The 49,051-nt window shown below is 60.8% G+C and carries 42 protein-coding genes and 3 pseudogenes; 36 read left to right on the top strand and 9 right to left on the bottom strand.

All coding sequences use genetic code 11. The features are described from left to right. The first annotated feature begins 256 nt into the window (after positions 1–256). From AC5ZGW_RS34830 to AC5ZGW_RS34765, 14 genes are all read left to right on the top strand, one after another. A complete protein-coding gene (locus AC5ZGW_RS34830; protein WP_130226393.1) occupies positions 257–2,020 on the top strand; it encodes a relaxase/mobilization nuclease domain-containing protein in 1,764 nt (587 codons plus the stop codon). 36 nt (positions 2,021–2,056) lie between these two features. Beyond that, positions 2,057–4,045: a conjugal transfer protein TraG gene (locus AC5ZGW_RS34825; RefSeq protein ID WP_130226394.1), complete on the top strand. Its 1,989-nt coding sequence runs from the start codon at positions 2,057–2,059 to the stop codon at positions 4,043–4,045. A gap of 6 nt (positions 4,046–4,051) precedes the next feature. Beyond that, a complete protein-coding gene (locus tag AC5ZGW_RS34820; RefSeq protein WP_130226395.1) occupies positions 4,052–4,477 on the top strand; it encodes a ribbon-helix-helix domain-containing protein in 426 nt (141 codons plus the stop codon). A 203-nt stretch (positions 4,478–4,680) separates the two neighbouring features. Then, positions 4,681–5,595, top strand: a complete 915-nt coding sequence (trbB, locus tag AC5ZGW_RS34815) for a P-type conjugative transfer ATPase TrbB (protein WP_207231037.1) — start codon at positions 4,681–4,683, stop codon at positions 5,593–5,595. Between the two features lies 1 nt (position 5,596). Further along, entirely contained in the window at positions 5,597–5,920 is a 324-nt protein-coding gene (locus tag AC5ZGW_RS34810) for a TrbC/VirB2 family type IV secretion system protein (RefSeq protein ID WP_130226397.1), read from the top strand. Further along, the gene (locus AC5ZGW_RS34805) at positions 5,920–6,183 is read left to right on the top strand and encodes a VirB3 family type IV secretion system protein (protein ID WP_130226398.1); all 264 of its coding nucleotides are present in this window, start codon (positions 5,920–5,922) and stop codon (positions 6,181–6,183) included. Before AC5ZGW_RS34810 ends, AC5ZGW_RS34805 begins: the two co-directional genes overlap by 1 nt. 10 nt (positions 6,184–6,193) lie before the next feature. After that, complete coding sequence (gene trbE / locus AC5ZGW_RS34800) at positions 6,194–8,635, top strand: conjugal transfer protein TrbE (protein WP_130226431.1); 2,442 nt, start codon at positions 6,194–6,196, stop codon at positions 8,633–8,635. Then, the gene (gene trbJ, locus AC5ZGW_RS34795) at positions 8,632–9,360 is read left to right on the top strand and encodes a P-type conjugative transfer protein TrbJ (RefSeq protein WP_130226399.1); all 729 of its coding nucleotides are present in this window, start codon (positions 8,632–8,634) and stop codon (positions 9,358–9,360) included. The genes trbE and trbJ overlap by 4 nt, the downstream gene beginning before the upstream one ends. Then, positions 9,360–9,731 (top strand): putative entry exclusion protein TrbK-alt, encoded by a 372-nt coding sequence (gene trbK-alt / locus AC5ZGW_RS34790; RefSeq protein WP_130226400.1) that lies wholly within the window; start codon positions 9,360–9,362, stop codon positions 9,729–9,731. Before trbJ ends, trbK-alt begins: the two co-directional genes overlap by 1 nt. Next, positions 9,728–10,957, top strand: a complete 1,230-nt coding sequence (gene trbL, locus AC5ZGW_RS34785; RefSeq protein WP_130226401.1) for a P-type conjugative transfer protein TrbL — start codon at positions 9,728–9,730, stop codon at positions 10,955–10,957. The genes trbK-alt and trbL overlap by 4 nt, the downstream gene beginning before the upstream one ends. 98 nt (positions 10,958–11,055) lie before the next feature. Beyond that, positions 11,056–11,739 (top strand): conjugal transfer protein TrbF, encoded by a 684-nt coding sequence (gene trbF, locus AC5ZGW_RS34780; protein WP_130226402.1) that lies wholly within the window; start codon positions 11,056–11,058, stop codon positions 11,737–11,739. After that, positions 11,736–12,770: a P-type conjugative transfer protein TrbG gene (gene trbG / locus AC5ZGW_RS34775; protein WP_165435255.1), complete on the top strand. Its 1,035-nt coding sequence runs from the start codon at positions 11,736–11,738 to the stop codon at positions 12,768–12,770. Before trbF ends, trbG begins: the two co-directional genes overlap by 4 nt. Continuing rightward, complete coding sequence (locus AC5ZGW_RS34770; RefSeq protein ID WP_130226403.1) at positions 12,767–13,978, top strand: TraB/TrbI/VirB10 family type IV secretion system protein; 1,212 nt, start codon at positions 12,767–12,769, stop codon at positions 13,976–13,978. The genes trbG and AC5ZGW_RS34770 overlap by 4 nt, the downstream gene beginning before the upstream one ends. A 3-nt stretch (positions 13,979–13,981) precedes the next feature. Then, the gene (locus AC5ZGW_RS34765) at positions 13,982–14,227 is read left to right on the top strand and encodes a DUF2274 domain-containing protein (protein WP_130226404.1); all 246 of its coding nucleotides are present in this window, start codon (positions 13,982–13,984) and stop codon (positions 14,225–14,227) included. Here the strand turns inward: AC5ZGW_RS34765 and AC5ZGW_RS34760 are convergent. The 6 genes from AC5ZGW_RS34760 to AC5ZGW_RS34735 all read right to left on the bottom strand — a co-directional run bounded on the left by AC5ZGW_RS34760 (position 14,194) and on the right by AC5ZGW_RS34735 (position 20,503). Next, complete coding sequence (locus tag AC5ZGW_RS34760) at positions 14,194–15,159, bottom strand: LysR family transcriptional regulator (protein ID WP_496114030.1); 966 nt, start codon at positions 15,157–15,159, stop codon at positions 14,194–14,196. The two genes, AC5ZGW_RS34765 and AC5ZGW_RS34760, sit on opposite strands and share 34 nt — an antisense overlap. 78 nt (positions 15,160–15,237) lie before the next feature. After that, positions 15,238–15,870: an acyl-homoserine-lactone synthase gene (locus AC5ZGW_RS34755; RefSeq protein WP_130226406.1), complete on the bottom strand. Its 633-nt coding sequence runs from the start codon at positions 15,868–15,870 to the stop codon at positions 15,238–15,240. An 85-nt stretch (positions 15,871–15,955) separates the two neighbouring features. After that, the gene (locus tag AC5ZGW_RS34750) at positions 15,956–16,684 is read right to left on the bottom strand and encodes a LuxR family transcriptional regulator (protein ID WP_130226407.1); all 729 of its coding nucleotides are present in this window, start codon (positions 16,682–16,684) and stop codon (positions 15,956–15,958) included. A gap of 427 nt (positions 16,685–17,111) precedes the next feature. Beyond that, positions 17,112–18,098: a hypothetical protein gene (locus AC5ZGW_RS34745; RefSeq protein WP_130226408.1), complete on the bottom strand. Its 987-nt coding sequence runs from the start codon at positions 18,096–18,098 to the stop codon at positions 17,112–17,114. A gap of 127 nt (positions 18,099–18,225) precedes the next feature. After that, positions 18,226–19,140: a beta-keto acid cleavage family enzyme gene (locus tag AC5ZGW_RS34740; protein ID WP_130226409.1), complete on the bottom strand. Its 915-nt coding sequence runs from the start codon at positions 19,138–19,140 to the stop codon at positions 18,226–18,228. A 601-nt stretch (positions 19,141–19,741) separates the two neighbouring features. Then, positions 19,742–20,503: a GntR family transcriptional regulator gene (locus tag AC5ZGW_RS34735; RefSeq protein WP_130226410.1), complete on the bottom strand. Its 762-nt coding sequence runs from the start codon at positions 20,501–20,503 to the stop codon at positions 19,742–19,744. A gap of 147 nt (positions 20,504–20,650) precedes the next feature. Here AC5ZGW_RS34735 and AC5ZGW_RS34730 point away from each other — a divergent pair, with 147 nt between their 5' ends. The 8 genes and pseudogenes from AC5ZGW_RS34730 to tnpC form a co-directional block, all read left to right on the top strand. After that, positions 20,651–22,333 carry an FAD-dependent oxidoreductase gene (locus AC5ZGW_RS34730; protein ID WP_130226411.1) on the top strand — a complete coding sequence of 561 codons (1,683 nt, stop codon included), beginning with the start codon at positions 20,651–20,653 and terminating at the stop codon, positions 22,331–22,333. Then, entirely contained in the window at positions 22,320–23,228 is a 909-nt protein-coding gene (locus AC5ZGW_RS34725) for an NAD(P)-dependent oxidoreductase (RefSeq protein WP_165435256.1), read from the top strand. Before AC5ZGW_RS34730 ends, AC5ZGW_RS34725 begins: the two co-directional genes overlap by 14 nt. 43 nt (positions 23,229–23,271) lie before the next feature. Then, positions 23,272–24,117 carry a fumarylacetoacetate hydrolase family protein gene (locus AC5ZGW_RS34720; RefSeq protein WP_130226413.1) on the top strand — a complete coding sequence of 282 codons (846 nt, stop codon included), beginning with the start codon at positions 23,272–23,274 and terminating at the stop codon, positions 24,115–24,117. 7 nt (positions 24,118–24,124) lie between these two features. Beyond that, positions 24,125–25,072 carry an amidohydrolase family protein gene (locus tag AC5ZGW_RS34715; RefSeq protein ID WP_130226414.1) on the top strand — a complete coding sequence of 316 codons (948 nt, stop codon included), beginning with the start codon at positions 24,125–24,127 and terminating at the stop codon, positions 25,070–25,072. 88 nt (positions 25,073–25,160) lie between these two features. Further along, complete coding sequence (locus AC5ZGW_RS34710; protein WP_496114029.1) at positions 25,161–26,501, top strand: MFS transporter; 1,341 nt, start codon at positions 25,161–25,163, stop codon at positions 26,499–26,501. A gap of 122 nt (positions 26,502–26,623) precedes the next feature. Further along, on the top strand, positions 26,624–27,607 hold the full coding sequence (locus AC5ZGW_RS34705; RefSeq protein ID WP_165435257.1) for a VOC family protein: 984 nt from the start codon (positions 26,624–26,626) through the stop codon (positions 27,605–27,607). Between the two features lie 106 nt (positions 27,608–27,713). Then, complete coding sequence (locus AC5ZGW_RS34700) at positions 27,714–28,589, top strand: HpcH/HpaI aldolase/citrate lyase family protein (protein WP_496114031.1); 876 nt, start codon at positions 27,714–27,716, stop codon at positions 28,587–28,589. Between the two features lie 199 nt (positions 28,590–28,788). Then, positions 28,789–29,618: pseudogene (gene tnpC, locus AC5ZGW_RS34695) on the top strand (IS66 family transposase); the annotation flags it as partial. Between the two features lie 482 nt (positions 29,619–30,100). Here tnpC and AC5ZGW_RS34690 read toward each other — a convergent pair. Then, positions 30,101–31,024, bottom strand: coding sequence for a LysR family transcriptional regulator (locus AC5ZGW_RS34690; RefSeq protein ID WP_130226417.1), 924 nt, complete (start codon positions 31,022–31,024; stop codon positions 30,101–30,103). A gap of 123 nt (positions 31,025–31,147) precedes the next feature. Between AC5ZGW_RS34690 and AC5ZGW_RS34685 the strand changes: the two genes are divergently transcribed. From AC5ZGW_RS34685 to AC5ZGW_RS34655, 7 genes are read left to right on the top strand one after another with little or no spacing between them, the layout of a single operon-like run. Further along, on the top strand, positions 31,148–32,320 hold the full coding sequence (locus tag AC5ZGW_RS34685) for an FAD-dependent monooxygenase (protein WP_130226418.1): 1,173 nt from the start codon (positions 31,148–31,150) through the stop codon (positions 32,318–32,320). Positions 32,321–32,341: 21 nt separating this feature from the next. Beyond that, on the top strand, positions 32,342–33,511 hold the full coding sequence (locus AC5ZGW_RS34680) for an alpha/beta hydrolase family protein (RefSeq protein WP_130226419.1): 1,170 nt from the start codon (positions 32,342–32,344) through the stop codon (positions 33,509–33,511). Next, positions 33,508–34,362, top strand: a complete 855-nt coding sequence (locus AC5ZGW_RS34675; protein WP_130226420.1) for a fumarylacetoacetate hydrolase family protein — start codon at positions 33,508–33,510, stop codon at positions 34,360–34,362. Before AC5ZGW_RS34680 ends, AC5ZGW_RS34675 begins: the two co-directional genes overlap by 4 nt. 11 nt (positions 34,363–34,373) lie before the next feature. After that, positions 34,374–35,387: a VOC family protein gene (locus AC5ZGW_RS34670; RefSeq protein WP_130226421.1), complete on the top strand. Its 1,014-nt coding sequence runs from the start codon at positions 34,374–34,376 to the stop codon at positions 35,385–35,387. Then, positions 35,387–36,160, top strand: a complete 774-nt coding sequence (locus tag AC5ZGW_RS34665) for a cyclase family protein (protein WP_130226422.1) — start codon at positions 35,387–35,389, stop codon at positions 36,158–36,160. The genes AC5ZGW_RS34670 and AC5ZGW_RS34665 overlap by 1 nt, the downstream gene beginning before the upstream one ends. Positions 36,161–36,164: 4 nt before the next feature. Further along, entirely contained in the window at positions 36,165–37,094 is a 930-nt protein-coding gene (gene kce, locus AC5ZGW_RS34660; protein WP_130226423.1) for a 3,5-dioxohexanoate:acetyl-CoA acetone transferase, read from the top strand. A 57-nt stretch (positions 37,095–37,151) separates the two neighbouring features. Beyond that, positions 37,152–37,412 (top strand): hypothetical protein, encoded by a 261-nt coding sequence (locus AC5ZGW_RS34655; RefSeq protein ID WP_130226424.1) that lies wholly within the window; start codon positions 37,152–37,154, stop codon positions 37,410–37,412. A gap of 436 nt (positions 37,413–37,848) precedes the next feature. Here AC5ZGW_RS34655 and AC5ZGW_RS34650 read toward each other — a convergent pair. Further along, positions 37,849–38,124: pseudogene (locus AC5ZGW_RS34650) on the bottom strand (SDR family NAD(P)-dependent oxidoreductase); the annotation flags it as partial. A gap of 265 nt (positions 38,125–38,389) precedes the next feature. Beyond that, complete coding sequence (locus tag AC5ZGW_RS34645) at positions 38,390–39,277, bottom strand: LysR family transcriptional regulator (RefSeq protein WP_245474751.1); 888 nt, start codon at positions 39,275–39,277, stop codon at positions 38,390–38,392. Between the two features lie 307 nt (positions 39,278–39,584). Here AC5ZGW_RS34645 and AC5ZGW_RS34640 point away from each other — a divergent pair, with 307 nt between their 5' ends. The 7 genes and pseudogenes from AC5ZGW_RS34640 to AC5ZGW_RS34610 all read left to right on the top strand — a co-directional run bounded on the left by AC5ZGW_RS34640 (position 39,585) and on the right by AC5ZGW_RS34610 (position 48,209). Then, positions 39,585–40,892: an MFS transporter gene (locus tag AC5ZGW_RS34640; protein WP_130226426.1), complete on the top strand. Its 1,308-nt coding sequence runs from the start codon at positions 39,585–39,587 to the stop codon at positions 40,890–40,892. After that, positions 40,889–41,830 (top strand): amidohydrolase family protein, encoded by a 942-nt coding sequence (locus tag AC5ZGW_RS34635; protein ID WP_130226427.1) that lies wholly within the window; start codon positions 40,889–40,891, stop codon positions 41,828–41,830. The genes AC5ZGW_RS34640 and AC5ZGW_RS34635 overlap by 4 nt, the downstream gene beginning before the upstream one ends. A gap of 60 nt (positions 41,831–41,890) precedes the next feature. After that, positions 41,891–42,943 (top strand): 4-hydroxythreonine-4-phosphate dehydrogenase PdxA, encoded by a 1,053-nt coding sequence (locus AC5ZGW_RS34630; RefSeq protein WP_130226428.1) that lies wholly within the window; start codon positions 41,891–41,893, stop codon positions 42,941–42,943. Between the two features lie 200 nt (positions 42,944–43,143). Continuing rightward, positions 43,144–44,028, top strand: coding sequence for an NAD(P)-dependent oxidoreductase (locus AC5ZGW_RS34625; RefSeq protein WP_130226429.1), 885 nt, complete (start codon positions 43,144–43,146; stop codon positions 44,026–44,028). 19 nt (positions 44,029–44,047) lie between these two features. Beyond that, positions 44,048–45,778 (top strand): IlvD/Edd family dehydratase, encoded by a 1,731-nt coding sequence (locus AC5ZGW_RS34620; RefSeq protein WP_130226435.1) that lies wholly within the window; start codon positions 44,048–44,050, stop codon positions 45,776–45,778. Between the two features lie 44 nt (positions 45,779–45,822). Next, positions 45,823–46,749: a dihydrodipicolinate synthase family protein gene (locus AC5ZGW_RS34615; protein ID WP_130226430.1), complete on the top strand. Its 927-nt coding sequence runs from the start codon at positions 45,823–45,825 to the stop codon at positions 46,747–46,749. A 19-nt stretch (positions 46,750–46,768) separates the two neighbouring features. Further along, positions 46,769–48,209, top strand: a pseudogene (locus AC5ZGW_RS34610) (aldehyde dehydrogenase family protein). Positions 48,210–49,051 lie beyond the last annotated feature (842 nt).

The raw sequence follows: 49,051 nt of genomic DNA, 5'->3' as shown, positions 1-49,051 counted from the left end.
ATCCTCCCTTGCAGCAAGGAACCCGATATGGAACGCCAACGCACTCTCGGGAAGTCGTGCAAGATTCCGACGCTTACACCACGACGGTAGGACGGCGAGATAAAAGGGGCTCGCCGGTCGAACCGCAAGCCATTGGCATGGCTTGGGTTCTGGCGTGCCGGTCGGTCGGGGCGCGTGCCGCGCCATGCATTTTTAAGAATGCAATCAAAGGCGTTTTCGGCACTGTAGGCGCTTTTGATCGTTGGGAGGCCCTTCCGTGAGCGTGCGCGACAGCGACCTGCGCATTCGGCCTGGGCGCATCCGCAGTACCCGTGCGCCAAAGCAAAAGAGCTTCATCAACCAGGTGCTACGTGCCGCGAAGAAAGCCGGTCACACCTCGGGGCAGGCTGCGGCTGGCAGGCGTTCGGCGGCTTTTGGGCGCTCGACGTTTGGCCGCGGGCGCATCGCCTTCAGCCGCGCCAGATTGTTCAGCCCAACGCGGCGCGTCGTGGTGAAGGCGCGCGTGGTTCGTCATAAGGGGCGAGCCTTCCGTTCCGCACCACTGACCGCCCACCTCTCATATCTGAAGCGTGACGGCGTGACCCGGAGTGGTGAACGGGCCGAGATGTTCGATGCTGGCAGCGACCGCGCCGATGGCGCGGCTTTCGCAGAACGGTGCAGGGACGATCGGCATCATTTCAGGTTCATCGTCTCGCCTGAGGATGCCGGCGACATGACCAACCTGAAGGCCTTTACCCGCGATCTCGCCAGGCAGATGGAGACCGATCTCGGCACGCGGCTCGATTGGGTGGCCGTCGATCATTGGAATACCGACAATCCCCACGTCCACCTTCTCGTTAGGGGCGAAGATGAGGAAGGTGCAGATCTCGTGATCTCGCGCGACTACATCAGCCAAGGCCTGCGCTCACGCGCTGAGGAACTTGTCGCCATCGAACTGGGTCCAAAGCCGGAGCACGAGATCCGCAATTCACTGGAGAGGGAAGTCACGGCGGACCGATGGACTCGGCTCGATCGGGAGATCCGGCTCGCAGCAGATGAGACCGGCTATATAAATCTTCGCCCAGAGAATCCCAGCAAGTCCGATCCCGATATCCGGCGCCTGATGGTCGGTCGCCTTCAACACCTCGAGAAGATGGGCCTCGCCGCATCCGAGCTACCTGGGGAATGGAGGGTCGGGCTCGAGGCAGAGCGTAGCTTGCGCGACCTCGGCATGCGCGGCGACATCATCAAGACCATGCACCGCGCCTTTACCGAGCGCGGGGAAGCGCGCGGCGTTGCAGACTTCGTCATCGAAGGTGGACAGCCGACGTCCGAGATCATCGGCCGGCTGGTCGGCCGTGGATTGCATGACGAACTGACGGGCGAGGCCTACGCCCTGATCGACGGAACAGACGGACGTGCGCACCATGTGCGCTTCCGAGGCGTCGAGGCTTTCGAGCACGCACCGCCGATCGGCGGCATCGTGGAAGTCCGACGCTTCGGTCAAACCGGCGATCCGGCCCCCACACTGATGATGGCGACTCGTTCCGATCTCGATCTTGGTGGGCAGGTCACTGCAAAAGGTGCCACTTGGCTAGACCACAGGCTGGTTGAACGCGTTCCCATGCCGCTCGCCATGGGCGGGTTCGGTCGCGAAACCCGCGACGCCATGGAAGCCCGTACCGAGCATCTGATCCAGGAAGGGCTGGCACGGCGGCAGAGCCAGCGCATCATCCTTCAGCGCGACCTCCTGAACACCTTGCGCCGACGTGAACTGAACGAGGTGGCAGCAAAGGTCTCGGCCGACACTGGCCTGCCTCACGTGAACGCCGCCTCCAGGGAGCACGTGGCGGGCACGTATCGCCAGCGGCTGACGCTCAGTTCGGGGCGCTTCGCCATGATCGACAACGGTCTCGGCTTCCAGCTCGTGCCTTGGTCGCGCGAACTCGAAAAGAAGTTGGGCCAACACGTCACCGGCGTCGTGAAGGACGGCGGTGGCATCGAATGGGGCTTTGGTCGGAAGCGCGACCTCGGCATCTAGTTATCTCACCAATTCAGTTGCGGAAGGGCGTTCGGGATGTCCGGAACCAAAATCCTCTGGGGGCAAGTGATCGTCGTCGGCCTGATCGTCTTGCTGGCCATCTGGGGAGCAACCGAGTGGACAGCCTGGCGGCTCGCCTGGCAGCCGGAGCTTGGGCGGCCGTGGTTCGAACTGTTGGGCTTCAAGGTCTACTACCCACCGATCTTCTTTTGGTGGTGGTTCGTCTACGATGCCTACGCGCCACAGGTCTTTGTCGAGGGGGCCTTGATCGCTACGTCGGGGACGTTCGTTTCGATCGCGGTGGCGATCGGCATGTCGGTGTGGCGCGCGCGCGAGGCCAAGAAAGCGGAGACCTATGGCTCGGCGCGCTGGGCTGAGGCGGCGGAGGTTCGAGCGGCCGGACTTCTCGGTCCGGATGGTGTGGTGCTCGGTAGCTTCGGACGGCACTATCTCCACCATGATGGACCGGAGCACGTCTTGTGTTTTGCACCCACACGATCCGGCAAAGGCGTCGGTCTTGTCGTTCCCTCCTTGCTGGCGTGGCCCGGCTCGGCCATCGTTCACGACATCAAGGGCGAAAACTGGCAACTGACAGCTGGCTTCCGCGCGCGGCATGGCCGCGTCCTGTTATTCGACCCGACCAACCCGAAGTCCTCAGCCTACAACCCGCTGCTCGAGGTCCGGCGCGGAGAATGGGAGGTTCGCGACGTCCAGAATGTCGCCGACGTGCTGGTTGACCCCGAAGGTTCCCTCGACAAGCGGAACCATTGGGAGAAGACCAGTCATTCGCTCTTGGTCGGAGCCATCCTTCACGTCCTCTATGCTGAGGCGGATAAGACCCTGGCCGGTGTCGTCGCCTTCCTGTCCGACCCGAAGCGGCCGATCGAGGCGACCCTGAAAGCCATGATGACGACCGCGCATCTTGGCGAGCAGGGTGCTCATCCCGTGGTCGCCTCGACCGCGCGCGAACTCCTCAACAAGTCAGAGAATGAACGCTCCGGCGTCCTGTCCACGGCGATGTCGTTCCTGGGACTCTATCGCGATCCTGTGGTGGCGCAGGTAACCCGCCGTTGCGACTGGCGGATCGCCGATCTAATCGCGGATAACCAGGCTGCGACGCTTTATCTCGTGGTGCCGCCCTCCGATATCTCGCGGACCAAACCGTTGATCCGTCTGGTGCTGAACCAGATCGGCCGACGGCTGACCGAGGACCTACACGCCCGCGACCGCCGACATCGCGTCCTGATGATGCTGGATGAGTTCCCGGCGCTTGGCCGGCTTGATTTCTTCGAGTCTGCGCTCGCCTTCATGGCGGGGTACGGCATCAAGAGTTTCTTGATCGCGCAGTCGCTCAATCAGATCGAGAAGGCCTACGGACCTAACAACGCGATCCTCGACAACTGTCACGTCCGCGTCAGTTTTGCAACCAACGACGAGCGGACCGCCAAGCGCGTATCCGACGCTTTGGGTACGGCGACGGAGATGAAGGCAATGAAGAACTATGCCGGCCACAGGTTGAACCCCTGGTTGGGGCACCTGATGGTTTCGCGCCAGGAGACGGCAAGGCCGCTGCTGACTCCCGGTGAAGTCATGCAACTTCCGCCGTTGGACGAGATCGTCATGGTGGCGGGCACGCCGCCCATCCGGGCGAAGAAGGTCCGCTACTACGAGGATCGACGATTCACCGAGCGGGTTCTGCCGCCGCCCGATCCGGCGAGTGCCAGCCGATCACAACGAACGGACGGATGGTCAGCGCTTGGACCGTTGAATCCGCCGGCAGATCCAACTGACAAAGCTGCGGAGGCTGAGGAGGACACGGCGAACAGCGGGCTCCGTCGTGAGCCCGAACTCCCCGATCACGTCGCGATCGCCAAGGAGACGACCGAACCGACGCCGGCGGAGGAATTTGCCGCCGTGCTTGACGACGACGAAGATGCGGTCCGCCAGTCGCGGCTCATACGTCAACAGATGCGCGGCGTCGCCCGTCAAGTCGCCATGGACCCGAACGACGGCATGGAGCTCTGAGGCAATATGCGTGACCGGATGAACGTGTATTTTCCGCCAGAGCTTCTGAAGCAGATCTCGGAGCTCGCCGATCGCAAGAAGCTTTCCCGGTCTGCGATCGTGGAAGCGGCCGTCGCTTCATTTTTGTCACCCGACGGAGCGGACAGGCGAGAAGCTGCGTTTGCTCGTCGCCTAGATCGGTTATCCCGTCAGATGCAGAGGCTGGAACGCGACGTCGGTTTGACCGCCGAAACCTTGGCCCTCTTCATTCGTTTCTGGCTGACGATCACGCCGCCCTTGCCCAATGATGCGCAAGCGGCCGCCCAGGCAAAGGGCAGGGAGCGGTTTGAAGGATTTGTCGAGGCGCTCGGGCGTCGTTTGCAAAAGGGACAAAGTTTTCTGCGCGAAGTTCCAGAAGATATCCGAAGTCAGGACCCTAGCAGTGAGACCTGAGCGGGGAGGCAGAAGAGTTATCATTCCGCTCTTTCCTTTTTCTACGCCAGTCTACGATCACCGAAGGCGCTCGTTGCACTAAGTCCATTGGTGCCTTTTCTAATCATCCCCATCGGAGGGCGCGCTTGAGCGTCCTTGTTCGGTGGGGGAAAACGGTGGCAATCCATTCCATTCAATCGGAAGCGAGTTCGCGCGGCGCGCGAATGCTGCGCAGCGCGCTTGGCTCTGCGATTGCCGGCTACCTCGAAGACGAAGCGATCATCGAGGTAATGCTCAATCCGGATGGGCGGCTGTGGATCGACCGGTTGTCGAGTGGCCTTACCGATACAGGCGAAACCCTATCGGCAGCGGACGGCGAGCGCATTGTTCGCCTCGTAGCGCATCACGTCGGTGCCGAGGTGCATGCCGGCTCGCCACGGGTCTCGGCCGAATTGCCTGGGACCGGTGAGCGCTTCGAAGGTCTGTTGCCTCCGGTCGTTGCGGCACCGGCCTTTGCTATCCGCAAACCGGCCGTCGCCGTGTTTACGCTCGACGACTACGTCGCCAGGGGGATTATGACCTCGGAGCAGGCCAAGATCCTGCAGAACGCGGTCGCCGCACGGAAGAACATCCTCGTCGCCGGCGGGACATCGACCGGCAAGACAACATTGACGAACGCACTCCTGGCCGAGGTAGCAAAGACCACTGATCGGGTCGTACTGATCGAAGATACGCGCGAGCTTCAGTGCAAAGCGCCCAATCTTGTAGCGCTCCGAACCAAGGACGGCGTGGCTACGCTATCGGACCTCGTTCGGTCCTCGCTGCGCCTTCGACCTGATCGCATCCCGATTGGTGAAGTGCGAGGTGCTGAGGCGCTCGATCTGCTTAAGGCCTGGGGCACAGGCCATCCCGGCGGCATCGGCACTATTCATGCGGGCACCGCGCTCGGCGCGCTGCGGCGGCTCGAGCAGCTCATCCAGGAAGCCGTCATCACGGTTCCGCGCGCCCTGATCGCCGAGACCATCAACCTCGTCGCCGTGCTTGCGGGACGCGGCGCTGACCGTCGCCTCGCTGAGCTCGCCCTCGTCACCGGGCTTGGCGCCGCCGGCGACTACACCCTTTCATCAGCAGGAGACTGACATGCGTCGGCAATTTAGCTTTCTTCGAGGTGCATCGTCGGCCGGTTTCGGCATGGTGCTTTTTGCGTCGGCACCGGCATGGGCGGCTGGCTCGAACATGCCGTGGGAGCAGCCACTCAACCAGATCTTGCAGTCTGTTGAAGGTCCGGTTGCGAAGATCATCGCAGTCATCATCATCGTCGTGACCGGGCTCACGCTCGCGTTCGGAGACTCGTCAGGTGGTTTCCGCAGGCTGATCCAGATCGTGTTCGGTCTGTCGATCGCATTTGCCGCCTCGAGCTTCTTCCTGTCGTTCTTCTCCTTCGGCGGCGGCGTGGTGATCTGATGCATGATCAGGTGGCAGGCTTTGTCGTGCCCGTTCACCGCGCGCTCACCGAGCCAATCCTGATGGGCGGCGCGCCGCGATCGGTTGCGATCGTCAACGGCACACTTGCGGCAGCCCTTGGGCTGGGACTGCGGCTCTGGATCGCGGGTCTCGTCCTCTGGTTCATCGGCCATATGGCCGCCGTCTGGGCCGCGAAGCGCGATCCCGCCTTTGTCGATGTCGTGCGCCGACATCTGCGCATTCCCGGCCATCTCAACCTCTGAGTTATCGGTCATGTTGAACCTTGCTGAATATCGCCATTCCAGCGCGCGTCTCGCCGACTTCCTGCCCTGGGCAGCCCTCGTCGACGAGGGAATCATCCTGAACAAGGACGGCTCGTTCCAACGGTCGGCAAAATTCCGGGGACCCGACCTCGACAGTGCGGTGCCGGCCGAACTCGTCGCCGTCGCCGGTCGTCTGAACAACGCCCTGCGTCGCCTGGGATCCGGTTGGGCCGTATTCGTTGAGGCGCAGCGTCATTTTGCCGGGGCCTATCCCCCGAGCACCTTTCCGGATGTCGCATCCGCGCTGGTGGATGCCGAGCGCGGAGCTCAGTTCGAGGAGGCCGGCGCCCACTACGAATCCAGCTATTACCTGACGTTCCTCTATCTGCCGCCGGCGGAGGGGGCCTCCAGGGCAGAGCGCTTGCTCTACGAGGGCCGCGATCGCACCGCCGGCGCGGACGCGCGCGAGGTGCTCCGCGGGTTTGTCGATCAAACCAACCGTGTGCTTCAACTCGTTGAAGGTTTCATGCCGGAATGCATCTGGCTCGATGATCAGGACACGCTGACCTACCTGCACTCGACGATCTCGACCAAACGTCATCGGGTTCGGGTGCCCGAAATTCCCATGTACATCGATGCGCTGTTGGCCGACCAGCCGCTCACCGGCGGGCTCGAGCCGATGTTGGGCTCAGCCAATCTGCGGGTCCTGACGATTGTCGGCTTTCCGGGCGCGACGACCCCGGGGATCCTGGACGATCTGAATCGCCTGCCATTTTCGTATCGGTGGTCCACCCGGGCGATCATGCTCGACAAGACCGATGCCACCAAGCTGCTGACGAAGATCCGCCGCCAGTGGTTCGCGAAGAGAAAATCCATCGGCGCCATCCTCAAGGAGGTCATGACCAACGAGGCATCGACGCTGCTCGATACCGACGCCCACAACAAAGCGCTTGATGCCGACGCAGCTCTGCAGGAATTGGGTTCGGATCAGATCGGACAAGCATTTGTCACGGCGACCATTACGGTCTGGGACCGCGATCCCAACGCTGCTGATGAAAAGCTGAGGCTGGTCGAGAAGGTCATCCAGGGCCGCGACTTCACCTGCATGATCGAGACGGTGAACGCCGTCGAAGCCTGGCTGGGCAGCCTGCCGGGGCATGTCTATGCGAACGTGCGGCAGCCTCCGGTCTCGACCCTCAATCTCGCCCATATGATTCCGATGTCGGCCGTGTGGGCGGGCGAGGCGAGGGATCTGCACTTCAAGGGTCCGCCGCTCCTGTTTGGCAAGACGGAGGGATCAACGCCGTTCCGATTCTCGCTCCATGTCGGCGACGTCGGTCATACCCTTGTGGTGGGGCCGACAGGCGCTGGCAAGTCAGTGCTGCTCGCGCTGATGGCGCTACAGTTCAGGCGTTATCCGAACTCGCAGGTCTTCGCGTTTGACTTCGGTGGTTCGATTCGAGCTGCCGCCCTCGCCATGGGCGGTGATTGGCATGATCTCGGCGGCGCATTGTCCGACGGAGGTGAACAACCCGTCGCCCTGCAGCCGCTGGCCTGGATTGATGATCCTTCCGAGCGCGGATGGGCAACGGAATGGATCGGCGCGATCCTGGCACGGGAAAAGGTCGAGATCACCCCGGAGGTCAAGGATCATCTCTGGTCGGCGCTGACATCTCTCGCTTCGGCGCCGAGGAAGGAACGTACCCTCACGGGCCTGTCAGTCCTGCTCCAATCGAACTCTCTGAAACGCGCCTTGCAACCTTATTGCCTCGGCGGTCCGTCCGGGCACCTGTTAGATGCCGAATTCGAACGTCTCGGCGAAGCCTCGGTCCAGGCGTTTGAGACCGAAGGCTTGATCGGAACGAGTGCCGCGCCGGCCGTTCTGGCGTATCTCTTCCATCGTATTGGAGACCGTCTCGACGGCCGACCAACACTTCTTATTGTCGATGAAGGTTGGCTTGCCATCGATAACGAGGACTTTGCGGGGCAGCTTAGGGAATGGCTGAAGACCCTTCGGAAAAAGAATGCCTCCGTCATCTTCGCGACCCAGTCACTTTCGGATATCGACGCTTCCGCGATCGCGCCGGCGATCATCGAAAGCTGTCCAACTCGTTTGTTGCTGCCGAACGAACGGGCGATCGAACCGCAGATCACTGCCATCTACCGCCGCTTCGGACTCAACGATCGCCAAATCGAACTTCTGAGCCGGGCAACGCCAAAGCGCGACTACTACTGCCAGTCGCGTCGGGGCAACCGGATGTTCGAACTTGGGCTTGGTGAGGTCGCGCTCGCCTTTACCGCAGCCTCTTCCAAGACAGACCAAGCCGCGATCGCGCAACTCCTCGTCGAACATGGACCTGACGGCTTCGTGCCGGCCTGGCTACAGCACCGTGGCGTCGCCTGGGCCCTCGACCTGATCCCCAATCTCGTCAATCTGGAGAAATCCCTATGAGGCGTCTTGGCCTGTTGGCGGCGGCTGGCACTATCGCGCTGGTGCTTGGCGTCGCGGTGCCCGCACGGGCGCTGATCGTCTTCGATCCCAATAACTACGTTCAGAACGTCCTGACCGCCACGCGGGAGCTGCAGCAGATCAATAATCAGATCACCTCGTTGCAGCACGAGGCGCAGATGCTGATCAATCAGGCAAAGAACCTGGCAAATCTGCCATATTCATCATTGCAGCAACTGCAATCCTCGATCCAGCGCACCCAGCAGCTGCTTGCCCAGGCGCAGCGCATTGCTTACGACGTCCAGCAGATCGATCGCGCGTTCTCAACGAGCTACGCGCCGGCCACTAGCAGCCAGTCGAGCCAGTTGTTCGTCGCCAATGCTCAATCGCGCTGGCAAAATACCTATGCGGCAACGCAAGACGCGCTCCGGGTTCAGGCCGGCATCGTTGGCAACCTCGATACCAACCGCATCCAGACGTCAGCGCTCGTAACGTCAAGCCAAGGTGCCAGCGGCGCCCTGCAGGCAACGCAGGCTGGCAATCAGATTCTCGCACTGAACGCGCAGCAGCTCGCCGACCTTACCGCCGTCGTGACGGCACAGGGCAGGGCGCAGAGCCTCGAAGCGGCTCAGCGCGCCTCGGCCCAAGATCAGGGACGAGAACAGCTTCGGCGGTTCCTTACACCGGGGCAGGGCTATCAGTCGTCCAACGTGCAGATGTTTCACTGATGACCAACGTAAAGGCGTTCAAAGCGCTGTCGCTGCTTACGACAATCGGCCTAGTAGCCGTCGCAGCCTGCACGATTCAACTGCGTGGCGGAGACGATTCTCCGCCGCCACCGAAGGCGGGGCAGACGACCAATGATGCAACCGTCTCCGCTCTCGCACGCTGCCGCGGCGTCACTCCGGAGGAAACGTTGGATTACGACCATTGTAAGCGCATTTGGGACGAAAACCGCCGTCGCTTCTTTGGCAAGAAGGACAGCGCCACAGCTTCCGGCCACGATGATTCAGCCAACTCGGGACCTGTCCCAAAAGATCAAAGCCGGATCCCGCGGGGATATCCGAACTTGGCGAGACCTGAGTCGAGCAAGCCATGACTGGTACCGGTATCATCGACCAATTCCTGGAAACGTTCACGCGTTACATCGACAACGGCTTCGGGTTGCTCGGTAACGATGTCGGATATCTCGCAACGGCCCTTGCAGCGATCGATATTACGCTCGCCGCGTTGTTCTGGAGTTGGGGGCCGGACGAAGACATCATCGCGCGCCTCGTCAAGAAGACCCTCTTTGTAGGGGTCTTTGCTTATCTTATCGGTAACTGGAACAGCCTGGCGCGCATCGTCTTCGAGAGCTTTGCCGGCCTTGGGCTGAAAGCATCGGGCGCAAGCCTATCCGCATCCGATTTCCTGCGACCGGGAAAAATCGCCCAGGTCGGACTAGATGCCGGGAGACCGTTGCTCGATTCGATTTCGAACCTGATGGGCTACATCAGTTTCTTCGAGAACTTCGTCCAGATCGTGGTCCTCCTGTTCGCGTGGGTGGTGGTGCTGCTCGCCTTCTTTATTCTGGCGATCCAGCTCTTCGTCACCCTGATCGAGTTCAAGCTCACGACGCTGGCAGGCTTCGTGCTCATTCCCTTTGGGTTGTTTGGCAAGACCGCTTTCGCCGCTGAACGAGTTTTGGGCAACGTCATATCCTCTGGAATCAAGGTCCTGGTCCTGGCCGTCATCGTCGGCATTGGATCGACCCTGTTCTCGCAGTTCACCGTTGGCTTTGGCGGCGCACAGCCGACCATCGAAGACGCGATGACTCTGGTGCTCGCGGCGCTCTCCCTATTGGGCCTCGGTATCTTCGGTCCGGGTATCGCCAACGGGCTGGTGTCTGGCGGACCGCAGCTCGGCGCCGGTGCGGCGATTGGAACGGGCCTTGCCGCTGGCGGTATTGTTGCGGCGGGCGCGGGCCTCGCCGCGGGCGGTGCCGGTCTCGCTGGCGGCGCGATTGCAAGCGCCGCGCGCGGTGGCGGCGCAGTCATAAGCGGAGCATCAGCCGCCTATCGAAGCGGGGGCCTTGCTGGCGTCGCGGAGGCTGGCACTTCGGCTGCCATGAACCCGTTACGTCGTGCGGTCGCTGCGCTCGGCGGAGGTGGGGAAGCCGGCGCACAGGCTGCGAGCAGTTCGGCCGAAGGGCAGCCCGATTGGGCGCGGCGCATGAAGCGTGCCGAAACTATTCGGCACGGTGCGTCGGCTGCCGGCCACGGGGTCCGCTCAGGCGATCACGGTGGGAGCGGCTCTTCCGTCGATTTGTCTGAAGGAGAGCGCTGACACGCAGCCACTGCGTCTTTGGCACCCGCTGTGCGGGCTACTCAACGCGGACACCGCACGACTCGAAACCGATCACTTGATCTCAGGGGCAACTATCGATGTTCAAACGACCTTCCGTTCACTACGGGCGCATGCCCGAGCCGGTCACGCCTTATCAAAAGGCCGCGCAGGTTTGGGACGAACGCATTGGATCCGCCCGCGTGCAGGCCAGGAACTGGCGTTTGATGGCGTTCGGCTGCCTTATGCTATCGGCCGGTCTTGCTGGAGGCCTTGTCTGGCAATCGAGCCAGGGCTCGATCACGCCCTGGGTGGTCGAAGTCGATCACCTCGGCCAGACCCAAAGGGTTGCGCCGGCCAACATCGACTATCAGCCAACAGACGCGCAGATCGCCTACCATCTGGCGCGCTTTATCGAGGATGTCAGAGGCCTACCCGCGGACGGTATCGTTCTGCGCCAGAATTGGCTCCGCGCCTATGATTTTACGACGGATCGTGGCGCGGCCGCGCTCAACGATTATGCGCGCAACAACGACCCCTTTGTGAAGTTGGGCAAGGCCCAGATCTCGGTCGACGTCTCGAGCGTCATTCGCGCGTCTTCAGAAAGCTTTCGAGTCGCCTGGACCCAGCGCATCTACGACAACGGCTCGTTGAGCTCGACCGAACGCTGGACGGCAATTCTCACGATCGTGATCGAGACACCGCGCGATGCCGAACGCCTGCGCAAGAATCCCCTTGGCGTCTATGTCCGCGCCATCAACTGGTCAAAGGAGTTGAGTCAGTGACCAAGACGCCGTCTGACGTTCATTCGAAGCATCCCTTCGTGCAAAGGAGGCTCAATTCGGCTTGGCCCAAGTTCGTGACCGCGAAACGAGCATGTCTGCACGCTCTCCTGCTTTGTTCGTCGATGCTTGGTGGGTGCGCGACGTACATTCCGCCGGAGATCAGCTATGACGCTGAAGTTCCTCCGTTGCCGGCGCCGCCACTGGCCCTCGACGACAGGTCGGGACCGCTTCACGTTCCACCGCTCTGGAAGCCGGCTCTCGGCGGCAAGTCGGGAGGGAAGGAAGAGCCTGAGCCTGTGAGCCGGGTAGAGACGGCCAACAGCGCAGCCCGTGTTGAACCGCGCAAACGGGGATATTTCAACGCAGCGCAAATCTATGCCTACAGTCCCGGGGCGCTCTATCAGATTTACGCCGCGCCCGGGCAGATCACGGATATCGCGCTAGAGGAGGGAGAGCAACTGACGGGATCAGGGCCCATTGCGGCCGGCGATACCGTGCGTTGGGTCGTGGGCGATACGGAGAGTGGGAGCGGTGACACGCGGCGCGTCCATATCCTGGTCAAGCCCACTCGAGCTTCGATCGAGACCAATCTTGTCGTCAATACCGATCGGCGCACCTATCTGATCGAGCTCCGCTCCCGCGAGCGGCCTTACATGCCATCCGTTGCCTGGTACTATCCCGAAACGATACGCGAACGGTCGCGTTCAGCCACCCTGAAACCCATTCTTCCAGATCCGGGGCAGCGTATCGCCCGCTACGCCATCGAAGGGGACACTCCTCCCTGGCGACCTATCGCCGCATATGACGATGGCCGCAAGGTCTACATCGAGTTTCCGGCGGGGATCGTGCAAGGCGAGCTGCCTCCTCTCTTTGTCATCGGCCCGGACGGAAAGACAGAGCTCGTCAACTATCGCGCGTACGGCAACGTCCTGATCGTGGATCGGCTGTTTGCAGCCGCCGAACTGCGGCTGGGTGGTGAGCACCAGCAGAAGGTCAGGATTGTCAGGACTGACGGGAGACCGTCGTCATGACCAGCCTGCGTGGAAACGATCACAATCCATCCGTCCCGCCGGCGACACAAGAGGATGTGTCCGGAAGCTTCCGCCTGAGAGCGGAGCATCCACGCGTGACACGGTTGTCTCGAAAAGTGCTGGCCGGAGGAAGTGCGATTGCCTTGTTTCTTATCGGCGGAGCGGTCCTATGGTCGCTGCAAAACAACCGGCCACGAAACCAGGCGGCTGATGAGCTTTACAGCACGGATCATCACAATGTTGCCGACGGAATTACGACGCTGCCGAAGGACTATGCCGGCGTTCCGCGCCAGCCAATCCCGCAGCTTGGTCCGCCGCTCCCCGGGGATCTCGGTCGGCCGATCCTTGCCGCTCAAGGCCAGTTGCCTCCGATCGGTACTGATCCGGAACAGCAGCGCCGGGACCAGGAGACCGAGGCAGCCCGCAGGAGCCATTTGTTCGCTGCGACGAATAGAGGAGAAGTGCGTCCGTCCGCCGCTGCGGCTGTTGGCAGCGAGCGCGTCGTGCCGGCAAGCGCAACGAGTGCCGGCGATGATGGATCTGCGCAGAACGGCCAAGACCGGAAGCTTGCCTTCGTTAATGCTTCCGTGGACCGACGCACGGTCAGCCCTGACCGCATCACCAAGCCTGTTTCCCCGTATATCGTGCAGGCCGGGACAGTAATTCCCGGTGCCCTGATAACCGGAATCCGATCGGACCTGCCAGGCCAAATCACCGCGCAGGTTACCGAAAATGTCTTTGACACGCCGACTGGCCGCTTTCTGCTTGTGCCTCAGGGAGCGCGTCTGATTGGGATCTACGACAGTCAGGTCACATTCGGCCAGTCCCGCGTCCTGCTGGTCTGGACGCGGCTGATCATGCCGAATGGACGTTCTATCGTCCTCGAGCGGCAGCCTGGCGCTGACAGCTCTGGGTATGCGGGCCTCGAAGACCAGGTCGACAATCATTGGGGTGAGCTATTCAAGGCTGCCGCACTTTCGACGTTTCTGGCTGTCGGGACCGAACTGGGTGCAGGCTCGGACACCAACAGCAACGACAGCGCAATCATCCAGGCATTGCGGCACGGCGCGTCGGATTCACTGAACCAGACCGGACAGCAGGTAGTTCGGCGCAGTCTCAACATCCAGCCCACTCTGACCGTGCGACCTGGCTTCCCGGTTCGCATTGTCGTCAATCGCGACCTCATTCTTGCGCCTTACGGAGGATAGGAAATGTCCAAGCTTAGAATAGGAGTGCTGCCTGATGACAAGCCGGTCAAGGTCACCACTGAGCTTCCAGCATCAGTGCATCGGGATCTCGTCGCCTATGCAGAGGCCGTGGCACGCGAAAACGGGCAGCGTATCGATCCGGCAAAGCTGATCGCGCCCATGCTGGCGCGCTTCATGGCCACGGACCGCGGATTTTCTAAGGCGAGACGAACCCGTCAATCTCCAACAGCCGGCGGAGGTGAGGGATAGCGTTCTGCCAGCAGATTGAGCAAACGCTTCAGAGCCGGATTTTCGTTGTCGTCGCGCCAGTGCGCGTGGAAGTCGACCCGGCTTGGTCCCGATCCGTCCTGCAACTCCCGGTACACGAGGCCAGCGAAGCTTGCACCAATATCCGATTCCATTACGAGACTGAGCCCCATGCCCATACTTGTCAGGCTCTTGATGATACCACGGCTAACATCGTGGCGCTCTACGGTGGGGCGGTCGTCGGGCAGTACGAGCTTCGAGATCAGCAGGTCCTCCAGTTCCCGTCCGGGGTCGTACTCACTTAGAAGGATCTTTTCGTTACGCAAGTCGGTCCAAAAGATTGTGTCGCGTGCTGCCAGAGGGTGATCCTGGGGCAGCGAGATCAGGATGCGTTCGCTCCATAGCAACTGTGATCTGATGTCCTTTGAAGGCAGACGTCCAGGGCTGACGACAATATCAACAGTACCATTACGGAGAGCAGTCATCAGACGCGAGCGAGAGCGCTCCATCGTTGCCAACTCAAGCTGTGGCAGCAGCTTCTTGAGCTCAGCTATCGTAGCTCGCAAATTGCCGGTGGACATAGACGTGTAGAAGCCAATGACAAGATGGCCCGTGTCGCCGCGACCACCGGATCTCCCGGTGTCAACGAGCATGTCTACTTGCTCAAGGATCAGCCGCGCAATTCGTAGAACCGCCCGGCCTGTGAGAGTGGGCTTGATTCCACCGCTTGAGCGCTCAAACAGTGACGCGCCGACCAGATATTCGAGCTGACTGATAGAACGGCTGAGGACGTTGTGCTTGATCGAAAGCGCTTCTGCGGCCCGCCGAAAGCTGCCGAAGTCACAAGCGACAACAGCCAGGCGAAGCTGCTGGAGGTCAATGGCTCTCGCTGCGCTCCGCCGATCGTTCCTGTTCCCAATTTCGGTCATGTTCATAGCTCAGTAGGAAACCGCAAGACACGGCGTCCCCGCTCCACGCGGGGACGTCTGTCTCGATGGTTGGCATGGATTGTTCTAGGCGGCCGCGAAGATGACTGGCGTCCAAAGAACCGGCGTCGAAAGACCACCAGCTTTACGAAGGTGGGAGAGAATCTCACTCGAAACTGCGAGATAACCTGCCACGGCCAAGGTATTGCCGATTGTGGAAGGACTGCCTATGCGTCGCAGCGGCCAACCGGCTCGTCGAAGGATTCTTTCCATCCGGACGTCTGTGACGGTAACGATATCCGTGAGCTGTCGTGAAAGCCCGAACTCAACCATTCCCGCAAACAGCTCGTAAGCGGCTCGAGTTATACCGTGATCTCCCTTTGGGGCGTCGGCATCAACATCGATTGCGAATCTGCTACTTTCCCAAACCGTAGGAGTTGATGGAGCAAGTTGGCCTTCAAGAAGCGCGGGGAACGTATCGCGAAGCATGGTGGGACCAAGGGTAGGGAGGAGGCGGACGGAGCCTTGCACCTGGCCGTTATCAGATAGCTGCGTTAGGTAGGCGGGACGCAGTGCATCGAAATCGTCAACCTCCATATCGCCGCTGGTTTGAACGTCCCATGCCATGCGAAGCTTGAAAACACGATAGCGTAACCGATGCATTTCAACGAGCGTGCTGGAAAACTCCCCATACGAAGGTGGTGTGATAAGTTGAATCATAGGTCCTCCAAAAGTGTTCATGAACTCTTTTGAAGCGCCATTCCTTGTATGATTCATTACCTGTCGTTGTGGGGGGACGCGCGTCCTAATTTTGCTTTCTTTTGTTCGCAGCCGCCAGGAGTGTTACGGCTTGCACGACAGTCCGAACACCCAGCTTTTCTTTCGCATTCTCTAAGTAGTATGCAACTGTGTTGCGCGAGATGCCGAGAATGCACCCGATCTCCCAAGAGCTTTTCCCTTGTGAAGCCCATTCCAGGCATTCGAGTTCGCGACGCGACAAGCGTATTCCATCCACGCTAAATTCGTTCGTAAGCTTGCGGCGGACATGGGCGTGAAAGTACATCGCCATAAGCTGAAGAACTCGTCCATGCAAATCGACGAAATGCTCGAATCGCGGCCGTGTTTCGTCAGTGGCAAACGTCAGCGCAGCGACTGGACCGTGCCCATCGTGAATTGGGACAGTAAAGCCAAACCGAATTCCGAATTGCGCGGCTTCGTCGAAGAGTTGTTGCTGCCCCGGCGAACCAAACCTCGATCGGAAATCAACTCCCCACCGAAAGGGTTCAGCGCTCTGAAGCGCTTCTCCAATCACTGGGTCGATGATTTGATAGCTGTTCTGCAAATAATGAGTTGTCCAGCCAGAAGGATACGTGGAGATTAGGCGCGGCTTCCGTTGATCGGACCGCGACAATGCGAGATACGCGAAGCAAGATAGATCAAAAGCGGTCGCTGTGTCCGCCATAGCTGTAGAAAAGTCCTGTATAGTTTTTGCTGTCGACAAGAGATCGATGAAGTTCTGAAACACACGATGCATTGGATCTGTCTCTGACTCCTCCAGCAATGAAGCCGATGCGTGAAACGCCGCTGTCGTTTGAGAGGCCCTGCTCCGATCCTTCATCCAAATGGTAATGCAAGGCCACCAGACGCATGACAAAGATGATCTGAACCTATAGTTCGTATATCAACGAGCCCCTCTGCGAGCTTCCGGTCTGGCGAGAGGCGCAGTGGCCGGCTTCCGGATAACACTCGAATTGACCGCCAACGGGGATTGATCGCGAACTGCTGTCATCGGGACGTTGGCCAGCGGCAACTAGGCTTAATTGCCGGCCCTGATCTTGATCCGATCGAACCTGCTCCCCTCAGCAAGTGCACCTATGTCACGCTCTGGACGCCCTACTCGGGAAGACTGGCGCCGCAGGAGCATTGCAGCGCCAGTCGAAAGAACTCAGGGGCGAGTCGTGTCAGAACTTGACGCTGATGCCGGAATATAGCGAGGACTCGGTGCAGCTCCCGGATCTGAGCTTGGTGCAGGTCGGATTGTTTAAGTGATCAAGGCCGAACTTGTTCTGCCAATAGCGATAAGCAACCCACACGTCGACGAAGTGAGAATATTTCGGTCCCCAAAAGACCTTGCTGGCGTCGAGCGTCAAGCGAATGGGCTCGGAGTTGATTTCCACGACGGTGGGGATGCTAATGTTGATTGGACTGGCCTGATTACCCTTGGGACCGACAAAATTTGCGCGGCCGCTGACGGACAGTGGAAGGTATTCCGGCAGAAAACCAAGGTCCATGTAGTAGTTCAATTCGAGGGCCCATGTTCCACGAAACTCCGTGTTTCCGTCGAGCAGACAGGGCGGGCGACCGATCACCGCGCACGAAAAGAACGCGTTGTGATTGATCTCCTTGTAATACAGCGGCGCAACGTTGATGTAACCCTTGTAAGGAAGGTCAAAAGCGAATTGCACGCCGAGAACGCCGGCGCGTTTGGCAGGAGCAACGACATTGTTTTCCGTCTCGACATCGCCGCCGAACTCAAACGAAACGTTTCTCAGCGGGCCGACGGTGAAGGCGGTGGTATCGAATACCTGATTGAAGCCGATGGTGCTCCGCAAACTGCCAAAGAATTCGGTGGCGCCAGCTGTGCCGCCCACTGCCGGGTCGTTGTGATCCGATTTGTACATTGCGATGTTGAAAAAGTTGGTGCCGTAGGCCCAAACGTCGAAGTGCGTGAAGGCATAGACCTGCTTCGCTGTCTTGCCTGGGACACCCGGATCCGTCCCGTCGAAAATGTAGGCGAAGGTCAGTCGATTGTCGTTCACCGAGAAGAAGGGATTATCTGGAACAGCCTTGAAGGGTTCGGCCTTGGCCGGCGTATCGGCCGCGCTGGCCGATGAAAGCCCCGCAAATGACAGCAAGATCGCGGCTGTTACCCTTGGAGAACAACGCATTTCTATACCCCCATGAAATGGTGATTCGTTGACTGAAGTAGGCGTGGCAAAAAGTCTCCTACGTCGATCGGCGAGGCGAGCGACGGGTCTTGCGATGCGTTGCATCGAAGCAGTGGTGCATTTCGGGCTACGTAGGCGCGTTCCTGTCACGTTCGGTCAGCGAGATCACAGGAATGTCCAGCAGCTCACGGACCTCTTCAGCGCTTGCAACTCGGCGGCCGAGGTCCTCAATGATCCGACGGGCCTTTTTGACCATGGCCGCGTTTGAGGCGGCGAGTTCGCCTTTCGAAATGTAGACCGAGTCTTCGAGACCGACCCTAACGTTACCTTCTGCAAGGACGGCTTGTGCCACCATTGGGAAGGCCCAGCGACCCGTCCCAAACCCGGTCCAGATCGCACGAGGAGGCAGGAGATTCCGCGCGTAAAGGAGGGTTTCCGGCGAGGGCTGGAAACCATATTTGACGCCCATGACGATCGAGCAGAGTGGGCTCGGATCCAGCGCGCCGTCCTTGATGAGATCGTGGCACAACGCAATGTCACCGGAATCGAAGAGTTCGAGCTCCGGTCTGACGCCAGCTTGCCGTATTACGCGGGCCATGCGTGCGACGTTTCCCGGAGTGTTGATGACGACCTCGCGGCCAAATGTCATCGTGTTGAGATCGAGTGTGGCGATGTCGGGTTTGATCAACGCAACATGTTCAACGCGCTTTTCCGGAACCAGGAGGTTGGTGCGCGGACCAGGCACGACCGGATCGTGCTCCGAAGGATGAAATCGGCCACCCGGTCCCGTCGTTAGGTTGATGATGAGAGCGGCGTTCTGGTTTCGAATCTGCTGAACCACGTCTTCATAGAGGCCGATGTCCATCGACGGCGTACTCGTCTCGGGATCACGGACGTGGATATGGACGATGGCGGCGCCTTCTTCCGCAGCCTCAAGGCAAGCGGTCGCAATTTCCTGCGCAGTGACAGGGAGCTTTGGATGCTGCGCGCGCGTCGTGTGATTCCCGGTCACTGCGCACGTGATGATCGTTGAACCCTTCATTCCCGTCCCCTGCCGTTTTTTGACGACTTAGTTCATAAAACATATGATTGCAAGCTTTTTATAGATTCATATATTTTATGGCTTTGTTGGTCAAAATCTATCAGGCATGAAATGAGAGGAGCACCGCGCCAGAACTCATGCACCTATCGGCCCTCAGGCCGTTTGACGTCGGCTGCTGCAAATGGGCGGCCGAGCCACGTGACGGATGCTTGGCAGCCGCGTTTTACGGCTGCTGAGTAGTTAACTTTCGAACCGGGGCTGATTGGAGGGCGATCTCTGCAGCGAGATTCGCCGCGAGGCGTGCCGACACCGCAACATTGTCTCGGTAGCTCATCAACTGCTTGTCGGGGCTACGTCGCTGGCGCCGCTACTTTCTCCGACGGCACTAACAGGCCGACCGGCAATTTTCTTGGCGCGATTGAGTCGTGCCTTTGCGCGTCGCTCCATAAAATAAGCTAACGTTCCGCTTCGCGTGGTCCTCACCCGAATCGGAAGTGCTTTGTCATCCTGCGCGGATTCTCATTCAGTTGTCGTGCGCGCTTGGTCGCGTCTGACCGTCTCGCGGATGGGGCGGGACGCCGCTCGTTTTGGTGTGGGCACTTCAACCCGCCGACGGACGTCCAAGTCTTGTCGCCTGCTTTTTTGTAGGTCCGTGTTTCGGCCTTAGCTGTTCAGGCATGCTGCGCGCAATAATCTCAGTGGTCCGCCTCGTATGATCATTGAGGAGTTCGATGAGCCGCTCGGTCGACCTGGAGATTGCGGCGTCCAGTATTTCACGATGTTCCTCTTCGACGTCGCGGGAACCAACGTGGGTTTCCGCCGAAATATACTGATGCCGATAACGATCTGCGTAATCGAACAGGTTGGCGTGGAAATCACGAATCCAGCGCGACGGAGATCCATCGATCACCGCCAGATGAAAGGCGCGATGCCGGGCATCCCACTCCGGATTAAGCTTGATTGAGCCGGTGGACTGCCGCGGGGTTTTAAACAGATAGTGAGCCGCGAGGACCAGTCGCTCCTCCCAGGCCGTGTCGCCATGATCGAGGGACTCCGGCACGGCAATATTATGAAGAAGGCAGCGCGTGCGCGTGAGTTCCCACAACTCGTCCATACTGACGGCCGGAACAAAGAAGCCCTTCTGATCCTCCTTCGCGACGAAGCCCTCCGCCGAGAGTCGGTTGAGCGCTTCGCGGATCGGTATTGACCCGACACCATATCGCTCGCTCAAACTGTCGATCCCGAGTTTGGAATCGGGCGGAAATGCGCCGTACAGAACGTCTTTGCGCAGCAACTCATAGACGAGCGAGGCGCTCGTCGCCGACGCTCCGTTCGAGGCGACGGGATGATGTTTGCTGGTCACGGGCCCAACGACTCCAAGGGTGAGGAATCTATATAGCGATCCGAATCCGCAAAATCACGAAAAACCGGCATTCACAAAAATAATATATGATCTCTTGACTTAGCCATTTCCATATATTTTAGTGCGCGCCACACAGGGGAAACGCGTATGCGGGCAAGCGGCCAGGGTCGTGAAGCGGACGTGCTCATCGTCGGGGCCGGACCCGTCGGGTTGGCGTTGGCTGTGGAGCTGGGCGAACGAGGCGTTGATGTGATCATCGTTGAGCAGAATGATCGCGGTGGCCGCCAACCGAGAGCCAAGACTACGAACGTGCGTTCGATGCAGCTTCTCCGCCGCTGGGGGATTGCCGAAGCCATTCGTAAAGCCGGCCCATTGCCGCCGGACTATCCGAGCGACATCGTCTTTGCGACACGTCTATTCGGCAGACCGCTTGCAAAGTTCGAGAATGTCTTTTTCGGCTATCGCGAAAAAGATCCGAAGTTTCCGGAATCAGCACAATGGATCCCGCAATACGCCGTCGAAGCATGTCTGCGGGAGCATCTTGGAAAGCTGCCCGGCGTTACCCTGAAGTTTGGTGCGCGGCTTGATGATCTGGCGCAGGACGCGGATGGCGCCACCGCTACAGTGATGGATATCGGCTCCAAGCAGCCGTTCTCCGTTCGCGCGCGTTATGTAGTCGGTGCAGATGGAGGGCGCAGCCGCGTACGGAGCCTGCTCACCATTCGCATGGTGGGCGATCACGCCTATATGGGAAATTATTTGGCGATCTTTCGCGCTCCGGGTCTGACCGGGGGGCACCCGCAGGACAAGGCAATCTCCTATTGGCTGGTCAATCCTGATTGCCCGGCAGTGATCGGACCGATGGATCGGGGCGATACGTGGTTCTTCTCGACACAACTGCCCAACGGCGCGATTCCTTACGATCCCAAGCAGGCTCGTGAAAAAATCACGCAAGCGTTAGGCCGCGAGATCGAGTTCGAGATTCTCGAAACGGATACCTGGTCTGCACACAAGCTTGTCGCGGAACGCTATTCGGACGGTCGAATCCTGCTTGCCGGCGATGCGTGTCATCTGCATCCTCCCATGGGGGGATACGGCATGAACATGGGAATTGGTGATGCCGTGGATCTTGGCTGGAAGATCGCTGCGGTGGTGAAGGGCTGGGGCGGCGAAGTGTTGCTCGATTCCTATGAAGTCGAACGCAAGCCGGTGCACCAGAAAGTCATCAGCGAAGCGGCCCATAATTACTCATTCGTCACCTACCACATGGTCAACGAAAGTCTGGAGACCGAAGGGCCAGTGGGCGAGGCGGTGCGCCAGGATGTCGGCCGGCGGATTCTCGAGACCAAGGCACGAGAGTTCAAGGCGATCGGCGTTGTTCTGGGCTACCATTACGACGGCTCGCCCATCATTGTCGCGGACGGTACTTCGCCGCCACACGACGATCCGATGCAGCTTACGCCCTCGGCGCGGCCGGGCGGCCTTGCCCCTCACTGGTGGATGGAGGACGGCTCGTCGCTGTTCGATCACTTTGGGCCGGATTTCACCTTGTTGGTGCTTGATCCCGCGGCTGCGCCACATGCAGCTGTAATTGAAAACGCGGCGGATACCTTGGGCATTCCGCTGAAGCGCCTCGACCTTGCGCAACGCGAACTTGCAACGCTCTACGCGGCCCGTCTCGTGCTGGTCCGCCCGGATCAGCATGTGGCGTGGCGCGCCGATCGCTTGCAAGGTGATGCGCGCGACATACTCAAGCAGATCACCGGCCATACTGGGCTTGCAAGCGCCACGAAGATCGCTCGTTCGGGAGATTGGCATGGAGTTGTTTGATCAGAACGCGGCGGGATGTGTCGGCATCATCGGTACGGGGCGGATCGGTATCGCAATCGGACAAAGGTTAAGCGATACCCGACATGACTTGGTTGTGTGGAACCGGACGGCGACGCGTGCGCAGCCGCTCCGCGAAAGGGGTGCGCGCATCGTCGAAACGTGTCGCGCTGTCGTCGAGCAATGCGAAACGATCATCGTCGTCGTGCGCGATTCGGATTCGATCCGCGACGTCTACTTCGGTCCCGCCGGGCTTTGCGCTGGTTCGCTTGCCGGGCGGGTCATCGTCGAAATGACGACGGCGACAATCGAAATCGTTAAACAGGCCGGCACGGCCGTGAAGGCAGCCGGCGGGCGTTTTATCGACGCGCCAATTTCTGGCACGGTGACGCCGGCGCGTAACGGCGAACTGATTGTTATGGCGGGCGGACCCGATGAAGACCTCGCCGCGGCTCGTCCAGTGTTGGAGCATCTCGCCCGCAAACTCGTGCACGTTGGGCCAGTCGGCGCCGGCATCGCGATGAAGCTGGTACTCAACTTGCCGCTTGCGTCCTACTGGCAAACGCTTGGTGAAGCACTCGCTCTGGGGCAGAAGAACGGACTCGAGTTGGGCGCGATGCTTTCGCTCATTGTCGAAAGCAAGGCGGCAGTGGGCGCGTTGCAGTCCAAGCTTCCCAAAATTCTCGATGCTGGCTCTTCCGTCGAGTTCGATCTCGCGGGCATGTACAAGGACCTTTTGTGCATGCAAGAAAGTGCCGCCGCAGCAGGACTCGATCTACCGGCGTCCGCCGCAGCAGCGCGATCTGCCGGGCAGGCGGTTCAGCATGGCTGGGGGGATCGCGATCTCGCTCAGCTCGTCCGTTTCGTCGCCGATGGGATCGGGCGATCGGAAAAGTAAGCGCGATCGTGGATCGCCGTGTCAGCTCGAACGAGGATTTGTGATGAAGTTGATGAGTTTTCGAAACAAGAAGGGCGGCTCGACCTATGGAGTGGTCGACGGTGATCGCGTTATTGATCTCGGCGCGGCCTTCCGCGATTTGCCCGACCTCAAGAGCTTTCTTGGATCAAACAAGTTCGCGAACCGCGAGGTCCCGCGCGGCGCGCCTGTATATCTACTCTCGGAAGCGACCTATCTGCCGGTGATCCAACATCCGGGCAAGATCATCTGTGTGGGCTTGAATTATCGCGAGCATGTTCAGGAAACGGGGCGTACCGATTCCGAGTACCCGGCATTGTTCTTACGTACATCCGTTTCTCAAATAGCGCACAAGCAAGCCCTGATTAAGCCGAAGCAAAGCGACCAATTCGACTACGAAGGCGAACTCGCTCTGGTAATCGGCAAGCCCGGCCGTCACATCGCGCATCAAAGCGCGCTCGATCATGTCGCTGGATACGCCTGTTACAACGATGGCAGCGTGCGGGATTGGCAGCGGCATACGCACCAATGGACGCCGGGCAAGAACTTCGACGGTACCGGCGGATTCGGTCCCTGGATGGTAACGCCTGACGAAATCGGCGAACGCTCTGCGACGTTTCTGGTCACACGGGTCAACGATCTTGAGGTTCAGCGCGCGAGCCTGGCCCAGATGATCTTTAGCATCGAAGACCTTATCACTTATATTTCGGGCTTTACCCAACTTGAGGTCGGAGACGTAATCGTCACGGGTACGCCGGGCGGCGTAGGCGATCGCCGCAATCCAAAGCTCTATCTCAAGCCCGGTGATCGCGTCACTGTCGAGATTGACGGAATCGGCCTGCTCGAAAACAGCGTCGTTGCGGAAGCCTGAGCTGAGGTTGAAAACGGCCAAACTGAACCTGTCCGGCTTGCTTCGAAAAGCCTTGTGGGAGGGATTGATGACAGAACGGGAAACATTCGTGCGCACGACGCGCCCGCCGCGGCCGAAGTTGCCGGCAGGATCCTGGGATTGCCAGGTGCATGTCTATGGCGATCCAGCGCGCTTTCCACCTCGGGCGCAGCGGGCGTATCCGCCTCCGAAGGCCTACTTTGAGGAGGTTCATGCCCTGGCTTCGACGTTGGGCATGACCTACGTTTCGATAGTCCAGGCCAGCATATATGGAGCCGACCACAGTGTGCTTATCGACGCGTTATCGCGGGGCAAGAACGGCACATACGAGGGCATTATCTATCGCGGCATCGCCATCGTAAACGACGAGATTTCGGATAAGGAGCTTCTGCGGCTGCATGAAGCTGGCGTCCGCGGTGCCCGGTTTAATTTCTGGAAACGCCTCAATGTCACTCCGACGGTGCCGGAGTTCCGGCGTTCGCTCGAACGGATCGCTCAGTTTGGATGGCATGCGCGCGTACACGTTACCGCTCCGGAGTTGCAGGAGCTGCAGGGTGTCTTTGCTGCGGCAAAGGGGACATTTGTCATCGACCATATGGGGCACATGCCATTCACCGATGGTATGGGGCAACCAGGTCCCAGGATCATCCTTGATCTGCTGAAGCGCGACAACTGGTGGATCATGCTTTCCCATGGCGATCGCAGTTCATCGACGGAACAGCCATGGGACGACGCGATTCCGTTTACGCGCGCGTATTTCGAGGCTGCGCCTGATCGTGCGGTCTGGGCCACGGACTGGCCGCATCCCGAATATCCAAAAACGCCGGTCAACGACGCCGAGCTTGTCGAACTCATTTATCGCTGCCTGCCCGATGCGGAGGATGCTCGCAAGGTATTTGTGACCAATCCCAGGCGACTTCACGGCGAGCGCTCCTAGGCGGCGGTCTCGGCGTGCGCGGGGGTGCACCGGAAGATCAATATGCAGAGGGCATATCAAGCGTTACATAAAAAAATGGGAGGACATCTTGCACGAAAATGCAAAATTGATCGACATTGTAGGCGTCATCGATAGATCAAGAATCAACGGATTCCATTATCTGATTTTTGCCTTATGCGCGCTCGTAGCGTTGATGGACGGTTACGATTCTGTGATTATCGGAATTACGGCCCCGAGCATTGCCAACACCCTTGGACTAGACATCAAGACGTTCGGTCCGGTGTTCTCGGCGGCGCAATTCGGCTTCATGGCAGGCGCGCTCTTCGCAGGCCCTATCGCAGACAGATGGGGCCGCAAGGGCACCCTCGTCGTCTCTGCGCTCATCTTCGGTGGCTTCACACTGCTGACGATCTCGTCCAGCACTTTCAGTGAGCTCGTTGTCTATCGCTTTGTAACGGGGCTCGGCCTTGGCGGCGCCGCGACGTGCTTTGTCAGCCTTTCGTCCGAATATGCGCCAAAACGGGTCAGAGGCACCGTCGTCGCGATTCTCTGGACGCTCGTTCCTGCCGGCAATGTCGTCGGCGGGATCCTCGCGTCTTTCATCATTCCGAAAATGGGCTGGACATCGGTCTACATCGTCGGCGGCGTGTTGCCGATCCTGTTCGGCTTGCTGATCCTTGCGCTGGTGCCGGAATCGGTCAGCTTTCTTGTCGGGCGCAATGCGCCAGATTCGCAGATCGGGAAAATCTTGGCGCGGCTCTCCCCCGGCACGAATACGGAAGCGGCGCGCTTCGTTACGAGCGAAGAGAAAATTTCAGGCGTTCCCTTTACACATCTTTTCAATTCCAAGTATTTGGCGTCGACTTTGTGCATCTGGGTGGCCTTCTTCTCTACTTGGTTGATCTTGATCACGACCCTCGCCTGGACCGCCCCGCTCGTGCAGCAGGCGGGTCTCTCGGTGTCGGAAGCGTCGCTTATCATCGCCTGCAACAGCACGGGTGGGGTCCTTGGCGCTCTCATCATCGGTCGGCTGATCGACCTCGTCGACAGGTATCTCATCAATGTTGGCGCGCTCCTACTCGGGGCACTGGCTGTGGGAGCCTTCGGCATGGTCGCGGCCTCTTTCTTTGGCTTCGCGAGCCTTGCCTTCGCAATCGGATTCTTCGTCGGCGGAGCGGCCTCCGGGATTACGGCGCTTGCCGCGATATCCTATCCAACCGCGCTGCGATCGACCGGAGTTGGCTGGGCGATCGCAGTAGCTCGGCTCGGCGCAGCAACAGGTCCGCTGGTTGCGGGCGCAATTATCAGCGGCGGGGGCGGTCGTTTGGATGTGTTCGGAACAATGGCTGCCTGTGGCGTCGTTGCGGCTGGCGCGATCTTTGCGCTGCGCAGCGTCGACGCGCGAACCCCGCGACTCGTTCAGGTATAACGAGCACAGGAAGGGATGGCAGCGTCGTATTGGAAGGAACACCATGTTATCGCGACGAGTTGTCGAAAGTCGACATGACTTAGGCCGACCGATCCAGCTTGTTAAATTCTAGGGAGGCCGTGATGGAACTGAGATCGCTGGGATACATCGGCATTCAATCTTCGCGGTTGGAGGATTGGAGCCATGTGGCGACCAGACTTCTCGGCATGCAGCAGGTAGACCGAGCCGACAACGTGCGGGCGTTCAGGATGGATGACCGCAAGCAGCGCTTGGTGATAAATCGGCAGAACAGCGAAGGCCTTGGGTTTCTGGGCTGGGAAGTCGATAACAAATCGGATCTTGAAACGCTCGCGGCGCGCCTGGAGGCTCAAGGCACCGCAGTGAAACGCGGTAGTCGAGCACTGGCCGACGAGCGCCACGTTGCCGACTTAGTCGTCTTCAGCGATCCAACGGGGAACCGCATCGAGGTATTTTGGCAGTCGCATGTCGCCGGTGAGCCGTTTGAGCCAGGTCGGCCGATCTCTGGATTTCGAACTGGCCCACTTGGCATGGGACATGTCGTGCTCAATGTCGAAAACGTTGATCTCCTCTTGCCGTTTTATCGCGACCTGCTCGGCTTTCATATCAGCGACTATGGGTTGAAGCCGTACAAGTTGTATTTTTTTCATATCAACGGACGCCATCACAGCTTCGCCATGGTGGAATCGGGAAAGCGGACGTTGCACCATTTCATGGTCGAGTTGGGCAGTCTGGACGATGTCGGGCAGGGCTATGACCTCGCTCAACTTGAGGAAGGACGTATTGCCTATACCCTTGGTCGTCATACCAATGATCACATGACGTCGTTCTATACTCACACGCCGTCGGGTTTTTTCATCGAATACGGATGGGGAGGGCGTACCATCGACCCGAAAACGTGGCAGCCACACGAGACCTTCGATGGTCCAAGCCTATGGGGGCATGAACGCCTGCATATGCCGGACGAGCAGCGCGCCCGACTACGCAACCTGAGGTTAGACGCCGCGGCGCGTGGCGTTCGCGTTCCTGACCCTGTCGTCCCTCCATTGGACTGCCCATGGCTCGACGCGATCATTCGTCGCGAATAGCGCTGCGCACTTGCTATCCGAGCCATACTTCCGCACTGCCCGGCCGATCGTTTCCTTTCGGCTACTAATTGAATTGGAAAAACGTAGAAAGGACCAGAGCTTGGAGATCGCCCGCCCGCGCCGCAGTGCGCTCTACGTGCCTGCCTCCAGCGCCAGAGCGATCGAGAAGGCGCGCTCCCTGTCGGCTGATGTGATAATCTTGGATCTCGAGGACGCCGTATCGCCGGAGGCCAAACCTTCGGCACGAAATGCCGCAATCGCAGCGGTTAAGCGCGGGGGGTTCGGGCACCGTGAGGTCGTCATCCGAACGAATGGCCTCGATACACCATGGGGATCGGAGGACCTCGCAGCTGCTGCTCAAGCGAGCCCTGACGCCATTCTCGTTCCGAAAGTCAGTAACGCTTGCGATATCGCCAGGTATGACGTGGCAACGTCCGCAGCTCCAAGAAAGACGCGCCTCTGGAGCATGATTGAAACCGCAAGTGCCGTCTTTCACTTATGGGATATCGCCGCATCCGCAAAGACCACGCGGTTATCCGCTTGGGTGATGGGCGTCAATGATCTCGCCGGAGAAATGCGCACGAACGAGACACCTGCGAGAGATGCTATGTTGCCAATTCTCACGTTGGCAGTGGCGGCGGCCCGCGCGCATCAACTGGTGGTGCTCGATGGGGTTCACAACGATATCGAGAACCTCGAGACATTGGCGCAAGTCTGCCGTCAGGGTGCGGATCTGGGATTCGACGGAAAGACACTCATTCACCCGAAACATCTAGAAATTTGCAATGCCGCATTCTCGCCATCGTCCGATGAGCTTGCCTGGAGCAATAATGTAATCGATGCGTTCGCGGCTCCCGAAAGCGTGGGCAAAGGTGTCCTTCGTGTGGAGGGGAAGATGGTCGAACGGCTTCATCTCGCGCAGGCGATGCGTCTAGTGGCAATCGATAGATCAATCAGATACATCAATTACGCAAGCAACTAGGTGTCTTGTTTGGCGCAGGTGACCGAAAATACCAGGCACATGCGAGAGCAGAGTTGAGATCACTATAAAGCAAATAGGAACGACGATTCTGATACAGGTCGTCGCTCATAAATGGTGTTTCGATCGCGAGTTCATCGACACTTCGATGAAGGGCTCGAAAAGCAAAAGCTGAGGCAGCGGCTCTGAGGTCGAGATGGCAGCCGAGATGATTGCAGTGCCATCGTTCGAGCGCCGCAAGCCAGCCCGCCCGCCACTGCCGAAGCATCTCTGCCGCGGGAGTGGTCGTCCATCCGACACCTGCGATCTGCCCATGCTGTGGCGACAGCCCATTGCGCAAGATCGGCGAAGACGTGATCGAGACGCTGGAGCTCGTTCCTCCCCAGTGGAAGGCGATCCAGCACGTGCGCGAGAAGCTCGTCTGCCAGGCTTGCGAAGCGATCACCCAGCCGCGCGCCCCCCGCATCCGATTGCGCGCGGGCGTGCAGGGCCAAGCTGCTGGCCCATGTCCCCAAGTACGGCCTGCACCGGCCGCTCCATCGTCAGAGCGACGTCTACCAGCGTGAAGGCATCGACCCCGACGGTATAGACGCTCGCAAACTGGGTAGGCGCCGCGGCGGTGACCCTGATGCCGCTGGTCGATGCGATCCGAAGCCAGGTCTTTACGCCGAGCGCATCCATGCGGACGACACTCCGGTGCCGGTCCTGGCCAAGGGCAAGACCCGGACCGGCCGATTCTAGACCTATGCGCGCGACGACCATCCGTTTGCCGGCCCAGATCCGGCGGCCGCCGTGTTCTTCTACGGTGAGCATCCGGAGCAGCATTTAGCGGGCTATGTTGGACTGATGCAGGCCGACGCCAAGGCCGGCTTCAGCAGGCTTTACGAGGCCAATCGCAAAGGAGGTCCGATCATCGAGGCCGCCTGTTGGGCGCACGGTAGGCGCAAGTTCTTCGATCTCGCGTGGCTCAGCAGGGCGCCAATCGCGGAGGCGGTCAAGCGCATCGATGTTCTGTTCGCCATTGAGCGCGAGCCGCGGGAGCCGTGCGTCCAGCACCAAACTCAACGGCATTAATCCCCCAGTGGCGTAGCGGCGATCGGCTTCGATAGCCGCGAGCCTCATTATCTATGGTTCTCTACGGCAGGCGCCTCAAGCGCCTCCCTCACTTCGCTCAGTCTTTACAGGTTTTCCTCGGCCATGACGGTGCCATTGCAATCGTAGAGGATCAGGTGCTGCTGAACAGCCTTTTAAAGCTAGCCCCTCATGAACCGCCGATTCTTTGTTCGCCAGGGCAGCCGCCGGATGCCTACCTTACGGGCCGAAGAGGCGTTGGAGTCTGGCATTCAGGCTGAGCCATTTTGTCCGCGTGGAAAGGCTCGTCAGCCGATGAAGCGAGCGGAAAAGCAGGCCGGCCGCGTAGAGCGGAAACATCACGGCGACGTTACCGTCTGGCAGACGGATCGCCCCGGCGCGTCAGGCACTCTCCTTCATCCTGTCCGCAAGCCACGATATCGCTAAGTTTTCGAGGCTAGTAACTCTCCTCGGACGTACTGCAATACCTGATCTGCCGCATTCGACTGATGCCATTGAAATACTTCGACAATCTGCGGTATCTGGGCCGGTAGTTCGATGAACTTTAGCGCAAATTTCCCGCAAAATTCGACCGCCTGCTTCCGTTGCACCACCGAGACCCGGGCAGTCTTCTCGAGCATGTACGGGATAAGGGCGTGGCTTGGCACCGAGACCGACATGACTTTGAGATGACCATGCCGCTGGAGGAAGTGGTCGTCATGGGTCGGATTTCCGTTCTGTTGGAAGCGGACTATGACATGGGGCATTGCTAGGAAGTCCTCCAAGGACAGATCTTCGTACAAGCTTCTATTGTTTGCACATCCAAGAGCAACGTAGTCGTCGCGGAAGAACTCGGCCGAGGGGTGGCGAGCGGAAATGAACACGTCCGGAGCGATGAGCAAATCCACGGAATAACTCTCGATGGCCTCGTGAGGTGTGTCACTGATGCGGACGATCTCGAAGCTGAGGCCCGGTGCGGCATCGGCAAGCCTGGCGAGGCCCGGAGCCAGCGACACGATCGAAACGTAGTCCGACGCCATGATGCGGACGCGTCGCGTGGCCGCGCGCGGGTCGCTTCCGCTCTTCCGCAGAACGTCGCGTTCGATCCGCTGCAGGATGGCCCTGACTTTCGGCAGAAGCTCCATGGCATAGGGCGACGGCGCCAAGCTGCGGCCGGTTTGGACCAGCAGTTCGTCGCCCAGTTGTTCACGAAGCCGAGCCAGCGCGCTGCTGGTTGCCGATTGCGTGAGGTTAAGGCGTGCCGCAGCTTGCGTGACATTTTGCTCTGTCAGCAGGGCTTCGAGAGCCGCCAGCAGGTTAAGATCGAGGCCCTTGAAGCGCACTTCATCCGTCTTCGGGTGATCCATCCATGGAATCTATATCAACTACCGAATCAATTCGTTTCTGTCCATAGATGCGCCTTCGCTATGTTCCCCGACTGAAAAAAAGACTCGGCCTGACCGAGGAATAGACAAACCGGGGAGGATATCGTGGTTTTGGTGAATACGGCGCTCATCATCGGCGGTGGCATTGGCGGGCTAGCGACCGCGCTCGGACTGAAGCGCAAAGGGATCGACGTCGAGATCGTCGAGCGCATGGAGCAATCGCAGGTCTATCACGTCGGCATCATTGTCCAAGGCAACTTCCTGCATGCACTGGGGCGGCTCGGACTTGCCGAGAAGGCTATTGCCGCAGGCTTTCCCTACGACGGATTCCACAATTACGACGCCAATGGTAACTTCCTGTTCTCACAGCCGCCGATCTACATGGGCGACGGTGATTTTCCCGCCTTCCTAGGTCTGACACGGCCGGCGTTGCACGAGGTCCAACTGGACGCCGTGCGTGAGGAAGGAATTCCCCTGCGACTTGGCGTGACCTACGAGAAGCTGGAAGATCTGGGTGACAAGGTCAGCGTCACTTTCACCGACGGCAGCACCAAGTCTTACGACATCGTTATCGCCGCCGACGGGGTCAACTCGCCGACGCGCAAGCTGCTGTTCGGCGACAAGTACGAGCCGGCTTTTACTGGCCAGGGCGTGTGGCGCTACAACATTCCGCGTCCCGCCGATCTGAAGGACATGATGCTGTTCCGAGCCAAGCCAGGAGGCACCGCAGGGCTGGTCCCGCTGACCAAGAACACGATGTACCTATTCTACGTCGGGGGCGAGTCCGGCAACCCGTACTTCCCGCCTGAGACGCTTGCCAAAGAGCTTCAGGACCGGATTGCCGTCTATAAGGGGCCGATCGAATCCGTGCGTCCACACATCACTGATCCCAAGCTGGTGGTCTATCGCCCTCTCTTTGCCACGCTCGTTCGCGAGCCTTGGCACAGGGGCCGGATCGTTCTTTTGGGTGATGCCTGCCATGCCTCGACACCGCATATGGGTCAGGGCGCTGCGCTCGCGGTCGAGGATGCCGTTGTCCTCGCCGAGGAGCTGACCACGGCGAAAGACATCGACACGGCCTTGAGCAATCACTTCAACCGCCGCTTCGAACGCTGCAAGCAGGTAGTCGAAGGGTCGATGGCTATCGGCGCGCACGAGTTGGACCCAAATGACGGGCTGGACGTGCCCGCTCTGTTCGGCCGCGTCTACCAGACGCTTGCCCAGCCGCTGAGCCCTACCGCGCCAGCGCGGTCCAGTTTGGTCCAAGAACCAGTTTGATCCAAGAAGAAGGGACACCGGATGTTCTGGCTGTTTCCGACGAATTACGTCTGGAATCTTTCCGTCAATATCTCGATGCAGATGGGCGCCGAGATTGGCGAAATTGCCCGCATGGCCAATGGCCTTGTCGAAATCTCCAAGCAGGGCGATGACGAGGGCACGCTCGCATTCCTGACGGAATGGGAAAAGGTCGCGGACCAACTTATTGCGCAGGCGGATGCGGACAAGGCCAAAGGCCGAACTCTGTCGGCGGGAACGAAACTGCGGCGAGCTTCCAACTATCTGATGATTGCCGAGCGGATGCAGGCAGCGAGTTTCGGCGCACGTGGCGAGAAGTATCGCAAGATGCTGGATTGCTTTGAGGCGGCGATGGAACTGGGCGAAGAACCCTGCGCCCGTGTTGAAATTCCGTACGGCGACAAGCTCATCACCGGTCGGCTGACGCTGGCACCCGAAGCCGACAAATCTACGCCGATCGTCGTTCATGTGAACGGCCTCGATAGCTGCAAGGAGATGCTCTATTTCCTCGGCTCGCCTGTCGAGCTCCGGCGTCGAGGCATCTCGTCGCTCTGCATCGATCAACCCGGCACCGGCGAGGCTTTGCGCTTCCACGGCATGAAGGCGCGTTACGATGCAGAACACTGGGCCAGTTCGATTGTCGACTGGCTAGAGCTTCAGGACTTCTGTGACCCCAAACAGATCGGCTGCTGGGGTGTGTCGTTGGGTGGCTACTATTGCCCGCGCGCCGTCTCGGGGGAACCCCGCTTCGCCTGTGGAGCCGTGTTTGGCGCCAACCACAACTGGTTCGAGGTGCAAGAGCAGCGCCGCCGGAACGAGGGTGACCGGCCGGTACCTCATTACTGGGAACATGTCCGCTGGGTCTGGGGCGGAAAGGATATCGACGAGTTCATGGAGATCGCCAGCAACGTCCATCTGAACGGCCGGATGGAGATGATCCGCGTGCCTTTCCTCGTCACCCACGGCGCGGACGACCGCCAGATTCCGCTTAAATACGCGCACCAGGCCTATGAGCAATTGACGAACAGCCCTAAGCGCGAACTGGTGATCTTCACCGAGGAAACCGGCGGCGCGACGCATGCGGGCTGCGACAACGTCACCTACGGCAATTCCTACATCGCCGACTGGTTCGCCGAAACCTTCGCCGAGATTCGGAAGGGTGAGTTCAAGTGAGCGGCCAGCCCCAGGTTCCCTTCTCTCTGGCGATGTCCTCGGTTTCGGGAAGCGCGCCGTTCGTCGCGCTGGTGTTCGACGACGGGGCCGCCGTATCTTTACATTCGGTACGCGCGCTGGCGACGGAGCTTGGGCTCGTAGTGCCGCAAGGTACGGTTTTCGACCTGGTCGAAGACTGGGAGCGGGCCTTCCCTGCGCTCTGCGTTCTCGTGAACGCTCTCGCCTATAGCAAGACCGCACAAGGCCACCGCGGCAACTTTGTTGCCGAGGACCTGCTGACCATGGAGCGCCTTCTTCCGGAGGCACGACAGACATTCCGCATTGGCGACGGACCAGTACGCGCTCTTCCGGCTTCCGTGCAGGTCGGGGCATCTGCCTCGGTCCTTCTCGACGATGCGATGAAGGAGGCGCAGCCAAACCTCTGCCTCGGTGCCGTGATCGGCCGGATGTGCCGCCGCGTTGATGCCACCAATGCTCGCCATGCCATCGCGGGCTGGGCCCTGGCGACGGAATTGGTTCGAACCGGTGAGAACGGGCTGACCCGTTGCAGTGCACCTGGCTCGCTGATCCTGGGGCCGCTCTTCGTGCCGGCACCGTTTGCCGAGGGTCTCTTCGACGGCGAGGCCTTGCTTGCTCTGACCGGAGCGCCCGCACAGACGAGGCAGGTCAAGGGACTTGCCGAGGGTCTGGAGGACCAGATCGCGGCCCTGTCCGAATACAGCCTTCTGCTGCCTGGCGACGTGATTGTTAGCGGTCCGTCCGCCAACCCGTCGCTGTTCGCAGCGGACCAGATCGACACCATCGAGGCGGTTGCAGGTGGCTTCGGCCGCCAGACCGTCAGCTTGTTCTAGGAGGAGATACGATGGCGATCACTGGCATCGAGAGCCTTGTCTACGGCGTGAACGACGTGGACGAGTGCGTCCGGTTCTTCGAGGATTTCGGGCTTGTTCTCAAGGAACGCGACAATGCGTCCGCGCTCTTCGAACTGAACGAGGGAAGCAAGGTCCAAATCCGCTCCATCGACGACCCGGCTTTGCCCGAGACAGTCCTGCGCGACACAGGAGTGCGCGAAACGATCTGGGGCGTGGACACGGTAGAGAACCTCGAGGAACTCGTCCGCGGGCTCGAGACGGACCGGAAAGTGCGCCGTGACCCCGACGGTACAGTGCATTTCCACACCGACTGCGGGCTGGCGCTCGGGTTGCGTGTCTATAACAAGAAGAAGGTCGTCTACGGTCCCGACCCGATCAATGCTCCGGGCCACCCAAGCCGCCTCAACAACTCGCGCAAGTGGAAGACCCGAGCGCGGCCGAAGGTCATCACCCATGTCGTCTTCGCGGTTGAGGACTTCGTCAAGACTTACCGCTTCTTCGAGGAGCGGCTGAACTTCCGGCTTTCGGAATATCAGCTGACGTTTGGCATCTACATGCGCTGCGACGGCGCGAACGACCACCATAACCTGTTCCTGCTTGACATGCATAAGGCCGGTGCGCCCGGCTACCCAGTTTTCCACCACGCCAACTTCGGCGTCGAGGACATCGACGAGATCGGCGTCGGCACCAACTACATGGCGCGCAAGGGCTGGACGCCCGGGATGCTTGGCCACGGGCGTCACCGCATTGCCTCGGCGCTGTTCAGCTACTTCAAGTCGCCGACCGGCGGCGAAGCCGAGTACGGGTCCGACAGCGACTACCTCGACGACAACTACGTGCCGCGCGAGTGGAACGCTCTGTTTGGCATGCAGATCTGGATGTCGCAGCAGCCTGACTGGATCAAGAACGTCGATATCGAGTGGCATGTAAAGCACCTGCGCGACGGCATGCCTGATCACATAAGGTCCAAGGCGGACCTGCCCGCGAACGGAAAGATTGCCTAATGCGCCGCATCATAGATCTATCCGTATCTCTCGAGGCGGGTATCCCCTCGGATCCGCCCATGATGCTGCCGAAGATCGACTATTTCGCGCATGCCCAGACAGCGGAGCAGATCACCGCGTTCTTTCCTGGTCTGACCAGGAACGACCTGCCGGGCGGCGAGGGTTGGGCGGTCGAGACGCTGACGGTCTCGACACACAACGGCACGCATCTCGATGCGCCATACCACCACCATTCCACCATGAACGGCGGCGAGCGGGCGATCGCCATCGACGAGGTTCCGCTCGACTGGTGCTTCCGGCCGGGCGTGAAACTAGATCTCCGTCACCTTCCGGATGGCCATGTCGTGACCCCCGCCGAAATCGAGGCCGAGTTGGACAAGATCGGCCACGCCCTTCAGCCGTTCGACATCATCGTCGTGAATACCGCAGCCGGCGGACACTATGGCAAAGCTGATTACCTCTCGCGCGGCTGCGGGATCGGGCGCGCCGCCACCGAATGGCTGACCGAGCGCGGCGTGCGGGTGACCGGCACCGATGCCTGGTCCTGGGACGCACCCTTTGTCCACACAGAGAAACGCTGGGCGGAAACTCGCGATCCGAACCTCATTTGGGAAGGTCATCGCGCGTCGATGACCCGCGGTTACTGCCACATCGAAAAGATGGCGAACCTCGATCAGCTTCCGGGCGATGGATTCACCATCGCGTGCTTTCCTTTCAAGATCAAAGGCGCCTCGGCCGGGTTTACCCGCGCGGTCGCCATCATGAGCGACTGAGACCATGGCAAAGCCACCGACCATCATCACCTGCGCCATCACCGGCGCCATCCACACGCCGACAATGTCCGACCACCTTCCCTGGCGGCCGGAGGACATCATCGAGCAAGCCGTCGCGGCGGCCGAGGCCGGGGCGGCAATCCTGCACCTGCACGCTCGCCATCCGCAGACCGGCGCTCCCTCCATCGACCCCGCGCATTTCGGACTGATACTCCCGGCCATTGCCGCGCGGACGGATGCGATCATCAATATCTCGACGGGCGGCAGCCTCAAGGCGACGATTGACGAGCGGATCGGACCCGCGGCCGCCTATTCGCCCGAGATGTGTTCACTGAACATGGGCTCGATCAATTTCTCCTTCCATCCGCTCGCCCGGCGCTACAACAACTGGCAGCACGACTGGGAGCGCGACTATGTTGCGAATTCCGACGCCAACATCTTCCGAAACACCTTCCGCGACATCGAAGAGGCGGCAAAGGCGCTCGCTCCACATCGTATTCGCTTTGAACACGAGTGCTACGACGTTGGGCACCTCTACAACCTGAAGTTCTGCATGGATCAGGGGCTGTTCGAGGCCCCGGTTTTCCTGCAGTTCGTCATGGGAATTCTTGGGGGCATCGGTGCCGATATCGAAAACCTGATCACTATGAAGGCCGCTGCGGACCGGCTGTTCGGCGATAGCTATCGCTGGTCGATCCTGGGTGCTGGCAACGCGCAGATGCGCCTTGCGGCCGTCGCAGCCGCGATGGGCGGCAACGTCCGGGTCGGGCTGGAAGACAGCCTGTTCATCGCGCCGCGGCAGCTTGCGCTGTCGAACGCCGATCAGGTGCAAAAAGTACGTCAATTGATCGAGGCACTTGATCTCAAGGTCGCAAGACCGGATCAGGCACGCGAGATTCTAGTGCTTAAGGGTCGAGGCGCAACAGGCTTCTGACCGCTCGCGCAGACGCATGAGCCAAGACGAAGAAAACAAATAGGATCCAACATTTCAATGGTGAAGGCAGTGAAGAGCGCTGACTCAGTAGATGCGGATGTGGTCGCGGCGGAGATGCGAAAGGCTGCAGTCGACTATTTCGGCAATGCTGGCTCGATTCGCGTCGACGGCCGGGTTCTCTATCCCATAACGTTGTACCAAGTGAAATCCCGCAACGAGTCAAAGGGAGCCTGGGACTACTATAAAGCGGTCGGGAATGTAGAGGCTGATCGCGCGTTTCATCCGCTCAACGAAGGCGGTTGCTACCTTGTCAAGTAGGCTCAGTATACCGGCATCGCCTCTCCCGTGAAAGCAATTGGGCAATGCATCCGCTCTGGCAACCACCGGACTCCGACCTGCCGGCCCTCACCGAATGCGGCATGCGCGTTCTGGCTGCCATCGGACTTGCAGTGAATCTTGGAGCAATGCTCTCGATTTGGCTGGCGAGTTAGGTCGGACATCTAACGCAGTTGCGGCGCATCTCGTAAGCGTCCAAAGCTCGATCAGGGAGACAAGTGGTGAGATCTATAGGTCATCATGTCGACGGTGTGCGCCGCGTGAGCCGCTCGACGTTGGACCCGAAAAGGGCAAAACCGTCGGTTAGATCGCAACCCGAACTGAATGTCCGTATCGGTGGTTGCGTCTCCACGATTTGAACCTCCTGCAGTATCGGCTGAGCAGAATAGATTTGGCCAGCCCGCTGTTGCGGTCCGACTCAGAAGCGGCGGCAAACGAGATGAGCTATCGAGGAACGGATGGCGAGCGGAGCCACCTCCTGGGCCACGCTTCTCATCATCTGCATGACGCCGCCTTTCGAGGCCGCATAGTTGGCGTGTCCCGCCCAAGGTATCTCCTGGTGGTCGGAACTCATGCAGACAAGCTTGCCCGCCGCGACCGAAATGTCCTTCACGACACCTCGTCGCTTGAATTCACGTATGGCTTCGCTGGCGCAGAGAAATTGACCCGTGAGATTGACACCGATCACCTTGTTCCACTGCTTTGAACCTACCGGTCACATTGCGGTGTACAGCTGATCCCTTCGAGCGCTGGATCTCGCCATAGCACGCGAGGCGCACGAGCGGTGATCTAAGTCGCTGATCTCGCGTTTGGTTGTAAGATTTTTGGTGGGTCTGCGATTGGCCTCGGATTGTCGCCAGACAATCGAGATCGCGTATTGATGTTGTTGGCGCACCCAACACGGTTCGAATCTGTGACCTTCGCCTTCGGACTGCAACGAGCGCCGGATTTCATTCGAGTCATTCAAACCTTTGCATCGTCGCCTTGAGGTGCTGCAGGAATGTCATTGTGCTGGGAGATAGCGGGCGATCGCGCCTAGTGACTATTCCATAAGAGCCCATGATGGGTGGCAAGCTGATGGGCAATCTACATAGAAGACCGTGTCTGATATAGAAATTTGTGACGTCGGCGGGCATTACCGCGAGCATCTCGCTCTCCTGCAGGAGAGCTATCATTGTCATGATAGATGACGTCTCAACTACGTTGCGCGGTTCGCCTGGTCCGATTTGCGCGAAAATGGGCTCGAGCACTTTCCGCATCGGCGTGCCCAGCGGCAGCAGTGTCCAGGCGGATCCGGCGAGATTGCCCAGCCTCAATCGTTGAGAGCCTGCGAGGGCATGGCCGGGGCGCGCAACGATCTGAATCGGTTCCTCGGTCAGCTCCTCGTAGTTGAATTCCGGCCGGTCGGCGAGCACCAGCGGACGCGCCAGCAGAACGTCGAGCTCGCCTTTTGCAAGTGCCGGCACCAGCGCATCGCTAGTTCCGACGTCGATGGTGACGGAGAGTCCGGGATGTTGTTGCTTGAGGCGAGCTACCGCCCGTGCCAGCAGCAGCGGGATCGCGCTGATGACCGCTCCTATCCGGATCCTGCCGGTCCCACCCGAGGACAGCGACTGCAGCTCGAGCCGCGTTCGATTCAAGTCCGCCAGAACCAGACGGGCGTGGCGAATGATGACGTCGCCATAGATGGTCGGCTGCATGCCGCGTCGGCCGCGCTCGAACAGAGCCAACCCGACATTATTCTCCAGATCCTGCAGCAGCTTGGTTGCGGTCGGCTGGGTCATGTTCAGCGCAGCCGCGGCCTTGCGCAGGCTTCTCGCTTCGCTCAACGCGATCAGCAGCAGCAATTGGCGGCTCTTCAACCGCCGGAGCATGGCAACGCCCTCGCTGGAGTCGCGGTCGATGTAATCGAGGGCAGTCACCATCATCGCCTCGTGCGTGATACTAAAAACGATATCACTATATCACATATTGCGATTATTCGGGAATATGACACTTCTTTATGGTGCTCCCCCAACACACAGGCCGGCGGCACGCATCGCCAGCCAGGGGGATCACACTCCTTTCAGCGCCAGATCTGGCGACCTGGAGTGTGGCGCCCCCGATCCCGGAATTTGGTCCGCCCGGACCACGACGGACAAAAGGGGAAACGCCATGACGGAATTGGACCAAGCCCATGCCGGCCTCGCGCGCGACGGCATCGCCATACGCAGTGCCAGCACTGTGCGCTGGCGCATCTTCGGCATCATTTTTTTGCTCGTGGTGATCAATCTGATTGACCGGGTGACGCTCTCCATCGCGATGCCGACCATCGCCAAGGAATTCGCTATCGAGCCAGCGATGCAGGGCCTGTTGCTGAGCGCCTTCTTCTGGAGTTACGCGCTGCTGCAAATTCCCGGCGGCTGGCTGATCGACCGCTTCGGGCCACGCGTCCTGATCGCCGGTGCCACGATCGGTTGGGGATTCTTCCAGGCGGTCGCCGGCGTGGCCACCGGCGGGGTCTCGCTGTTGCTGAGCCGCATCGGTCTCGGGGCCGCCGAGGCGCCTCTGTTCCCGGCGGGCGCCAAGCTCAATTCAATCTGGCTGTCGTCGCAGGAACGCGCCCGCGGGGCGGTCCTCGTCGACAGCGGCGCGCCGCTCGGTGCGGCGTTCGGCGGAGTCATCATCGCCTCGTTGATCCTCTCGCTCGGCTCCTGGCGCACCGCGTTTGTTGTCGCCGGCCTCGCCACCATGCTGCTTGGTGCGCTTGCCTGGTGGTATCTGCGCGACAATCCGGCCGATCATCCCGGCGTTAATGCCGGCGAGCTCGCCGCGATCAAGTCCGCCGCGTCGGCATCACAAGTCGCGCCGGTCGTGGGATCGCGCAGCCTTGGCAAGGGCTCGTTCGCCGCGATCCTGCTTGGCCGGATGAGCTGGGCGATGATCAATTTCGGTTTGCTGACTTGGGGCCCGAGCTATCTGGCGCAGGCGAGGGGCTTCGATCTCAAGCAGATGGGCGGGGCGACCTTTGCGATCTTCCTCGCCGGCATGTTCGGCTCGCTGACCAGCGGCTTCCTGGTGGACTGGCTGCATGCGCGCGGCTTTGCCCGCGGCGTGGTGTACAAGTGGGCGCTCGGCCTCACCGGCCTCGGCGTGATGCTGTCGTTCCTTGCCCTGCCGCAGATCGCCGATCCAATCGCCGCCGTGGCGCTGCTGTCAGCGACGTTGTTCCTTCTCTATTTCGGCAGCCTGTACTGGAGCCTGCCGGCCATCCTGGCGCCGAAGGACCGGGTCGGCATCGTCGGCGGCGCGATGAACTTCGCCGGCAGCGCCAGCGGCATTGCCATTCCCATCATCACCGGCCTGATCCTCCAGGCGACCGGCGCCTATCTGATGGTGCTGTATTTCTTCGCCGCCTGCGCTGCGCTCTATGTGGTGGGCTCGCTGCTGATCGACTTCAAGCAGGCCGAGGCGCGCCGATGACGAATGACACGCTCTGGAGCGGCCCCATTGTCGACGCCCACCAGCATTTCTGGGATCCATTCACGAATCCTCATCCCTGGCTGCGGTCCGAAGCCAGGATCCCGTTCCGCTATGGCGATTACTCCGCGATCAAGCGGCGCTATCTGCCCGGCCATTATCTCGCCGATGCCTACGGGCATGACGTTCGGGAAACCGTCTACGTCGAGACGGAGTGGGATCCATCGTCACCGATCGACGAGACGCGTTACGCGACGTCCATCGCGGAGCGTTTCGGTTTGCCGAGCGCCATCGTCGCCCAGGCTTGGCTGGATCGCGGCGACGCATCTTCGGTGATCGCGGCGCAGGCGGCGTTTCCGTTGGTGCGCAGCGTGCGCCACAAGCCGGGGGGCCCGACAAGCCTCGATCAGGTCGGCCACCTTCGCACATTGATGTCCGACGACACCTGGCGGCGCGGTTATGCGCTGTTGGGGTGTCACGGTCTGCATTTCGATCTGCAGACGCCATGGTGGAATCTCCACGAGGCGGTGCGCCTCGCGCGCGACTTCCCACGGACGACGATCGTCCTCAATCATGCCGGACTGCCGTCGGACCGCAGCGTCGAGGGGCTGAAGGGCTGGCACGCTGCGATGGCGGACTTCGCCGAGCAGCCAAATGTCCGGGTCAAGATTTCCGGTATCGGTCAGCCGAGCCGGCCATGGACCGTGGAGGGCAACCGCTGGATCGTCGAGGAGATCATCGCCATGTTCGGCCCGGCGCGCGCCATGTTCGCCAGCAACTTCCCGGTCGACAGCCTGTGCGGCACGTTCGACGACATCATGGGCGGCTTCAAGCGGATCGCGTCGCGCTACCCGATCGAGGACCAGCGACGGCTGTTTTGCGATACCGCCCGCGAAGTCTATCGCACCGGCGCGCATCCACGCGCCGCTGCGGCGCAATGAGATGCGAACGTTCGACCGGCCGCATCGCGCCGGGACCGGAATAGAAGAAGGGATCTAGCTATGAACGTCAACGACACCGCCGCATCGCACCCGCCGCGCATCGCGCTGGCAGTCGGTTGTCCTGCGGGAATCGCGCCAGAGCTGACGGCCCGGATGCTGGCGGATTCCGCGGTCACGTCGGCAGCGCAGATCGTGACGGTCGGCGATCGCCGAGTCATCGCGCGCGGCGCCGAAGTCGCGGGCGTGAGCCTCGATCTGCGCTACATCACGCCCGACGCGCCGCTGCCGGAAAACTCGGCGCGGCCGGTGTTCATCGATTTGGGCAATCTCGATCCGGCGACCATCTCCGTCGGCAACCTGTCGGAGGCGGCCGGCCGCAGCGCGCTGGCCAATTTCAAGCACGCGCTCGCGCTTGGCCTACGCGGCGAGGCCGATGCGGTAGCGTTCAGCCCATTCAACAAGGCGTCGATGCGCCTTGTCCACCCGGGCTATGAGGACGAGATCGTGTTCGTCACCGAGATGCTCGGTTTCAAGGGAATTGCCAGCGAGTTCAACATCCTGCCCGACTTGTGGAATGCGCGGGTGACCTCGCATGTGCCGATCTCCGCCGTTGCGTCGTTGATCACTTTCGATAACGTGCTGCGCGGGCTGCGCCTCACCGACCAAGCGATGCGTGAGGGCGGTTATCAGGCACCGCGCATCGCGGTGGCTGGTCTCAACCCCCATGCCGGCGACGGCGGCAATTTCGGTCGCGAAGAGATCGATGTCATTGGTCCCGTGGTCGCAGCCGGACAGGCCGAAGGCATCATCTGCCACGGGCCGCTGCCGCCCGACACGGTCTTCGTCCGCGCGCGAAAGGGCGAGTTCGACGCAGTGCTGACCATGTATCACGACCAAGGCCAGGTCGCGATGAAGCTGATCGGCTTCGATCAAGGCGTTACCATGCTCGGCGGCTTTCCTTTCCCGCTGCTCACCGCGGCGCATGGCTCGGCCTACGATATCGCCGGCGAGGGTATCGCCGATCCCGGCGCGCTGCGCGCCGCGCTGCTACTTGCCGCCGAGATGGGCGCGCGTCGACGGGCCAGCCTTCAAAGCCGGTGGAATTCGTGGTGACCGACCAATTTGCCGGCGTGGTGCAGGCCATCATCGCCAACCTTCTCGGCTAGGGCGCTGCCGTCGACGATGGAACTTCGGCCTACTCTGGCGGCGCAGCGCCGAAAAATTCGCCGCGCCGGCCAAGATCCAACCGGTACTGCCTCCGTGACCCAAGTTTGCGTCTTCAAGCGAGATCCATCCATGATTGAGATACCCTCATGACAATGTGCCCGTCCGTTGCCTTCCTCGGCATCGGCCTGATGGGGGGACCCCAAGCCCGAAACCTGCTGAAGGCCGGCTTTGCTGTCACCGCCTGGAATCGATCGCCGGCCAAGGCCGAGGCTCTCGTGCCGCTCGGTGCGCAAGTGGCAGCGACGCCGGCGGAGGCGGTGCACGGCGCCGACATCACCATCATCATGCTGGAGAACGGTCCGATCGTCGCCGACGTGCTGTTTGCGAACGGGGCTGCCGAGGCATTGGCGCCAGGGTCCGTCGTGGTTGATATGAGTTCTATCAAGCCGGCCGAGGCGATCGACCATGCGCGCCGACTGGCCGCGTCCGGCATCGTGCACCTCGACGCTCCGGTCTCTGGCGGCACGGTCGGTGCCGAGCAGGGAACGCTCGCAATCATGGCCGGCGGCGACGCGGGCGCCTTTGCCAAGGCCGAGCCCGTGCTGCGCGCCATGGGCCGCCCGGTCCATGTCGGGCCTGCCGGCGCCGGCCAGTTCGCCAAGCTGGCCAACCAGGTGATCGTCGGCGTCACCATCGGCGCCGTCGCCGAAGCTTTGATGCTGGCGCAGCAGGGCGGCGCCGATCCCGGCAAGGTGCGCGAAGCCTTGCGCGGCGGCTTTGCCGAGAGCCGCATTCTCGAACTGCACGCGCAACGCATGATCGACCGTGACTTCGTCACCAAGGGACGATCGGTCACGCATCTGAAGGACCTCGATAATGCGCTTGACGCGGCGCGGCGCCTCGAGATCGCGACTGTCCCCTTTACCGCACTGACAGCCGACCTGTTCCGCGGCCTGTTGGCCAACGCCGGCGATCTCGATCACAGCGGGCTGATCGTCGAGCTTGAACGGCGCAACGGCATCGCCGCCTGATTGCCTGCCGCTGGAGACGATGATGACCTCGAAAACCACCCGCCGCAGCCAGGCCTGGTTCGGTCGGCAAGACAAGATGGGCTTTTACTATCGCTCGTTCCTGAAGAACAGCGGCGCGCCGCAGGATCAATTCGACGGACGCCCGGTGATCGGCATCTGCAATACCTGGTCCGAGCTCAATCCCTGTAACGCGCATTTCCGCACCATCGCCGAACATGTCCGCCTCGGCGTACTCGATGCCGGCGGTTTTCCGCTCGAGTTTCCGGTCTCCTCGCTTGGCGAGGTTACGATGCGACCGACCGCGATGCTGTTTCGTAACCTCGCCTCCATGGACGTGGAAGAGGGCATCCGCGCGCATCCGCTGGACGGTGTGGTGCTGCTGATGGGCTGCGACAAGACCACGCCGGCATTGCTGATGGGCGCGGCCAGCGCCGACCTGCCGACCATCGGCGTGTCGGGCGGCCCGCAATTGCGCGGCATGTACCAGGGCCGCGCCATCGGCTCCGGTACCAACATCATCTCCATGAGCGAGCAACTGCGCGCGGGCGAGATCACGCTCGATGAGTTCCATGAAGCCGAGAGCGCGATGAACCGCTCGAGCGGCCACTGCATGACCATGGGCACCGCCTCCAGCATGGCCTCGATGGTCGAGGCGCTCGGTGTCGGGCTGCCGGGCAACGCCGCGATCCCCGCGGTCGACGCACGTCGCAACAATCTTGCCCGTATGGCGGGGCGGCGCATCGTCAGCATGGTCGAGGAAGACCTGGTGCTGTCGAAGATCCTGACGCGGTCAGCGTTCGAGAACGCCATCCGCACGCTGGCTGCGATCGGCGGATCGACCAATGCCGTGGTGCATCTGCTTGCCATCGCGGGTCGCATTGGGGTCGAGCTCACGTTGGAGGATTTCGATCGCCTTGGACGCGACGTGCACTGCCTCGTCGATCTGATGCCGTCCGGCCGCTTCCTGATGGAGGATTTTTACTACGCCGGCGGCTTGCCTGCGGTGCTGCGCACGCTTGGCGAGAAGGGGCTGCTGCACAAGAATGCGCCGACGGTGAACGGCGCCACGATCTGGGACAATGTGAAGGACGCGCCGTGCTGGAACAGCGACGTCATCACTCCGTTCGAAACGCCATTCAAGCCCGCCGCTGGCATCGCGATTCTGCGCGGCAATCTCGCGCCCAATGGCGCCGTGATCAAGCCGTCGGCGGCGTCGCCTGAGCTGATGAAGCACACCGGCCGCGCCGTGGTGTTCGAGTCGATCGAGGACCTGCATCACCGCATCGACGACGACGATCTCGATATCGATGCGAGTTGCATGATGGTGCTCAAGCATTGCGGGCCGAAGGGTTATCCCGGCATGGCGGAGGTCGGCAATATGCCGCTGCCGCGCAAGCTGCTGCGCCAGGGCGTGCGCGACATGGTCCGGATTTCCGACGCGCGCATGTCCGGCACCGCCTACGGCACCGTGGTGCTGCATGTGGCGCCGGAGGCCTCGGACGGCGGGCCGCTGGCGCTGGTTGAGAACGGCGATCTGATCACGCTCGATGTGGCCGCGCGGCAGCTGCATCTGCACGTGGACCAGGCGACGCTGCGCGCCCGCCGCGCGGCCTGGACGCCGCCGGCTCCGCATGCCGAGCGCGGTTACGCAAAACTCTACATCGACCACGTGCTGCAGGCCGACCGCGGCGCTGACCTCGACTTCCTTGTCGGCAAATCCGGCTCGCCGGTGCCGCGCGACAATCACTGAACGGCAGCGCCGATCGAACGCCACATCTTCGCAGGAGACGCAGCATGACTCTGCTTCAAAGACCCTACCGCGGCGTCTTTCCGGTCGCGCCGACCGTCTTCGACGCGCGCGGCAACCTCGATCTCGACGGTCAGCGCCGCTGCATCGACTTCATGATCGACGCCGGCTCTAATGGCATCTGCATCCTCGCGAATTTCTCCGAGCAGTTCGTGCTGACCGACGCCGAGCGCGACAGTGTGATGCATGCGGTGCTCGATCAGGTTGCCGGCCGTGTGCCGGTCATCGTCACGACGACGCATTTCAGCTCGGCGGTGTGCGCGTCACGCAGCCGGCAAGCCGAGGCGGCAGGTGCTGCCATGGTGATGGTGATGCCGCCCTATCACGGGGCGACATTCCGCGTCCCGGAGGCAAGTATCTACGAATTCTATCGTACCGTGTCGGATGCGATCCGCATTCCCATCATGATCCAGGATGCGCTGGTCGCCGGCACGCCGCTCTCGGTCGACCTGCTGGCGCGGATGGCGAAGGAGCTCGGCAACGTCAGTTACTTCAAGATCGAGGTGCCGATGGCTGCCGCCAAGCTCCGCGGCCTCATCGCCGCGGGCGGCAACGCCGTCGAGGGACCGTGGGACGGCGAAGAGGCGATCACGCTGCTGGCCGATCTCGATGCCGGGGCAACCGGCGCCATGACCGGCGGCGGTTATCCCGACGGCATCCGCCAGATCGTCGATCCCTATCTCGCCGGGCGGCGCGAGGAGGCCATGGCGGCGTATGCGCGCTGGCTGCCGCTGATCAACTACGAAAACCGCCAGTGCGGCCTCAACGCATGCAAGGTTCTGATGCATGAGGGTGGCGTGATCCGCTCGGATGCGGTCCGCCATCCGCTACAGCCTTTGCACCCGGCGACCCGCGCCGGTCTCATTGAAATCGCCCGCCAGCTCGATCCGATCGTGCTGCGTTGGGGCCGTTGACCCCACCAGGAACGGAGACATGTCTGAAGTGCACAAGAATTTCATCGGCGGCGAATGGCTCGCCGGCAGCAAAGTCACGCGCAACATCAACCCCTCCGATACCGACGATGTGGTCGGCGAATATGCCCAGGCCGATACGGCGCAGGCGGCGCAGGCCATCGCCGCGGCGAAAGCCGCCGCGTCCAGCTGGGCGCGCTCGACGCCGCAAGAACGCCACGACGTACTGAAGAGAATCTCCGACGAGATCCTCGCGCGCAGGGAGGAACTCGGCGCGCTGCTCGCGCGGGAGGAGGGTAAGACGCGGCCCAAAGGTATCGGCGAGGTGACGCGCGCCGGCCAGATCTTCGATTTCTTCGCCGGCGAGGCACTTCGGTTGGTCGGTGAGAAGGTGCCGAGTGTGCGGCCGGGCGTCGACGTCGAAATGACGCGCGAGGCCGTCGGCGTCGTCGGCATTATCTCGCCGTGGAATTTTCCGATCGCAATCCCGGCCTGGAAGATTGCGCCGGCGCTCTGCTACGGCAATGCCGTCGTGTTCAAGCCGGCCGATCTGGTGCCGGGCTCGGCGCATGCGCTCGCCGCGATCATCGCGCGCTCCGGGCTGCCAAGGGGCGTGTTCAACCTGGTGATGGGCCGCGGCTCCGTCGTCGGCGAAGCGCTTCTCGCCAGCCGCGACGTCGACGCGATCACTTTCACCGGTTCGGTTTCGACGGGCCGCAAGGTGGCGAGCGCCTGTGTGGCGCGGATGGCCAAATTCCAGCTCGAGATGGGCGGCAAGAATCAGCTGGTGGTGCTCGACGACGCCGACATCAAGGTCGCGGTCGAATGCGCGGTCAATGGCGCCTTCTTCTCCACCGGCCAGCGCTGCATCGCCTCGTCGCGGCTGATCGTAACGCAGGGCATCCACGATCGCTTCGTCGATGCCATGGTCGAGCGCATCAAGGGCCTGGTGGTCGATGACGCGTTGAACGCGGGCACCGATATCGGTCCGGTGGTCGATCAGTCGCCGCTCGACCAGGACCTGTCCTACCTGAAGATCGGCCACGACGACGGCGCCAGGCTCGCGCTGGGGCGGCGAGCGGATGAACCGCGAGAAACCGGGCTTCTACATGGCGCCGGCCCTGTTCACCGAGGCGACCAAAAGCATGCGCATCGCGCGTGAGGAGATCTTCGGCCCGGTTGCCGCGGTGATCCGCGTCAAGGACTACGATGAGGCGCTGGCGACCGCCAATGACACCGAATTCGGTCTCGCCTCAGGCATCTGCACCACCAGCCTGAAATACGCCACCCACTACAAGCGCAATGCCGAGGCCGGCATGGTGATGGTCAACCTGCCGACGGCGGGCGTCGACTACCACGTGCCGTTCGGCGGCCGGAAGGGATCGAGCTACGGTCCGCGCGAGCAGGGCAGATATGCCGCCGAGTTCTACACCTCAGTGAAGACGGGCTACACGGCGGCGTAGAGCATCGAGAACACTCAGAATGCTGCTCGACCCTGCCAACCACTGAATGCGCCGCGATGCCGGGAGGCAAAGCCCCATTTCCGCCGTAGCTCAAACACTAGGTTTTAGCCCGCAGAAGTGAAAAAATGCTTATCCTTCAATGGGGATTGACTGACCACTCTCTCCGCCATTTGCACGATTTTGTACGCCAGGCTACGATCTTCTACGATCCTAAACAGCGCGGTTAAGCGCCTATCAGGCCGTGTCGGCGATCTCTTGGATCATTCCCCCGCGATTGGCTTCCTGCCGCTGCTCGCGGATGCGGTCGGCGACAAGCATGCTGTCAAACACCCTCCTGGAGGCCGGTCGCCGTGCTTTGCGCGGTCAAGCCGCCAGCAACAGCGCGGGAAGGTTCAGTGGGCAGAAGCCGAATTGGCGCCATTGGCCTATTCGCAGATGCAGGTCGTAGCCCAGGCTGTTGAGGGCACGGGAAGTCTGGACGACGTCGCGCTCTCTGAGTTCACGCGACGCACGGTGTTCTCGACAGTTATGGGCAGCATCACCTTCGGGTCGCGCGGCGAGTGGAGCATCCCCGCGTGTTGCAGGTGCAGTTCCAGAGTGTCGTTGGCAATAGTGTCGGCCAATTCAGAGACGGCTCATGGCAAATCGTCGTCGCTCCGCAGGAAATGGCGTCGGGAGTGTTGATCTATACGTTCGCGAACGCTCGAGGAATCTAGGCCGCGCATATCACTTACCCACCTCGGCTCAGTGCTCAACTCAGACAGCTGCAGTGCCGACAACGTCCGGAGCTTTTCCGAAACACTCGATCAGCATTTCGGTGAGGATTCTTATCTTGCGAGCGG

The sequence above is a fragment of the Bradyrhizobium sp. Crot121 genome (assembly GCF_059512385.1).
The sequence above is the reverse complement of the archived record's forward strand: the minus strand, read 5'-3'. Positions and strand labels throughout refer to the sequence as shown.

What these genes read in the sequence shown, in the direction of transcription:
- AC5ZGW_RS34705 (WP_165435257.1), top strand. Translation starts at nt 26,624, where the DNA reads ATGGAACTGAGATCGCTGGGATACATCGGCATTCAATCTTCGCGGTTG.
- AC5ZGW_RS34665 (WP_130226422.1), top strand. Translation starts at nt 35,387, where the DNA reads ATGCGCCGCATCATAGATCTATCCGTATCTCTCGAGGCGGGTATCCCC.
- AC5ZGW_RS34755 (WP_130226406.1), bottom strand. Translation starts at nt 15,870, where the DNA reads ATGATTCAACTTATCACACCACCTTCGTATGGGGAGTTTTCCAGCACG.
- trbJ (WP_130226399.1), top strand. Translation starts at nt 8,632, where the DNA reads ATGAGGCGTCTTGGCCTGTTGGCGGCGGCTGGCACTATCGCGCTGGTG.
- AC5ZGW_RS34825 (WP_130226394.1), top strand. Translation starts at nt 2,057, where the DNA reads ATGTCCGGAACCAAAATCCTCTGGGGGCAAGTGATCGTCGTCGGCCTG.
- AC5ZGW_RS34820 (WP_130226395.1), top strand. Translation starts at nt 4,052, where the DNA reads ATGCGTGACCGGATGAACGTGTATTTTCCGCCAGAGCTTCTGAAGCAG.
- trbB (WP_207231037.1), top strand. Translation starts at nt 4,681, where the DNA reads ATGCTGCGCAGCGCGCTTGGCTCTGCGATTGCCGGCTACCTCGAAGAC.
- AC5ZGW_RS34630 (WP_130226428.1), top strand. Translation starts at nt 41,891, where the DNA reads ATGAACGTCAACGACACCGCCGCATCGCACCCGCCGCGCATCGCGCTG.
- AC5ZGW_RS34730 (WP_130226411.1), top strand. Translation starts at nt 20,651, where the DNA reads ATGCGGGCAAGCGGCCAGGGTCGTGAAGCGGACGTGCTCATCGTCGGG.
- AC5ZGW_RS34670 (WP_130226421.1), top strand. Translation starts at nt 34,374, where the DNA reads ATGGCGATCACTGGCATCGAGAGCCTTGTCTACGGCGTGAACGACGTG.
- AC5ZGW_RS34640 (WP_130226426.1), top strand. Translation starts at nt 39,585, where the DNA reads ATGACGGAATTGGACCAAGCCCATGCCGGCCTCGCGCGCGACGGCATC.
- AC5ZGW_RS34635 (WP_130226427.1), top strand. Translation starts at nt 40,889, where the DNA reads ATGACGAATGACACGCTCTGGAGCGGCCCCATTGTCGACGCCCACCAG.
- AC5ZGW_RS34765 (WP_130226404.1), top strand. Translation starts at nt 13,982, where the DNA reads ATGTCCAAGCTTAGAATAGGAGTGCTGCCTGATGACAAGCCGGTCAAG.
- AC5ZGW_RS34745 (WP_130226408.1), bottom strand. Translation starts at nt 18,098, where the DNA reads ATGCGTTGTTCTCCAAGGGTAACAGCCGCGATCTTGCTGTCATTTGCG.
- AC5ZGW_RS34805 (WP_130226398.1), top strand. Translation starts at nt 5,920, where the DNA reads ATGCATGATCAGGTGGCAGGCTTTGTCGTGCCCGTTCACCGCGCGCTC.
- trbF (WP_130226402.1), top strand. Translation starts at nt 11,056, where the DNA reads ATGTTCAAACGACCTTCCGTTCACTACGGGCGCATGCCCGAGCCGGTC.
- AC5ZGW_RS34750 (WP_130226407.1), bottom strand. Translation starts at nt 16,684, where the DNA reads ATGCATCGTGTGTTTCAGAACTTCATCGATCTCTTGTCGACAGCAAAA.
- AC5ZGW_RS34655 (WP_130226424.1), top strand. Translation starts at nt 37,152, where the DNA reads ATGGTGAAGGCAGTGAAGAGCGCTGACTCAGTAGATGCGGATGTGGTC.
- AC5ZGW_RS34690 (WP_130226417.1), bottom strand. Translation starts at nt 31,024, where the DNA reads ATGGATCACCCGAAGACGGATGAAGTGCGCTTCAAGGGCCTCGATCTT.
- AC5ZGW_RS34615 (WP_130226430.1), top strand. Translation starts at nt 45,823, where the DNA reads ATGACTCTGCTTCAAAGACCCTACCGCGGCGTCTTTCCGGTCGCGCCG.
- AC5ZGW_RS34725 (WP_165435256.1), top strand. Translation starts at nt 22,320, where the DNA reads ATGGAGTTGTTTGATCAGAACGCGGCGGGATGTGTCGGCATCATCGGT.
- trbK-alt (WP_130226400.1), top strand. Translation starts at nt 9,360, where the DNA reads ATGACCAACGTAAAGGCGTTCAAAGCGCTGTCGCTGCTTACGACAATC.
- AC5ZGW_RS34620 (WP_130226435.1), top strand. Translation starts at nt 44,048, where the DNA reads ATGATGACCTCGAAAACCACCCGCCGCAGCCAGGCCTGGTTCGGTCGG.
- kce (WP_130226423.1), top strand. Translation starts at nt 36,165, where the DNA reads ATGGCAAAGCCACCGACCATCATCACCTGCGCCATCACCGGCGCCATC.
- AC5ZGW_RS34680 (WP_130226419.1), top strand. Translation starts at nt 32,342, where the DNA reads ATGTTCTGGCTGTTTCCGACGAATTACGTCTGGAATCTTTCCGTCAAT.
- AC5ZGW_RS34770 (WP_130226403.1), top strand. Translation starts at nt 12,767, where the DNA reads ATGACCAGCCTGCGTGGAAACGATCACAATCCATCCGTCCCGCCGGCG.
- AC5ZGW_RS34625 (WP_130226429.1), top strand. Translation starts at nt 43,144, where the DNA reads ATGACAATGTGCCCGTCCGTTGCCTTCCTCGGCATCGGCCTGATGGGG.
- AC5ZGW_RS34810 (WP_130226397.1), top strand. Translation starts at nt 5,597, where the DNA reads ATGCGTCGGCAATTTAGCTTTCTTCGAGGTGCATCGTCGGCCGGTTTC.
- AC5ZGW_RS34740 (WP_130226409.1), bottom strand. Translation starts at nt 19,140, where the DNA reads ATGAAGGGTTCAACGATCATCACGTGCGCAGTGACCGGGAATCACACG.
- trbL (WP_130226401.1), top strand. Translation starts at nt 9,728, where the DNA reads ATGACTGGTACCGGTATCATCGACCAATTCCTGGAAACGTTCACGCGT.
- AC5ZGW_RS34720 (WP_130226413.1), top strand. Translation starts at nt 23,272, where the DNA reads ATGAAGTTGATGAGTTTTCGAAACAAGAAGGGCGGCTCGACCTATGGA.
- AC5ZGW_RS34760 (WP_496114030.1), bottom strand. Translation starts at nt 15,159, where the DNA reads ATGAACATGACCGAAATTGGGAACAGGAACGATCGGCGGAGCGCAGCG.
- trbE (WP_130226431.1), top strand. Translation starts at nt 6,194, where the DNA reads ATGTTGAACCTTGCTGAATATCGCCATTCCAGCGCGCGTCTCGCCGAC.